Genomic DNA, 57,671 nt, shown 5'->3' with positions numbered 1-57,671 from the left:
GGTATCATCGCTATCCCATACTACTAGGTAATTTTGAGATGTAATGTTATAAGCTAGGTCTGGAAAGTCAACTTCTGTAGCCGTACTGCCAAAACCGCCAGCATCACTGATTCTAAAATCATTAGGTCCATAGAATTGTGCACTAGAAAATTGTATGGTAATAAATAAAAGTAAATAGGTTGTAAAGTTCTTCATGAGAGGTCATTTTCCTCTTAATGCAAACACGTTTGTAAAGGTTAACATGTTTGTAGATATTTTTTATGTAGTTCACGCTTTCGCGAAAGCGAAACTTCTACAAATCTTCTAAACTTAATAAAAGCTCTCTAGCCTTAACGTAGTTGTAAGACTTAACTTTAGAAATTCCCTCTAGAACAGCAATACTTTCTTGTATTTGATCATTCTTCAAATATGCCAAAGCAAGATACCATCGGGATCGTGCATAAAAATCATCTTGTACATTCTGATGTTGTTTGTATAAAGAAATGGCTTTTTGCGTATTTCCCTTTCCTAATTGAGCATTTGCATGATAAAAGAGGTACATGCTTTGTTGATCGGTTTCATATAACTGTTCAAACAATATAGCTGCAGTGGTATAATCTTTTATTTCATAAGTATAAAATGCCTTACTTATTAAGTCTTCTTTGATTTCTTCACCGCGCTCTATACCACCCATTACATTCCTGTATGGTTCGTAATTAGATTCAAAAAGCTCTAATGTTGTAATACTATTACCGAATAGATTCAATGAAAAAATAATGATAGCAGCAGCGGCTACAGCTGGAATTAAAAATTTAAAAACACTAATCTTTTTAGTTATTGTAGAACCTTCAGACGCTGCTTGATTTACTTTTCTTTCTTGTTCTTGTAATAGGTTTTTGAGTTTTGATTTTTTCTGTTCCAATGCAATTGCCCTTATATCTAGCGACTCTTCATAAAGCGCTTTAAATGCAGGGTCTTTTTCCAGACGATTTTGAAATTCTATAAACTCAGCTTGAGAAGCTCGATTATGAATCACGTTTTGTATAAGGGTAAGGGAATTCATATTAGTTTTTTGTGAGTTCTTTAAGTTGCTTCATGCAGCGGCTTTTTTGGGCTTTTACTGTATTTTCACTAGTATAATTTTCTACGGTCATTATTTCTTTTATAGTCAGACCGTCTAAGTAAAATAGTGAAATGATATTTTTACAACGTTCTCCTAGTTGATCAAATGCCACACGTAGGACTCGTTGATTTGAAGTTAAGACTTGCTCTTCCAGATCTAAATGTGTTATTTCTTCTTTTATGTAGGATAGATCATCAAGGTTAACAGTGTTTTGATCTTTTCTTAGAACCTCGTAGATTTTATTATTTGCAATGCCAAAAATGTAGGTCTTTAAACTGCTGGTTAGTGATTGTAATTTTCCAGAGGCTGCATTCTCAAATAAAATTACAAAGGAGTCTTGATAGATATCTACAGCAGCTTCTGGATCGACTCCTTTTTTCAAGGCATATCCTATAAACTCTTCTCGATACAGACTGTATTGTTCCTTAAAAAAAGCAGCCTCTCCAGATTTTAGTAATTCAATAATAGGTTGGTTTTTCATAGAAAAGTCACGTCTAGAGCTTCAGTAAAATTACAAATATCTATGCAACTGTGTTAACCTTTAAAGATACAACTCATTAAAAGGCAACAAACTATTACGATCGAATTATGAAAAAATCAATACAATGGATGTGCATTATCGCTTTATCCTTCTCCACAGTTGCAAACGCGCAGTTTTTTAAAAAACTTAAAAAAAAGGTGGACAAAAAACTTAAACAAACCGAACAAAAAATAGAACAGAAAGTTGATAAAAGTGTAGATGATTTATTATTCTCAAGCGACTCAACTACCACTGATTCCACGAGAATCATGAATGACGAATATCCTACTATGGAAGATGCTCCTATGGGAATGGATCAAGACCAATCTATAAATCAAATGGATGTTTTTTCTCAACAAGAAAATCTTTTTGAATCGTATACTAAATATGATTTTATACCTGGAGCTGATCTTAAAGTCATGGAGGATTTTACAAGCACTTTTATAGGGGATTTTCCTTCTACATGGAATACTGATAGTAGTGCTGAGGTAGTAGAAATGAATGCGCAACCTGGTAAATGGCTCCAAATAGGTAATGGGTCAAAAACGCTGGTTATGAATGACATCATAGATAACTGGGAAGAAGATTTTACTCTTGAATTTGATATCGCTCATGATTTCCCTCAAGAGTCTGCATTTAAAAGGCATTTTGATATCATTCTATCAGACCTTAAAGATGCAAACTCTTATCTGTCAGACGCCTATGAAGGTAAAGCCTATACTTACCTAAGAATAGGTGCTGGCGGTGGCAGTGGCTACGGAATCCTAATTAATAAAAAAGCTAAAACACCTGGTCTTAACGCTACTTCAAAAACTAGTTATGATGCTTTCTATAATCAGTCCATAATAGATAAAGTGCATCACGTCGCTATTGTTAAAAAAGGACTGCGCATCAAAATGTATGTTAATGAGGAAAAGGTGATTGATATGATGAGAGCCTTAGATCCAGCAGCAGTTTATTCCACGCTCAGATTTGGAACTAATATATCTCCTGATGATCAACATTTTTACATTAGTAATATCAAGTATGCTGGTGATGTCGAAATCCCACAAAGTTTATTTGAAAATGGTTCTTATCAGGCACACGGAATCACTTTTGATACCGGCACTACGATTATAAAACCTGAGTCTGCTGGAGTATTGAAAAGACTTTCGCAAGAAATGGCAAAATCATCAAATACTTATGAAATTATAGGTCACACAGATACTGATGGAGATGAATTAATGAATCAGCAACTCTCAGAAAATCGAGCAAATGCTGTAAAATATGTTTTGATCAATCAATACGGCGTCGACGCCAGCCGATTGACAACCTCAGGAAAGGGAGAAAATGCACCAATTTTTTATGGAGAAGACTCTGTTTCTAAAGCTCAAAATCGCAGAGTAGAAATTAAGCAATTATAAATCATGAAAATATTCTTCACCACTTTACTGACCGTATTGCTATACAACACGGTTCTTGCAAACGATAAATTAAAGGATGGCGTTTTTACTTCTCCACATGGAGAGGTGCATATTCTAAATTCAAAATCTGGTAATAAAGCTGTTGGACTATATAATAAATATGGGCATATTTTATTATCGCCGTTTACCATAACTGGCAGAGGAACCGTTTATACAGGCGCCTTCTCAAATAATTGCAAGAATGGACTGGTGTCATTTTCACCCAATTCGACAAATGGATGGAATGGCAACTATAAATGGAAAACTACCACAGGATTTAATAAGTGGGATGGCGGCTGGAATGGAACGTTACAATCAACCAATTTCCCTAATAATGAATTGACTGAAACCTTTCAAACTAAACTAGGAACAATGCAACTGATTCAAAACTCTAATGGTCGAGTTGCTGGGTTTTTATATACTAACAACAAAGAGTTTTATGTTTATGGAGATTATAAAAATAAACAGTTTAAAGGTTACATCACATCAGATGAGAATACCATAAAATGTAATACTGGATTTACATTATCATTTGATTGGAATCATGGGATTTATGGTACCGTTACTGTTCCAGGTTTTTCTAAACAAAATTTCAGAGGTTCTGAATCTAGAAATCTATTAGAATTAAAATTTCAAACCATTAAAAACTATGCCAATAAAGGCAGACCTAGAGATAAAGAATGGGGAAAAATTAACATCACAATGATTTTATATGATGATATAGGAACTCTTTTTACAAGAGATTTGTACACAGATCAAACCAATAAAAGATATCAAGAAAATCAATCTTATGATGTAAATAGAACCGTCTCGGGAGATATTTTTTACAGTCTAGTAGGTCCAGCAGGATACTATAGTAATCCTCGTTTAGGATTTTCTTTTACACATAGAAGAACTAGAGCAAGTAATGCAGAAGACCGTCTTAGATTATCTACTATATCACTTAAATCTATTCTAGAATACCTCAATTTTCAGCGAGATGCTTCCAGTTTTGTCAACGGTCCTGATGGTCGTAAAATCATTCCTGATTCAGATCATACTTTCTGGCTTACGGAGGCAAATGGTAAGCGTACGGTTCGTGGTTATGCCTTCATAAAATATGGAAACGACGATAAATGGGGCTATTTCTATACTCTAAAACTTAAATAATTAAAATTATACAACATGAAGAATTTAAAATATATAATAATGTTAATAGCGTTGACGATGGTCAATTGCGCTTTCGCGAAAGCGGAAACAAAAAACTCATCCTGTATAGAAACACTTGTAACGGACTGGACAGGAACCTGGGATACATCTTTTGGGCAAGTAATTTTAAACCAAAAAAATCAATATGTGGTTGGAACATACAGAGAATTAGGCGCCATTAGATCACTTACCACCATGGGAACAGCTTTTTATGGAGAATTCGACAACAATGGACGCGTGGGCTATTTCAAATGGATAAAATCTGGTAATTCTTTTACAGGAACATGGGGATGGACTGCAAGCCACGAACAAGGCGCCTGGAACGGAACAAAAACTACCGATGCTGCCCAAAACTACATCCAAGGAAAATGGACTACGAGATATGGTGAGCTAGATTTTATAAATAGCAAGACAGGTATTATGGTTGCTCATTATGGAAATAATGGTGGTATGGTATGGGGAAAAATGAATCATACTACAAGGATTTTTACCGGCAAGTACAGAAGAAAACTAGGTGCTGTTAATGAAACCTGTTCTTTCATTTTTAAGAATACCACGTTCCAAGGTAAATTCAATAATCGTGCTTACGGTAGCTGGGATGGACAGCGTAAAATAGTTAATATCTCTACAGCAGCTGCGGCTTCATCAACAGTTGGCAATTCAAGTAATATTATAAAATTTAAAATCACCTTGAACACTTTTAAATGCAATAAATCAGACAATTTGCGAAATAGAGAAATAGGCTCAATGAATATTTTTTTTAGTTTACAAAATAAAAATGGGAGCTATGCAACATCAGATGAAAGCTCATTATCAAACCCTTGTTATAATGGGTATTGTAAACTTTATAGAGATAACGATCCAAATAGATATGCCGTAGGTGCAAATACCGATGTGCAAAATTACTTAGTTTTTGAATATCAAGAAAGTGATTATAAGAAAAGCTATATTGATTTTCGATTCTCAGAGGAATACCCAGGAATACAGCATGTTAAAGAAGAAAACGAGATTTATCTACCTCCAATTTTAGATTTTCTGACAGGTAAAACAAACGCTACTGATTACCCAATAGTATCGGGACATAATGGTCGCCGAAGGATTCCAAACACGCACAATTCCTTTTGGTTAGAAACAGTAGGAAATAAAAGATATGCAAGAGGTTACTCAGACGTAAAAGAAGTTAATAAAAGGAAAATAGCATTCGGCTATCACTATACCATTGAACTAGTAGACTAATAAAAATAAAAAACAACAAATCATGAAAGCACTATTTATAACCATTACATTATTACTCACAACTCTCTGTTACTCACAAAGTGTAGATGGAAAACTACTCATAAACAATTCCTCAAAAATTGAAATCAAGCTCAAAGACGGCAACGCTGTGGAACTTTTCAAACAATTCAAAATAGGCACCTACCAAGTGAAATTCATTTTTGAAAGCAAAGGACTTCCTTTAGATGAACAAAACCGTCAAGTAGCATTAGTAGAATTTGAAACCACTCTTTTTAAAGACGGAAAACAAATTGGGACTGTAAAAAGAAAGCCTATGCCGTTTTTCCCTGGTGAAATGCTAGAGCCTGTAGAATCTTTTGACATCATTCATTTACTTTCTAAAACAGGAAGCAAATTATCCGCATCTGCCTATCCAGGTAAAGTACCACCAGGTAAGTATGAAGTACGAATCTCAGCAAACGTGATAGGTGGTAAAGGAACTATAGCGCCTATTTCAATAATCATTTTTATATAATTAACATGAAGAATCTATCATACCTAGGCATCATTCTATTAATATTAATAGGTTGTAAGCAAACTAACACATCAGATAATGTCTCTTTTGATTCAGGTAATGCTGTAACGAGTACAGATCGATATGATGGTCCATTATTAAAAGTCAGTGATATTCCATATGCCTGTGATCATCTCAACGCAGAAAATATTAAAAAATGGTACAATCTGGAAAAAGTAGTATGGCTGGCAAAACCGAGTAATCAAGGTCTTGAAAATTCATGTAGCGCAGCTTTTTATGCAGGTTCTACAAATACAAATGTGAGCATACAAGTTTATGACTATCGCTCCTTAGAAGATTTAAATACTGATATTCAAATACTGAATGAAATGAATTTTGAAAAACTTAGTATGTTTAATTATCCGGCATACTGGTCTGGTGGTGAGGTATATCAAAAAGCACTAACCGTCTTTTATAAAGGATTGAAAATTGTGGTCACACAACCTGCTAGAGATTTTTTTGATGAAGCTACCCATAGAAAAAGATCTATCATAATAGCAAAAGAATATCTAGAGACATTTCAAAACTAGAATTAGAAATTCAATATGTATAAAGTACGCCTATAGTTTTTTGGTGATGAAATTGTATTTTAAATACGCTTTCGCGAAAGCGAGATTAACACAATTCTCTTTTAATCAAAACCGTTAATTCTTTAAGATTTCTTATCTCAAAAACACAAAATACTCTTAAATAGGCTATTTATTTTATCATAATAAATCCAATTTATTGATTTGCTCGTATCACCAACAATGAGTCAAAAAATCAAATAAATCAAAAATGTATATTATGAGAAAATCAAATTTATTCATAGCGGTAACAGCCGCTGCAGTACTAGCAAGTTGTGTATCCAAAAAGAAATATGTCGAGCTAGAAACCAACTACAACGACACTAGATCTGAACTTCAAAAAACTAGAGTTGAAAAGGAAGATCTTGAAAATAAAATGGAGCAAATAGAGATGCGAGTGGAACGATACAACTCTAAAATCGCTTCATTAAAATCAGATCAAGATGGCATGATGGTATCTACTGACGGAGGATCACTAGTACTATCGGAAAATAACAAAAAGGCAATGCGTAAAACATTGCAAGATGTACCTGCCGCAAAACTTGCTGGAGCAACTACGTTAAAAGATTCACTTAATATAGCCATAGCTCATAATATTGCAAAAAAAATGGGCTCAACTGCTAGTGACAAAGATCTTAACGTGTCTATTGAAGAAACTGTAGTAATGATCAATATAGATGATGATTTATTATTTAAAGACAGTAGCTATAAAGTAAGTAATGATGCTGATGAAATTCTAGCTAAAATAGCTGAAGTTGTAGCCTCAGAACCATCATTAGAAATTCTAGTTGAAGGACATACAGATAGCCGTACGGTTAAACAAGGTAGTTATATAAAAGACAACTGGGATTTAAGTACAGAACGTAGTGCTGCTATCGTAAGAAGATTGGAAGAAAAGTTTGGTGTAGCACCAGAACAATTAATTGTTGCCGGTAGAGCTAGTTATGACCCTATTGCTGCAAATGACAGTAAAGATAATATGGCTAGAAACCGTAGAACACAAATCGTTATCATGCCTAACTTAGATAAGTTTTTTGCAATGTTAAATAGTGACGAGCAACTATTAAGTGAGAATGATAAATAACAATTCGATCAAAATATTTAAAAAGGCTCTCTATTTCTAGAGAGCCTTTTTTTATAAATTATATTATCACAACTTACTTTTTAAGTTCATTAGTTTCTGGATTAAGTAAAATCGGCGCTCCATAGCCTAAGTCTTTCATGCGATTCATTTGACTTGCTGCATCACCTACTATAAGATAAATCATTTGATCTGGATTTAGGTATTCACTACTGAGTCTTTTCACATCTTCAATAGTCATATTTTCTACTTCTTGCTCACGCTTCTTGAGATAATCTTTATCAAATCCATAAGTACTCATATTATCTAACATACCCAATTTTGCAGATGCAGTCTCTAATCTGCGAGCGTTACTCTTAATCATGTAGCTTTTAGTCACCTCTAAATCTTCTGCAGTAAAGCCTGTACCATATTGCTCTATAATTTCTTTTACTAAGGCCGCAGACTCATAAGTAACATTAGTGCGCACACTACTAGAAACACTAAAAGAACCTGCAAGATCAGTTCCTCCAAATCTAGAACCTATCCCATAAGTATATCCTTTACCTTCTCGTAATTGTTGTGTTAATTGAGAAGCAAAACTACCACCACCTAAACGATAATTCATTACCTGCGCAGCATAGAAATCTTTATCTGTAGCTTTTAAAGCTGGATATCCAAAGTTAATGACCGACTGTTTTGCACCTTGTACATCATAAAAATAAACGGCTGCTTTCTCAGGTCTGTTTACTTCGGGTAATTCTGGGAAGACTACATCTTTAGTAGTCCAAGATTCATTTAAAGATTTTAAGCTTGACGCCGCTTTAGATTCATCAATAGCACCCACAAATTTAAAAGTGGCCAAATTTGAACCTATATAATTATTATAATAATCTTTTAAATCTTGAATAGTAATCGATTGTACACTTTGTTCTGTACCAGCACCATTTCTAGATAAAATATTATTCTCGCCATACAGTAATTTAGAAAATTCGTTTGACGCGATAGCATTAGGGTTTGCTTTACGTTGCTCAATCTGACTTAAAACATCTTGTTTTAATAATTCAAATTCAGTCTCGTCAAATCGTGGTTCTAAAATCATTTCTTGAACTAGCGCCATTGTTTTATCATAGTTGCGTGCGAGCGTTGTACCTGCAACAGTGATAGACTGGTCACCAGCATAGAAATATATACTAGCACCTAATGATTCAATAGCATTTTCTAATTCTTCTGGTGTTTTAGTAGCTGTACCACGCATCATTAAATCTGCTAGTAAATTTGAAACACCAACTTTATCAATATCCTCTAATAGCATTCCTCCTTTAATATCCATACTAAATTCGACCAAAGGAACCTCATTACTAGTTATTCCATAGTATTTCATACCAGATGACAATTCATCTTGCCATACATCAGGAGTTTTTAAACTAGGAGCTTCTCCATAAGATGGTTCTACAGATCTATCAAAAGTTGATGGCGTTTTCTCATATGTGGCTTTAATACTTGCGTCAAAACTTTCTTCAGCGCCAGGAATAATCTGCTCTTCAACGACCTCAGCAAGTGTAGAACCAGTAAGGATTAAGTCTTTTTGATCACGAGGCACAAAGCTAGTAGCGATATAAGGTTTTCCCTTTATATATTTCTCATAAACACGCATAACATCCTCACGTGTCACATTCAAAATATTTTTCACATCTTGCGACACAAAACCAGCATCACCAGCAAACATTTCATATTGAGCTAACTGGAAACCTTTTCCTAACGCACTGCTTAAACCTCTATAAAATCTAGTTTCTTGACCTGCTTTAATACGATCTAAATCAGCTTGTGAGATTCCATCTTTTTCAAAAAGAGCAAGACCTTTGTCTAATGCTGCAGCGACACTATCTAACGCTGTCCCATTAAATGCATTTATGGAAATTGTTGTCTCACCAGCTAGTTCAGACCCATAATTATACATGGTTACATTACTAGTTAATTGTTCTTGATCCACCAGCACTTTATTGAGTGGCGCTTTTTTACCAGATGATAAATACTGAGTTAGTATATCTAAAGCATAAGCATCCTCATCATACTCTGCAACTGTAGGCCAAGTGTACGTTAATTGAGGAACGCGAGCAAAGTTGTCTTCATAATACAACTTTTTTGTAGCGTCAATAGTTACTGGTCGTTTTGCTAATGGAGACACTTCTTTTCCTGCAGGGATTTCATCAAAATATTTATGTACCCATGCTTTAGTTTGTTCCATATTAAAATCACCTGCAATCGTTAATACGGTATTGTTAGGCGTGTACCAGCGACGGTAAAATTCTTTGACATCATCTAATGTTGCATTTTGTAAATCTTCTAGCGAGCCTATAACCTGCCAGTTATATGGATGATCTTTAGGATACAAATTCTTACCAACTACATAGCGCACATGACCATACGGTCTATTGTCTACGCTTTGTCTTTTTTCATTTTTAACGACTTGCTTTTCCTTAGCAAGAACTGGATCAGTAACTGTGTTAACAAACCATCCTAGTTTATCAGCCTCTGCCCATATCATTTTTTCAAGGGCGTCTTTAGGCACAGTTTGGTAATAATTAGTACGATCGCGACTCGTAGATCCATTTGCTCCAGAGCCACCTATACGGGCACTCATAGCATCTAGTCCACCTTTACCTAGGTTTTCAGATTCTAAGAATAATAAATGTTCAAAAAGGTGTGCAAATCCTGTACGACCTTCTTTTTCTCTTGCGCTACCTACGTGAACAGTAAGAGCAACCGCTGCAACAGGATCTGAGTGATCTTGATGTAGAATAACGGTAAGGCCGTTATCAAGCGTCATCTTTTCAAACGCAACATCTAGTGTTACCTCATCATTATCTTGGGTAACTACCTTGTCATTCTTACAAGATAATAAAAAAGCGACCATACATAAAGCCGCAAAAAATCTGATATTCATGGTTCTTGATTTAAGGCCATGAAGTTAATCAAATCTCTTATTATCTATAGTTAAGATATTATAATATGGTCATCTTTATAATTACGCTTTCGCGAAAGCGAAATATAAAAACGATAGCTATTTATGAATTATCAGAGGCAGAAACCTCTTCTTTTTTAAAAAATAAATAATAGGCATTAATAGCAATGATGGCAAGGTTAGTAATTAACACCGGTATACTGTCTAGCATGAAACCATAGATCACAAAAAGTAAGCAGCCTAAAGAGTTGAACCAGCGTAGTTTCTTCAAATCCTTACGAGTAAAAGAAAATAACAAAACGGCGCTAGCGGCATAGCCTATAAATTCTGTAAGAGTAATGTCCATGGAAATAATTTTAAAGCTGTAAAGGTAGTTTGAAAGAAACAAAAAAGCCGATTCAAATGAATCGGCTTTTGCTTAGTAGCGGGAACTGGACTCGAACCAGTGACCTTCGGGTTATGAGCCCGACGAGCTACCTACTGCTCTATCCCGCGATATAACGTTTCGTTGTTCTTGGCTCTCAACCTTCGAGTAATAAGCTCGACAAACTATCCGTTTTTATGGATGGCAAATATACATCTAATTTAGAGTTCTCACAAGTAGAAACCTTAAGATATTTATAAATCATGTTAAGCTCTTCTCAATTGAGGTGATATTAAGAACTTAAGCAGCTCTTATATAGTATCTTAAATAAAAAAATCAATATGAAAACTACAGTCCAAACAGAGAAATATTTAAACGATTTACTTGAAAAAACCTATGATGCCCAACGCGGATACGCAAATGCAGCGGAAATTACGGAGCATGTACAGCTTAAAAGATGGTTTGCAGAGCAAGGAGCAAGAAGAACACATTATGCTGCGTCTTTAACTAAAGAGTTAAAAGCGATGAACCAAGATCCCGAACTCGATGGAAGTTTTAAAGGTGATATGCATCGTGGATGGATGAATCTAAAAGCTGCACTAAGTTTAAATAAGGACGAATCAATTTTAGAAGAATGTATCACTGGTGAAAAAAAAGCGATAGAAGAATATACGACGGTATTAGAACATAAATCTGAGTTACCACCTACCGTAGTATCTATACTAGAGGCACAGAAAGATGAGATACAATCTACTGTAAACACAATTAAACGATTAGAAGATATTGCAGATGATCACAATCTGTAATCAAAAAGAATAGGTCAATAAAAAAAAGCGGTGTAAAACCGCTTTTTTTTATTGACCTATTTCTCTAGCTTCAAAAGAAGTTAATTCTCCTTCATCAAATCCTACCTGTAACTCAATAGGATTACAACACACTTCACAGTCCTCTACATATGTTTGAGAGTATGCAGAATCTAAAAGCATAGATATTTCTTGCCAGCAATGTGGACACATGAAAAAATGTTCTATCATAAAGGCATATTCAAAATTTGCCCTACTAGTTGTAATAATTGATACTCTGCGAGCTTTGCATCATACTTTGCTAGGTTCTTAATTGTTACCGCGTTCAATAGGTTAAGTTGCGCTTGTCTAAATTCTACACTACTGACTTGACCTATTTTGAATTGTTCTTGACTGCGGTTAAAATTATCTTCATTAGTAAGTACATTTTGCTCTTGCATTTGATATATGGCAAGCGCATTCTCATAATTCCCTTTTGCATTTGCAATATCACGCGCTACTTCTTGTTCTAATTGACTTTTAAATAAAGCCTCATTCTTATAAGCAATCTTTGCATTACGCAAATTATTTAAAGAGGAACCACCGTCAAAAATATCCCAAGTCAAATTTGCTCCTACAGCTATACTCGCACTAGTTCTGGTAGTAGAAGGAAAAAATGCTGTCGGTGGGTTTTCTGATTGATTCCACCCATAAGAACCCGTCAGGCCTATACGTGGCAGCAAAAGCGCCTTAGTTGTTTTAATATCATAATCACTTATCTGTAATGTACTTTCTGCCTGTAGCAGACTGACATTATTCTCTTGAACTTTTTCTAAAAAGCTATCCATCATTAAGACATTTTGAAAAGTTACCGTCGTATCGACCACATATTGACTATCCAGATCGCGGTTTAATAATAGGTTTAAATCACGTTTAGTATTGCGTAATTGTTGTCTAGAATTTAAAAGGTTGATACTATCTGCGTTAATGTCTACTCGTGCGTTAAGAACCTCTAATTTACTAACCTGACCATAATCAAATTGATATTGTGCACGTTTTTCACGCTGTTTTGAGATTTTCAGATTCTCTTGAAAAATCTTTTCATTCTCGGTTAACCTTGCAATCTCTAAATAAACACTCATCAATTGAACAGTAGTAGTCTCTATAGTAGACCTAGCTTGTAATTGGCTTAATTGATATTGCTCTTTAAGCCGTTTATAATTATACAACCTACCCAATCCATCAAATAAGGTATAATTCAAAGATAATCCTGCATTATACTGTGTAGTTTGCGCATTATTGATTTCTATATCATCTCGTGGTAAGCCGTTAGCATCTAGCGCGCCATTAAAGTCTGTTTTAGAATCATTCTCATCAATAGAGGCGCCTGCGGTTCCTTGAAGACTAGGCAAATAACCTGAGTTCAAGATGCTGGTATTATTTTCGGCTATGATTTCTGAATTTCTTGCTATCTGGATTCCGTAATTATTTTCTAACATGAGCTCAACAGCTTGCTCTCGTGTTAATAATGATGCATCGGGCTGTTGTGCATACGCTTTCGCGAAAGCGAGATACATCAAAGCAATAAGACCATATAATATTTTATGCTTCATCATAATGCTTTTGTTCTTCTTGTTCTTTTGCAACACTTGTTAAATCTCTTTTTACAGCTTTTTTACCAGTACGCAACCAATAAATTGCGGCTTTTCCATTATTTCCAAAACTGAGGAATAATGGTAGCATAAGTAAAGTTAGTACAGTAGCCATACCGATTCCATAAGAGATGGATATCGCCATAGGTTTTAAAAACTGTGCTTGCCTACTTTTTTCTAATAGTAAAGGTGCTAAACCTGCAATTGTAGTAATAGAAGTTAAAAATATAGCTCTGAAACGGCTTTTACCTGCTTCAAAAAGAGCTTCATCAAAGCCTAATCCGTCAGCAAGGAGAGAATTAAACTTACCTATAAGTACGAGACCATCATTAACCATAATACCTATTAAAGCGATAATACCTAGAAGAGACAAGATATTTACTGGAAAACCATGTATCCAGTGTCCCCAACCTACTGCCACAAAGCTAAATGGAATTAATAATATAAGCATCACTGGCTGTATCCAACTGCGGAATGTAAAGGCGATAACAAAATAAATAAGTAATAAAATTATCGGACCTGCAACGGCAGCACTTTGCGAGAATTTATCTGCCTCGCGCGCCTGTCCACTTAAATAATTAGGTGAAATGGTAGGATACTTTTTTTGTAATTCTGGAATAATCTCAGACCTAATATTAGCTAGTATATCTGTCGCACTACCAGATGGATCTTTAAGATCTGCACTGATAAGCACTTCTCTTCTACCTTCTAGGTGATTAATGACCACATCACCTCTCTCGATGGTATAACTAGCGATATCTCTAAGCGGCACTCTTTCACCAGATGGCGTTAAAACTCTAAATTCATCAAGGTCTTTAATACTATTACGATTATCACGATCATAACGCACCCAAACTCTAATCTCATCCTGACCACGTTGAAAACGCTGTGCCTCTGTACCAAAAAACGCAGACCTAACCTGCGCCATTACCGTTCTAGTTGTAAGGCCTAGTGAATAAGCAGTTTCTTTAAGTTCTAAATTTATTTCTTTGATTCCCGCTGGATCATTATCCTCGATATCCTTAAGTAACGGATTATTACTTAAAATCTGCTTGAACTCTGCAGTAGCTGCTTTAAGTTCTTTAATGTCATTACTGAGTAAAGAAACAGCAACTGGACTACCACCAAAGTTACCACCGGACCCAAAAGTTAAAGTTTCTGCTCCTGGAATCTCACCAACTAATTCCCTTAAACGATTTGCGACAATTTCAGAATTCACTTCTTCTGGTCTACTTTCACCTGGTAATAAGTTAATAGAAAGACTAGCGGCAGATGAGGACGTTTGTGACTTTATAATGTTTTCAAATAACATGATAGAATCGCCGTACTCTTCACCTTTTAAGTATTCTTCTGTCAATTGTTCATTTACTATTAATGCCTTTTTTTCAATAGAATTGATAATAGAATCTGTTATAAACTCTGAAGTTCCATTAGGCATGGATAGATTGATACTTACTTGATCACTAGAAATTCTAGGGAAAAATGCTGTTTTAATAATACCACCACTCATAGACCCAAAAGTCAATATTAGCGCTGCGATGAACAGTGCAAAAGTGAAAAATTTATTTGCGAGTGAAAAGCGTAGCACTGGAGCATACAATTTATCACGCATCCAGTTCATAGCTTTATCACCATAATCATTAACAATACGCATTTTTTGAAACACTCTAGCAATACCTTTTTTAGGTTGATTGTTCTTAGGCTGTAAGGCTTTAGAATGTGCTAAATGGGCTGGTAAAATAATAAGCGCTTCTACTAGTGATACTAACAATGTCAATATTACGATTACTGAAACCTCACCAAATATGTCTCCTATCCTACCTTCTAGAAACAGGAATGTAGAGAACGCGAGTAATGTCGTTATAATAGCACTTAAAATAGGCGGAATTACTTCCATCGTACCGTCAATAGCCGCTTGCACCGGTGACTTACCGTCTTCATAGTGTTGATAAATATTTTCTGCTATTACGATACCATCATCAACCAGTATCCCGATAACGATGATCATCCCAAATAGAGATAATACATTAATAGTAACGTCAAATTGACCAGCAAAAATGAACATTCCTAAAAAAGCTATTGGCAACCCAAAAGCTACCCAAAATGCTAATCGAGTATTAAGAAAAATAGAAAGAAAGATTAATACTAGAAGCATTCCCACTACAGCATTCTCTGTTAATAAAGCTGTACGTTGATTTAAAGTAACCGATAAATCCCTAACGACATCTAATTGAACGTTTGTAAATCGCTGATTGTAATCTTCAATATATGCCTTAACCTTATCTGCAGCGTCAATTAAATCTTCAGAATTTGTACTAGTCACGGTAATATTTACAGCTAGTTTATTATCATAATAGGTAGCATTAGGTGTTTCAGAAAAACGATCTCTAATTATTGCGACATCTTTTAAAAGCACGCTTGTTCCATCTGCCAGCGTTTTAACTGGAATGTAACTTAACTCATTACCATAATATGATCTACTATTTGCTCTTATCAAATATTCTTCTCGGTCCGTTTTTATATTTCCACCAGTCGTAAGAATGTTTGAACTAGCCACAGCATTTGATATTTCTTCAAAACTGATATCATAACCTAACAAGGTATTTTCATTAACGGCAATTTCTATCTCTTCATTAGGATAACCTGATATCGCAATTTGTGATATACCATCAATACCTCTAAGATCATTTTCAATATCTCTAGCGAGTTGCTTTAACGTGTAAAGAGGCACATTTTCACCACTCAACGCAAATGAAATAGTAGGCCTGGATTGCTCTTGCTTAGACACGACTAATGGCTCCATTCCTACTGGGAAAGAAGACACACGATCTACCGCGTTCTTAACCTCAAGAAGCATAAAATCGATATTATATCCTTTAAGAATCTCAACAGTTATAGAACCAGAATTTTCTCTAGACGCAGATGTCACACGATCAATACCTTCGATTCCTTTTAGGTTATCTTCTATTTTTAGAACAACACCTTCTTCAATCTCTTGTGGCGATGCACCTGGATAGGTCGCATTAATATTAATAATTTTTGAATCAGTAAGTGGAAAGAAAGATGATTTAAGAGACAGCATCCCAAAAATTCCGAAAATCACAAACCCAACAACAATCACATTTACCGCGACACTATGCTTTATAAAGTAAGCTATAACTTTTCTCATGTGTCTTATTTAATGGCTGATTGATCTGTTTCAGTCTGATTTGCTTTTTCTTGAGCAGCTTGCTCTTCTGTCTTCACAATCATCCCTTCATAAGCACCAGGAACAGATTGGGTAATAATTACAGTTCCATTTTCTAGGCCTTTAACGACTACTTTTTTGTCAGAAAAGTGCACCGGCTGAATCGTTTTCAAAACTAATTTCCCATCTTCTACTGCAAACAATTGATTTTCATTTTGCAATAAACTTCTATTAATCTCAATCGCATTTTCGATTTTCTGAGCATCTAGGTTAGCCGTTAAATACATACCTTCTTTAAGATTATCATCTTTAACCTCAATAACAGTAGTAATGGTTTGAGAAGCCTGATCTACCTTACCATTAATACGAGAGACTTTACCTGTGTAGACTTTAGCATCAGAGATATTCTTAAGCTCTACAGACTCACCTACTTTTAAGAAACCTGCAAACTCAGAACTGATAGCTACTTGAAGTTCGTAAGTACCTGTTTGAATGAACTCACCTAATTGCTGACCACTTCTTATTAAAGTACCTTCAGTAACCATTGCTTCTGTGAGAACACCGTTAAAAGGAGCCCTAATTCTATACTTTCCTAATCTGCTTTCAAGATTCTTGATATTGTAATAAGTAGTATAAATATTGCGGCCAGTAATGAAGTATTTTTCTTTATCATCAATAGGCTGCGGTAACGCTGGTGTAGTTGCATTCATATCCCATGAATCGAGATAAGACTGCCATTGCGCATATGATGATGGATAATCTAACCTTAAGTCAGGCATTATAGCCGTAATCTGATTATTGAGATTACTACGTGAACTTTGTACCTGTGCATAGAATTCTGAATTTTCTATAATGATCATATTTTGACCAGCACGATACTCTTGACCTGTTTTAAACAAAATACCAGTAGGCTTAAAAACACCTGTAACCTCTGCAAACAGTTCAACGCGACGTTTTGCCTGTAAATTTCCATTTGCTGGTATTACTATGGATACGGTAGAATTTGTAATGGTATCGGTGGTAATAATTTTAACCTCTTTTTTCACTCGAGGCTTAGGTGCTGTTTTACTATCAACAATGACTTTTGATACATAAATTGCTCCGCCAATGATCAGCAATGCAAGTATACCTAATATAATTTTGCGCATAGAATAGTTTTAGTTGGTACTTAGACTTGTAAAACTACTCAAGGTCTATTCTTAAGAGGTTAAAATTTACTTAAAGGTATTTAGAATTTATCGAGCTGTTCAGAGATGTCTTCCCATTTTGTCATCCATTCGTCTAATGCTTTCTTTTTTGCTTGGTAAGCATCAAAAAAACCTGGCTTTGCAGCCAGTTCATCATAGTTTGCTGCTAGCTCATAATCTAATTTCTTAATCTCTCGTTCTAGATTATTGATTTCTGACTCTGCTTTTGACAGGCGATTATTTAAAGACTTTTGTTTTTTCTGATCTTCGTATGAAAGCTGTTTCTTTTCTGTTTCTTGCTTTCGAGAAAGCGGATCAACCTTAACCTCAGTAACTTTTTCAATCTCACGCATGTCTTGAGCCTTGCGCTGCTGAAGATAATAGTCTATATCACCTAAATGCAGGTTTAATTTATGATCACGGAATTCATAAACAACGTCAGTAAGACCTTGTAAAAACTCTCTATCGTGCGACACGACGATAAGTGTCCCGTCAAATTTAACCAAAGCTGCCTTCAAAACATTCTTAGACTGAATATCTAGATGGTTAGTAGGCTCATCCATAATAAGAACATTAAATGGCTGCAATAGCAGTTTACAAAGCGCTAATCGATTGCGTTCACCACCACTTAATACTTTCACCTTTTTTTCTGCCTCATCACCGCGGAACAGAAATGAACCTAGCATATCTCTCACCTTCACACGATTTCCATCATCTGCAGCATCTATCATAATGTCTAGGACTGTCTTTTCTCCATCTAGATATTCAGCTTGATTCTGGGCAAAGTACCCTAACTGCACATTGTGTCCAAGATTGACTTCACCTCTAGCATCTTTTATCTCGCCTACTATGATTTTTGCTAGGGTAGATTTCCCCATTCCGTTCTGACCTACAAAAGCAACACGAGCACCTCTTTCTATCATTAAATCTACATCGCTCAGTACCTTTTTTTCACCATAAGACTTACTAACTTTATCAATCTCTAAAACCACTTTACCGGGCTGTATAGACTTAGCAAAGTTGATGTTCATCGCTGCATTATCAGTTTGTTCAATTTCCACCACATCCATGCGATTCAACTTTTTAACTAGTGATTGAGCCATGGTAGCCTTACTTGCTTTAGCTTTAAATTTTTGAATCAGCTTCTCAGTACGTTCAATCTCTTTTTGCTGATTCTTAAATGTAGCTTCTTGTTGCTCGCGCATTTCAGCACGTAGTGCAAGGAATTTTGTATATGGTTTTGGATAATCATATATACGTCCCAAACTAATTTCAATAGTACGGTTAGTCACATTATCAAGAAACATTTTATCGTGACTTACAATTACCACTGCACCAGGATATGTCTGTAAGAATTGCTCTAACCATAAAATAGAATCGATATCCAGGTGATTTGTAGGCTCATCAAGTAATAAAATATCGTGATTTTCTAGTAAGAGTTTTGCAAGCTCTATGCGCATGCGCCATCCACCAGAAAGCTCATCTGTAAGCATTCCAAATTGCTCTGGTTTAAAAGCAAGTCCCTTTAGTATCTTTTCTGTTTCACCTTTGTATTGATATCCACCTATAATTTCATATTCATGAGTTAAAGTACTCATGTCCTCAATAAGCTTTGAGTAAGAATCAGATTCATAATCAGTTCTTTCTGCTAATTGGACGTTTATTTGATCCAGTTCTGCTTCTATTTCTCTCGCTTTCGCGAAAGCGGTATATGCTTCCTCTAGTACAGTACGGCCTTTTTCAAAATCAATATCCTGACGCAAGAAACCAATGCTCGTACCTTTTTCCATGGCAAGTTGACCTTGATCGTATTCTAGATCTCCAGCAATTACTTTTAATAAGGTAGATTTACCTGCTCCATTTTTACCAATAAGCCCTACACGATTTCCTCCATTGAGTCTAAAGGTTATCTCTTCAAATAATGGCTCGCCGCCAAAACTAACATGTAAATCGTGAATATTGAGCATAGTGGTTTTTGTATCTTTGCAAAGATGCGTAACTGCGCATAAACACTAAAGCTTTCTGATGCTAAAAGGAACAAAATTATACAGTATTTTCACAGGAACCTGTCCAGTATGTCAAAATGAATCGATGTACACGAGTTCAAATTTGTATAATCCAAGTAAAACGCAAGAGATGCACGAGAGATGCTCTCATTGCGATACAAAATATAAGATAGAACCTAGCTTTTTTTATGGTTCTATGTATGTGAGTTATGGTGTAGGTATTGCGATAGCCATGGCTGCATTTGTTATATGTTACTTCTTACTGAACTTATCGAGGTGGAACATATTTCTAGTAATCACGTTCATCTCAATTGTTAGTCTACCTATTGTAATCCGAATTTCAAGAAATATATGGATTAATATTTTTATGGACTATGATAAAGAAAAAGCTAAAAAGAATTTGTAAAACATTACAAATTGACTTTCTCAAATCTTTTAATGTCTATCTCTTTGTGTAATGACTGATTGTTAAACATGCGACCGATCAATTGTAACGATGCCCACGGCGCTATAAGAACCGCTCTACTACCCATACCATTAAACACCCATACATTCTCATCAATCGAGTGATGACCTACAAAAGGACGCCTATCAATGGTTGTAGGTCTAATGCCGTGTTTATGTTCTACAATCTCGTAAGGTAATTTCATAAAACGCTCTAAACGCGTAGTTAAAAATTCTTTTCCTGCCAAGGTAGCTACGTCAACCAGATCATCGCGATCATAGGTAGCACCTACCCAAAACAAATCATCTTTATAAGGCATTAAGAAAACTGAAGATTTGAGAATATAGTCTAATTCTAAGCCCGGGATTTTTATCAAAAGTACTTCTCCTTTATTACCTTGAATAGGCAATTGATTAAAATAGGGATTATCGAGTATGCGATAACCATCTGCAAAAATAATATGAGCAGCACTCAAAGACTTATAACTTACAGAGTCATGGGCCGTCTCTAAACAACTATAATCAAAGGTTTCAAGACTAACAGAGTCTAAGGATTCAAAAAAAGATAACGTGAGCGACATGAACTTAATAGTATCCACCCAACCCGTTCCATTCACTAAACCATATCCGGAAGAAGCTTCTATTCCATTGATATCAATCTTTTGAACTGTTGAGTTCATAAACATCTTTAAGTCTTCTCTAACTGACTTCTTAATCCATGTTAAAGATTCTTTTTCATCATGAAACCTACGAGCGACAGTAATCGGTGTACGAACATCTACATCTGTATTCTCTAACACATAATCGAACATGTTGTTCAAAACTTCAAGTTGAACACCAGCGTTCCAAACAGCCGTAAATCGTTTTAATACCATTGGGTTATACACACCAGCTGCAACAGAACTACTTCCCTTTTTACGGTCCGAAATTAACGTTAAGCTTTTACCTTGTTGATGCAATTGCCATGCAAGAGAACAAGCTGCAATTCCACTTCCTACTATTATCACATCTTTCATAAATCAAAGGTACTACCTAAATAAATCTATTAAACAAAAAAACGCCTTGCTAAGCAAGGCGTTTATATTTTTCAATTACATATAGAACTTAATAGTTCCACATATCGATTTCCTTATTTCTAACGATATCTTTAAGTCTTTCAGATTCTAATAATTGCATCATAGAATTATCGGCTATATAGGCTTCAATTTTACGATCACCGTGTACGTTATCCATTTTATAGATAACACCGCTGAATCTTCTCGAGTTTAAAATATGATCGAAAGATATAGGCTTAGCAGAATTTAGTGTATTAAAAGCTTTTGCATTATGCAATAACTCTCGTACATCTGGATAGTAAATCCAAAACAACTCAATTCCTTTAGGATCATCCATAAAATTAACATCTGGAGTCACTGGCGCTATTCCTAATATACGATATCTCATCTCACCTTGACGTGTATCTAAATACCAAAGACCTCTAACATTGTATGCAGATACATTATCTGCACCTATAGAAGTTTTAGTGATATACTCAGCATCTACACGACCTTCAGCATTGAATTGTTCAATACCATAGTCTGAAGTATCTACTCTTGAAAGTGAAGTTTCAATATCTGCGAATTCTCTTTTTTCATTAAAATAAGAGTCTGAATAAAGATCTATTTCCCCATTTCTTGCAGCTGCAGCAATCACGTGAAATAATGCACGACGCTCTTTACCTACATAATTAGTATCAATAGGATAATACAATGGAAAGTTCACTCTTTCATCAAGATCTATCTTTTCCCAAGTAGTTCTAGACCAAAGTACGTCACGATCACCAATGAAACCATAAGGTAAAGGTGTATCATTATCGTTTTCCGTTTGAGAGGCAGTTTTCTTACCTATCTCATTAGGATCCTTTGCATTAAGTATATTGTTTTGAGCAAAAGCTGACGAGGTCAACATTAATCCCAATACAAAAACAAATAACTTATTCATATCTCTTTTTTTCAATAATTAATCTAATAACTCTACCGCTACTGGAGTAACTGTTTTAAGCTTTACTCCTGGAACAGTTGCCTTAATACCAGCAAACTGTACGATATCTCCTTTACGTGCTTTTCTCAAGTTACCTTGGGCAGCACTATTTAATTTAGTACCAGAAACCTTTACAGAAGGCGCTCCAGGAACTTTAAATAAAAACTCTGTTACACGTGGTGTTAATTCAAAGTCAAAATCATCACCAAAAGTTGCTCCAACAGTAGAAACTGCAAGGTTAGATCTGTTCTTCTTAACATCAATGTATTCTCTACTAATGGTACCGATAGGTCTTGGAAGATCCTTGATACGGAAAGTCCCAGAATCTGACACTCTTTCTCCACTAGGTAATTCACCAGTAACAGTAATCTTAACCTCTTTACCAGATGTAGGCTTCATGATATAACCATTTCCACTTCTAGTTAAACCAGGTGCAGATGCATTAACTTTATTACTAGGTACACCAGCAAAAGTAACTGTCATTGGGTTATCAACACCACGATAAACAACGTTCATCTTATCTGCAGAAATAGTTGCAGAATTAGGCTTAGGGATCACAGCATACTCTGATTCAATATCAATCTTAATAATTGAATCATTTTCAACAAATTCCATATAACCAGTGATTTTCTTTTCACCTACACTACCAGAACCTAATTTTAATGGAATTTGACCATTAACGATATCTGCTTGAGGTATTTCCTGACCATTGATTACAACTTTATTAGGAACAGTTGTATCATCATAACGACCTAAAACTACTGTACCTGTAACTGTTTCACCATTAAAGAAAGCAGTTTTATCAAGATTAACTATTGACTTATAGTTATTCATAGAAGCAATCTTAATAAGCTCACCTTGAACTAACTGCCCCATTACATCAGACTCAATATTACGAATCTCATTTTGTAACAACGTTAATTTAGTTTTAGAAGCGATTAAAGGGTAACCTTTATAGTTGTACTCCATATATTCACGATCGATATTCTCACGATCCTTAACATCACCAGTACTGAACTTCTTATTTAATTCAGCCTTAACATCATCATAACCTTCACCTAAGGCAGCAACCATATCAGCTTTGTAGCTAGCCATCTTAGTTTTGAATTCTTCACCTGCTGGACTTAACTTATCACCTTGAAAGAAAGCATTATCAAGAATATCTGTCTTATCCTGAACTTGGTAATCCTTCTCAGATCCAGGCTCTATAGTTGATGTAAGCATCTCTTTAATACCTTCTAAATAGGTATTATAGTCATTACTTAATTTAGAAACCTGTTGAGCTCGGTCAGCAGCAGCTTGATACTGTGCCGGCTTTTCTTTTGCCTTTTGATTCAAATCAATTAATGAATTTGAATTTACTGCAGCTAGTGCAGTATTACTTGAACTTAAATTTTCCTCTATCAGACCAAAAGCTTGAAGAACCTCTTTACTCATATTTAATGCAAGCATCGCAATAAATACAAGATACATCAGGTTAATCATCTTCTGCCTTGGGGACTGTTTTCCTCCTGCCATAATATTCTAATTAGCTGTTATTAATAGTTTTAATTTATAATTATTGCTAATTATCCTTTCATTGCACCTAACATGTTTCCATAAACGCCGTTTAGGGAAGACAAGTTATTAGTAAGTCCAGCCATTTGCTCTTGAAGTTTTGTTGCATTTTCAGCAATTGCTTCGTTAGCTTGAGCCTGACGAGTAGAACTTTCTACTTGTACTTTATAAAGACTATTTAATGATTCCATTTGCGCTGCAGCAAGAGCCATTTCTTCAGAATATTTTTTAGTTGAAGACATTGCTTCAGCTGTTGGAGCGATACCTTTTGCAGCTCCTTCAAAAGAACGGATGCTGTTTCCTAAACTAGACATTAATTCACCATCAAGTTTAGCTTCTTTAAGCATTTCATCTAATTTCTTAGAAAGTAATCCTTGAGCATCTTGAGGCTCTTCTTTCTTTCCTTTTTTAGCGATAGTTTGACCACCAGATAATTCTGGATAAACAAGTGACCAATCCAAATCATCTTCAACTGGCTCAAATGCCGAGATAAAGAAAATCAATGCTTCTGTAATCAAACCAATAGCAAGTAACGTTCCACCAGTAAGTTTAGTAAATCCTAAATCAAGTTCCCAGTGAAGAATTTTAAATAATGCTCCAATGATTACTACTGAGGCTCCGATACCGTAAGCCATGTTAAATAATTTCTTTGTTGTTTTAGACTGTGCCATTTTAATAAGGGTTTAGTTAAGTTAGTAGTTAAATTTTATTTTAGTTGGTAGCTGCGTTAAGAGTAACGTCAGTTCCCATATAAGATTGTACAGTACGGAAACCAATATAGCTCCTTGCAGAATCTGCATATTCATAATCACGAGTTCCTACTTGTAAGAAATAAGAAATATCTTTCCAAGATCCACCGCGCACACCTTTACGCATGTTGTTCTCATCATTCACAACGGGACTCATAGAAGACATAAACTCATAAGAACCTGCGTCGTAAGATGAATTCACCCATTCTGCAACATTACCTGACATATTGAATAAGTTATATTCATTAGGCTCATAAGAACGAGCTTCAACAGTATATAATGCTTGATCTGCTGCATAGTCACCACGTAACGGTTTGAAATTAGCTAAGAAACAACCTCTATCGTTTTTAGCATAAGGTCCACCCCATGGATAAGTAGCTCCTTCTAGACCACCACGAGCGGCATATTCCCATTCTGCCTCAGTAGGTAGGCGGTATGCATTTACATTATGACGACCACGCTCTTTTCTGAAAGCATTATGATATAAAGTTCTCCATTGACAGAATGCTTTAGCCTGCTTCCAGTTTACACCTACAACAGGATAATCGCTGTAAGCTTCGTGCCAGAAGTAATCATTATGCATAGGCTCATTATAAGAATAATTAAAATCACGAATCCAAACGGTAGTATCTGGATAGATCTCTACTGGAGTTTGAGTGATATACTTACTTCTTTTATCTCTAGGATTACGAGCAGCTTTTTGAATATCCATTTCTGAATAAGTAAAAACTAATTTCTTCACATCAAGTGTACGTTGCCCGTTGTACATTTCCTCAAAAGGAATGTACATTGAATCATAAACCTCTGCATAGAATTCATCTGGAATATCTTCTGTATCCCAAATCAAATCAACATCGTGATTTAATTTACGACCTTCATATCCAGTCTCTCCCATACCAGCATAATTATCTTGATAATACTGTTCCCATGGAGTCAAATCTGTACTCTCGTCTGCATCTAAGAATGCAAACTCACCGATACCATCATCACCAGGAGTAGAACCATTATCATCTGCCATAATCGCTAGACGAGTTCTAAATATAGAATCTCTTACCCAGTAAACGAACTGGCGATACTCTGCATTTGTAATTTCAGTTTCATCCATGTAAAATGAAGGAACTGTCACTGTTTTGGTAGGCGCATTGTTAGTAGCGGCAAAATCATCATCACTCTTACCCATGATGAATGCTCCACCAGGTACTAACGTCATACCGTAGGGCTTCTCAGGATGCCATGCTTTTCCTTTGGCTCCAACCACCATTCCGCGGTCTCCTCGACCACAACTTGCTAGAAAAGCAACCACTGCTGCTAGGACAAATAACTTTTTCATAAGGGTATTTTATGTTTTCTTTATGAATTAAGGTCGTAAACCTATCTAAAATATATATATCTGGCAACTTTTTTTTACCAAATAAATTTAGTTTGACAAATTACGCATTAATACGCTATACTTCATTCTTTCTTCTCGCTTTTAACCATCTCTCTGGCAAATTTTGATCACAAGCCAGTTCGTAATCCTTGCGAGTACATGGTAATAACGTTTGTTGTTTTAGTTTATTATTAACATTTGAAAGAAAAGGCAACTCTATCCACCATCGTCCAGTTTTATTAGACTTATAGAATGTTAGAACCTCATCTTCAATGGGCACACGATACTTTAAATAACCATTTTCTACATTAACAGGATGCTCTCCTGCTCTATAATTATAACCTTCTATAAAGTACCAAATCATTTCTGCAATAAGTTGCGAACCTGTTAAACTGGCATCAATTGGAATTTCAAATATCCCAAACACTTGTGTTCTATCGCTTATACCTGCATATCTCGATAAACTACAAATTTGCTTACCGTTAAGCCCGTTTGGATTCGCTTTCGCAAAAGCAGTATCACCAGCCTTAACCACAGCCATATCTATACCAACCACGTCTGCATCGCGCATTACTGGCTCAGCCAATTTTATATCTTCATCAAGAACACCTAATCGAGTAGCATCAAAATACATGCGCTCTAAAAGCTCTATTTCATCTTGACTGTTAAAATATGTCTGAAAGCCCAAATTGCTATAATTAAATAAATTATACGGTTGGTCTGCTACCATCTTCCCAACATAACTTCTAGAACTTATAGGTAATTCAATATCACCAATATCAAATCTACAATCAACGTTAACCACATTAATCATGTATTTAATATCATCAAAGGCTCTATATATAGGATACATTAAATCCTGGCTACCACCTAAATAAATTGGAATTATTTTCTTTGATAATAACTCTGCTGTTAATTGCTGTAAGACATAATAGGTATCCTCTACTCTATCACCTGGGTGAACATCACCCATATCCACAATATTTAATAGCCAGTTACCTGGAAATAGCTCATAGAATTGTTTTCTAGCCTGATCAACATTTTTAATCTGCAATAAGGCATTTTCATCACGACGATTCTCTAAAACACCTACTAGCACCATCTGAACACCTTTTAATTGTGGCAGCCCAGTATGCGCGGTATGTATTTTAATGACGTTACCTATTGCATGCTGTGGTTGCAACATTGCATGAGCTTGCACTTCATCACTAACTGGTTTTAGAAACTCAAATGCCATTGAAAATTACTTCTTTGTCGTTTTTTTCTTTGCTGCTGGCTTCTTTTTTGCTGCTGGCTTTTTCTTTGCGGCCGCTTTTTTCTTAGGAGCTTTCTTTGCCACTAATTCTATTGCCTTCTCTAAAGTAATAGAGAGCGGATCAATAGTTTTGGCTAACTCAACTTTAATTTTACCTTTAATAACGTTGTGTCTTCCCCATCTAGCCTTTTCAATTCTTATACCTTCATCTTCCCAATTAACGATAAGTTTATCCTTTTCTTTCTGAATTTTATCTTTGATCAATTGCTCAATATCATCATTTGAAAGGTTATCAAAATCGTACTTCTTATTTACTGATATAAACATTCCAGCCCATTTAATGAATGGTCCAAAACGACCAACACCTTTTGTCACTGGTTGTTCTTCAAACATATAAATAGGCGCATCAGCTTTTTCCTTTTGTTGTATTAACTCTGCAGCTCTTTCAAAAGTAAGTGTCATAGGATCATCTCCTTCTTCAAGAGAGACAAACGTTTTCTCATTGAATTTTACATAAGGACCAAAACGTCCTTGATTCACCTCAACTGGAAAACCATTATATTCTCCAACTGTCCTGGGCAGTTTAAATAAATCCAACACCTCTTCTAACGTAATGGTATTTAAAGATTGTGACGGTAACAAACTTGCAAATTGCGGCTTCTCTTCATCTTCTACCGTTCCTATTTGAGCCATAGCACCAAAACGTCCTAAACGCACACTAATCGGCTTTCCTGTTTTAGCATCTGTACCCAAAACTCGCTCTCCAACTTCGCGCTCAGCATTTTCCGCAACATCCTTTACCGTAGGATGAAAACCTTTATAGAAGTGATTCATCATATCTGTCCACTCCTCTTTACCTTCTGCTATGTTATCAAAAGACTCTTCTACTTTTGCTGTGAAATTATAGTCTAATACATTACTAAAATGCTCAACAAGAAAATCATTCACAACTCGACCAACGTCTGTAGGTATTAATTTCCCTTTATCAGATCCTGTTTTCTCTGTAAGTTCTTTTTCCTTAATATCATCTTTAGATAGGGTTAATTGAACATAAGATCGCTCTTCACCTAAAGACACTCCTTTCTCGATATACTTTCTATTTTGAATAGTGGTGATAGTAGGAGCATAAGTAGAAGGTCTACCTATACCTAACTCTTCTAACTGCTTTACTAAAGAAGCCTCTGTAAATCGATATGGTGGTCTAGAGAAGCGCTCTGTAGCAGTGATTTTTTTATTTAATAAATCTTGCCCTATCGATAGTGCAGGCAATAACCCTTGTTGTTCTAAGTCTTCATCATCTGTGCTCTCTAAATACACTTTCAAGAAACCTTCAAACTTTACAATCTCACCACTAGCAGTAAAATTCTTATCATGAGTGTTTGCACTTATAGATACGTTAGTACGTTCAAGCTTTGCATCGCTCATCTGGCTCGCTATAGCACGCTTCCATATTAACTCATAAAGTCGCGTCTGATCTTTATCTAATCCCGCACTATGAACTGCAAAATCTGTAGGTCTAATAGCTTCGTGAGCCTCTTGAGCACCTTTAGACTTTCCTTTATAGTTGCGCTCTTTATGAAACTTTGTACCATAAGCACTTTCAATTTCTGCCTGAGCACCTTTTTTTGCCTCATTACTTAAATTCACAGAATCTGTTCTCATGTAAGTAATTAAACCAGCCTCATACAATCGTTGCGCAAGTTGCATTGTACGACTTACGTTAAAAAACAACTTACGAGAAGCCTCTTGCTGCAAGGTGGATGTTGTAAATGGCGGTGCCGGACTTTTAGTAGCAGGTTTTTTAATTAAATCTGCAACCTCAAATTGCGCTCCTTTATTTAATTCAAGAAAGCTTTGAGCTTCTTTAAGAGAATTTAAATTCCCTGGTAATTTTGCTTTTAAAAGACTTCCGTCCTTAGTATTGAAATCGGCATCGATTCTAAAAAAATTATCACTTTTAAAATTGATTATTTCGTTTTCGCGCTCTACGATTAGACGCACCGCAACAGACTGTACACGACCAGCACTAGCTCCACCTTTTACTTTCCTCCATAAAATCGGAGATATTTCATAACCTACAATACGGTCTAAAATCCTACGTGCTTGTTGGGCATTCACTAAATCATAATCGATTTGACGAGGATTTTCAATAGCTTTTTGAATCGCACTTTTTGTGATAGCGTTAAAAACGATACGCTTAGTCTTATCTTTTTTAAGATCTAATTGCTCTGCAAGGTGCCATGCAATGGCCTCTCCTTCTCGATCCTCATCACTCGCTAGCCATACCATTTCTGATTCGGCAGCCATTTTCTTAAGTTTCTTGACCAGATCTTTCTTATCTGAACTAACTATATATTTAGGAGTAAAATCATCATCTACATCAACACCTAATTCTTTTGCAGGAAGATCAGCTATGTGACCAAAACTGGATGCTACTTTATAGTCTTTACCTAAGAACTTTTCTATGGTCTTTGCCTTTGCCGGCGACTCTACAATTACAAGATTCTTTGCCATTCAGATTTGAATTTTTGGAATGCAAAGGTATGTGTATTTTTTTTTAGTTCTGCAAAAGTCTAATTCCCAATCATTTAAAACACATCGCAAACACTCAATGTGTTCACTATCGGTAGGTTATATAATAAGGACGATAATACACTATACATTTTAATAACCTAACACAGATTATGAATAGCGTGATTAACTAAGTGGTTCACGCTTTCGCGAAAGCAAAATTTAAAAAGCAATTATATGACAATATGTCACAAAACAAGTAAAATTAGTATCTTTGCACGCTTATTAATGAGGTAACGTAGATGGAAAAGATTATAGAAGAAGAAAAACAAGGAACGACGATACAATTGGAAAACAATGGTAAGAATAGTCGTAAACTATATATAGAAAGCTATGGCTGTCAAATGAATTTTTCAGATTCTGAGATTGTAGCTTCTATTCTTGCAAAAGAAGGTTTTAACACCACTAATGTACTGGAAGAAGCTGACCTAGTTCTAGTAAACACATGTTCTATTAGAGATAAGGCAGAGCAAACAGTGCGTAAACGCTTAGAAAAATACAATCGAGTAAAAGAAAGACAAAACCCTAATATGAAAGTAGGTGTTCTAGGCTGTATGGCAGAACGTCTAAAGTCAAAATTCTTAGAGGAAGAAAAGATTGTAGATATGGTTGTAGGACCTGATGCATATAAAGATTTACCTAATCTAGTCGCTGAAATTGACGAAGGACGAGATGCCGTAAATGTAATTCTATCTAAGGAAGAGACTTATGGTGACATTGCACCAGTTAGACTTAACAGCAATGGTGTGACTGCATTTGTGTCTATAACACGTGGTTGTGATAATATGTGTACTTTTTGTGTCGTCCCGTTTACTCGTGGTCGAGAACGCAGTCGTGATCCACAAAGTATTCTAGAAGAAATTAACGATTTAATCAAAAATGGTTTCAAAGAAGTTACCTTATTAGGACAAAATGTAGATTCTTACCTATGGTATGGAGGCGGATTAAAAAAAGATTTTTCAAAAGCAACACCTATGGCTCAAGCTACAGCTGTTGATTTTGCTCAATTATTAAATCAAGTAGCGACCGCATATCCTAATTTAAGAGTTCGTTTTGCAACAAGCAATCCACAAGATATCAGTGACGATGTTTTACATGCTATATCAAAACACAGGAACATTTGCAACTATATTCATTTACCCGTTCAATCTGGAAGTGATCGTATTTTAAAAGAGATGAATCGTCTACATACTCGTGAAGAATATATGAGACTTATAGATAGAGTACATGCTATTATACCTGAATGCGCTGTATCACAAGACATGATCACTGGTTTCCCTACAGAAACAGAAAAAGATCATCAAGACACATTGAGCTTAATGGAATATGTAAAGTATGATTACGGATTCATGTTTGCATATTCAGAACGACCAGGAACCATGGCTGCTCGTAAAATGGAAGATGATGTTCCTGAAGAGGTAAAAAGCAGACGCCTAAATGAAATTATCGCAGTACAAAGAAGGACTGGATTAGAAAGAGCTCAATACTTTATAGGTAAAACAGTAGAATGTCTTATTGAAAAGGAGTCTAAAAAATCCGACACACAATGGGCAGGTCGTAATTCTCAAAATTATGTTGCCGTATTCCCTAAGGAAAACTACAAAGTAGGTGATTTTGTCAACGTTAAAATTACAGATTGTACAAGCGCAACATTAATAGGTGAAGCTGTAGGCTACTCAGATATGAAAGGCCCATTAACTATTGATACTGAGTAATTATGGAAAGTGTACAATCAATTAAACAGCGTTTTGAACTTATAGGAAACGATCCAGGATTTAATCGTGCGATTGAAAAAGCGATTCAAGTAGCTCCTACAGACATATCTGTACTAGTTACTGGAGAAAGTGGTGTAGGTAAAGAAAGTATACCTAAAATTATACACGCTCAATCTCATCGTAAACACGGCAAATATATTGCTGTTAACTGTGGTGCTATCCCAGAAGGAACGATTGATTCAGAACTTTTTGGTCATGAAAAAGGTGCGTTCACAGGAGCAACATCTACTAGATCTGGATATTTTGAAGTTGCAGATGGAGGAACTATCTTTTTAGACGAGGTAGGTGAACTACCACTTCCTACGCAGGTACGTTTACTGCGTGTTCTTGAGAATGGTGAGTTTTTAAAGGTTGGGTCATCAGCGACTCAAAAAACAGATGTTCGTATAGTAGCAGCAACTAATGTGCGCATGACTGATGCTATCGAGAAAGGAAAATTTAGAGAGGACCTTTTTTATAGATTAAGTACAGTGGATATTAACCTGCCACCATTAAGAGAAAGAAAAGGAGACATACACTTACTCTTCCGCAAGTTTGCATCAGACTTTGCAATGAAATATAAAATGCCTACACTTAGATTAGACGAAGGCGCAATTTCACTATTAGAAAGTTATCGATGGAGCGGTAATATTAGACAATTACGCAACATAGCAGAACAAATTAGCGTTCTAGAAAAAGAACGCAATATTAACGCAGCTGTTTTACGTAATTATCTACCAGACGCTGGGAAAAACTTACCTGCAGTAATAGGTTCTGATAAGAAAAGTGACAGCGACTTTGCTAATGAGCGCGAGATTCTTTACAAGGTTCTTTTTGACATGAAAAATGATTTAAATGACCTAAAAAAATTAACTAATGAATTAATGGTTAAAGGTGACATTAATGATGTCCAAGAAGAAAACAAAAGCCTGATAAAGCGCATTTACGGTGAGGATACAAAAGGAGACGACTATGAAGATGTTATTGATCAAGCATATGAAGTCACGCAAGTAGACACACCATCGTTTGACGCACAACCACAGTCTAACTTTGTAGAGCCGGTAGCACAAAATGACCGTTATGACTTTGCACAAGAAGTACAAGAAGAAGAATCTCTATCTTTAATGGATAAAGAAATAGAATTAATAAAAAAATCGCTGGAACGTCATAAAGGTAAACGTAAAGCTGCTGCAGATGACTTAGGTATTTCTGAACGCACACTTTATCGTAAAATCAAGCAATATGATTTATAAAATCCTAAGAGCACTATTGGGCTTGACACTATTGTTAAGTATTACTTCATGTGGTTTTGGCTACAGTTTATCAGGCGTATCAATACCTGATAATATCAAAACATATCAAGTTGATTTTTTTCAAAATCAAGCAGCATATGTAGAACCTGGTATTGAGAGAACATTTACACTAGAACTACAGGATCTTATATTAAACCAGAGTAGTCTAGATCTAGTTAATAAAAATGGAGATTATGTTTATCAAGGAGAAATCACTCGATTCTACATCGCTCCTATGACAGCAACCGCCAGCAATACAGCATCTCAAAACCGTGTTACCATTGAAGTAAATTTAAGATTTACAAACACTAAAGATGACGAAGCTAGCTTTGAAAAAAAATACAGCTTTTTCTATGATTATGCAGCGACAACACAACTTCAAGGAGCTGCTTTAGATACCGCATTAGAAATTATCTTTGACCAAATAACGCAAGATATTTTTGCAGACACACTTGCGCAATGGTAGATAAATATTCTCGCATTAATGAATTGCTCAACAAACCTCATGAAATGATGGTAGATGACCTTTCTATACTTGAAAACACAATTAAAAAATTTCCATGGTTTCAAGCGGCGCGCAGTGTACATCTTAAAGGTTTACATAACGAGAGTAGTCCATTATATAATAAGGAATTACAAATCACAGCTACACACACCGTAGATAGAGGTGTGCTATTTGATTTTATAACGTCTCCTATTTTTGTTCAAAATAGAATTAGTCAACAAATTAAGAATCAACAAGATTACTTAAAAGAAATACCTGTAGATATAGAGTCGATTCATATTAAGGAAGAAGATTTTAATAGTAGTGTAGATTTCAAAAACACGCTTGATAAAGATTTATTTGAAAGACCTACAAATACTACGAGCATCGTCGATGAGCCACTTAAATTTAATCAAAGTGAATCATACAGTTTTGCAGAATGGTTAAAATTGACTTCTTTAAAACCAATTAACAGAAAAATAGAGGTTACTAATAAAAGCCCAAATGATGATACTGAGACTGCACCAGTAGTGGATACCGAAAAAGCGAAAAAAATGGCTATCATTGATCAATTCCTAGCAGAGAAACCTAAAATAAAACCTAGAAAGGATAAAGTTTCTAGCACAAATATTGCAGATTTACAAACACCATCAGACCAGTTGATGACTGAAACTCTAGCACAAGTTTATCTTGCGCAAAACAACTATCCTAAAGCTATTCAAGCTTATCAGGTTTTAGTTTTGCAGCATCCAGAAAAAAGTGGTTTCTTTGCAGACCGAATTCGTGAAATTAAGAATTTACAAAGCAATATATAAATGAGCACATTATTTTATCTTTTCTTAGGATTAATCGTTGTTGTAGCCTTTTTACTCATAGTAGTAGTAATGGTTCAAAATCCTAAAGGTGGCGGACTTTCATCAAGTTTTGGTGGTGGTGGCACTCAACAATTAGGTGGTGTAAAAAAAACAGGAGACTTTTTAGATAAAAGTACTTGGGTTCTTTCTACGTTACTATTAGTATTAATCCTAGCTGCAAGTTCTGTATTAATTACAGAAAAAACATCTGCAAATAGAGATATTATAGACACTAATAATGTTGAAACACCTGCTGCAAATCCAGTTCCGACAACGACAGATGACACAGCAACTCCGTTAGATGGAGAATAGTCATTACGACATTTCAATACTGACAAAATATCCAACCATACCGGTTGGATATTTTTTTTATGATGTTTTGTCATGCTATTTTAAATGGCATACTTATGGAACGTTGCAGTTCAAATTAAATCAATTAAAATTCTAATATAATGGCATTAAAAATTCAACCTTTATCAGACAGAGTGCTCATCGAGCCTATGGCAGCTGAACAAAAAACAGCATCTGGCCTTTACATTCCTGACACTGCAAAAGAAAAACCTCAACAAGGAAAAGTTGTAGCAGTAGGAAAAGGAAAGAAGGATTATGACATGACCGTTAAAGTAGGTGATACTGTACTTTACGGAAAGTACAGCGGTACAGAGCTTAAACTAGATGGCGCTGAGTATTTGATGATGCGAGAAGACGATATTTTAGCGATTGTTTAATCTATCGAATACGCTTTCGCGAAAGCGAAACACACAACTCATTACATTTTTCAAATTAGAATACTAATTAAAAAATTAGAGTGCTGTATGAGCACTCCACAAAACAACACAAAATGGCAAAAGAAATAAAATTTGATTTAGAAGCGAGAGACGGCATTAAAAGAGGTGTTGATGCTCTAGCAAATGCAGTTAAAGTAACATTAGGACCTAAAGGTCGTAACGTGATTATAGGGAAATCTTTTGGAGCACCAGTAGTAACTAAAGATGGTGTATCCGTAGCAAAAGAAATTGAGCTTGTAGATGAATTAGAGAACATGGGTGCTCAAATGGTAAAAGAAGTAGCATCTAGAACAAATGACCTAGCTGGTGATGGTACTACTACCGCTACTGTGCTAGCTCAAGCAATTGTAAAAGAAGGTTTAAAAAACGTTGCTGCCGGTGCTAATCCTATGGATTTGAAACGCGGAATCGACAAAGCTGTTGAAGCTATTACTACTGATCTAGATAAACAATCTAAAAAAGTAGGTGATTCTAGCGAGATGATTAAACAAGTTGCATCGATATCTGCAAATAACGATGATGTCGTTGGTAATTTAATTGCAAAAGCCTTCGGTAAAGTAGGTAAAGAAGGTGTTATCACTGTTGAGGAAGCTAAAGGAACTGAAACGTATGTAGATGTTGTAGAAGGTATGCAGTTCGATCGTGGTTATCTTTCACCGTACTTTGTTACCAACTCAGAAAAAATGACTACTGAGTTAGACAACCCTTATATTTTATTGTTTGATAAGAAAATTTCAACGATGAAAGAATTAATGCCTGTTCTAGAGCCTGTAGCTCAAACCGGAAAACCACTTCTTATCATTGCAGAAGATGTAGACGGAGAAGCTCTAGCAACATTAGTTGTAAATAAATTGAGAGGTTCACTTAAAATTGCAGCTGTAAAAGCACCAGGTTTTGGAGACCGTAGAAAAGCGATGTTAGAGGATATTGCTATTTTAACTGGCGGTACTGTAATCTCTGAAGAAAGAGGATTCACTTTAGAAAACACAACTCTTGAAATGCTAGGTACTGCTGAAAAGGTGGATATCAATAAGGACAATACCACAGTTGTAAATGGTAGTGGAAAAGCTGCTGATATTAAATCTCGTGTAGGACAAATTAAGTCTCAAATAGAGAATACAACATCTGATTATGACAAAGAAAAACTTCAGGAACGTCTAGCAAAACTAGCTGGTGGAGTTGCTGTTCTATACGTAGGTGCAGCAAGTGAAGTTGAAATGAAAGAAAAGAAAGATCGCGTAGATGATGCTCTACATGCTACACGTGCAGCTGTAGAAGAAGGTATTGTTGCTGGTGGTGGTGTTGCTTTAGTACGTGCTAAAGCTGTACTGACTAAAATAAAGGCAAACAATTCTGATGAGGAAACAGGTATTTCTATTGTTGCTAGAGCTATTGAAGCTCCACTAAGAACAATCGTAGAAAATGCTGGTGGTGAAGGAAGCGTTGTGATATCTAAGATCCTAGAATCAAAAGGAAGCCAAGGTTATGATGCAAAAAACGACACCTATGTTGATATGTTAAAAGCAGGAATCATTGACCCTAAAAAAGTAACACGTGTTGCTCTAGAAAACGCAGCTTCTGTGTCTGGAATGATTCTTACTACTGAGTGCGCTCTAGTAGAAATTAAAGAAGAAAATGCTGGAGGAGGAATGCCAGCTGGTATGCCAGGCGGCATGGGTGGAATGATGTAAAATCATTTCATAGATATTTAAAAAGCCATCTCTATTGAGATGGCTTTTTTTTATTTTCTATTTTAAATAGTTGTTAACGCTACATTAAGATTTTATTATACCGATAGACAATATCTTGTAGCCACCAAAAATCTATAATGATGCGTATAATAAAACTATTGACGTTACTCGTTTTTGCTGCTACTATAACAACCAGTTGTGGTTCACAAAAATCAAGTAAGAAATCAGCAACTGCAGGAGCTGAGAAGAAAAAACCTAAGAAAGGTGGTATCCAACCTTACACCAAGGTAATTACTAAGGATGCTAAAAGTGATGAAGGACTATTCACAGTTCACCAAGTAGAAGATAAGTACTTCTATGAAATACCTGACAGTCTTTTTAATAGAGAAATGCTTATGGTAACTCGTATTGCAAAAACAGCATCTGGACTTGGCTTCGGTGGTGGAAAGCAAAATACAGAAACACTAAGATGGCAACGTAAAAATGACAACGTCCTTTTAAGAGTAGTATCTCATCAAGTAGTAGCTGCAGACTCTTTACCTGTAAGTATGGCTGTAGAAAATTCAAATTTTGAACCTATCCTCTACTCTTTTCCTATACAGGCTATTAAAAAAGATAGCATTAATAACAATGTTGTGATTGATGTAACGGACTTCTTCAGTAAAGATGTACCGTCTATAGGATTCCCTAAAAGATCACGTACTAGATATAAAGCCACACGTCTAGACGAGAAACGTTCATATATTGATACCTTAAGATCATACCCTCTAAATATAGAATCTAGACATGTAAAAACGTATCTAGCTAGCTCTCCACCGTCTAACAGCAGTACTGGATCAATCTCTTTAGAAATGAGTAATTCGATGATATTACTTCCTAAAGAACCTATGAAACGACGTTACTTTGACCAGCGTGTAGGATGGTTTGCTAGAGGGCAACAAGACTATGGGCTAGATGCTCAAGAAACTAAAACAGTACGCTATTTAGACCGATGGAGACTAGAAGTTAAAGACGAGGACATCGCAAAATTTAAAGCGGGCGAACTTGTGGAACCTAAAAAACAAATTGTTTATTATATCGACCCTGCAACGCCACAACAATGGAGAAAATATATCAAACAAGGTATTGAAGATTGGCAAGTCGCATTTGAAGCTGCTGGCTTTAAAAATGCAATCATCGCTGCAGACGCTCCTACTAAAGAGGAAGATCCAGATTGGAGTCCAGAAGATGTACGTTATTCTGTGGTAAGATACCTAGCCTCTCCAATTCCTAACGCAAATGGTCCACACGTATCAGATCCACGTAGTGGTGAAATCCTTGAGTCAGATATTAATTGGTATCACAACGTTATGACTTTACTTAGAAACTGGTTCTTTGTACAAACAGCAGCTATCAACCCAGATGCTCAATCTACAGAATTTGATGAAGCTGTTATGGGACGTCTCATTAGATTTGTGAGCTCTCACGAGGTAGGACACACACTAGGATTACCTCACAATATGGGTAGCTCAATTGCCTATAACGTAGAAGACTTAAGAGACCCAGAATTCACCAAAAAGTTCGGTACAGCTCCTTCTATTATGGATTATGCACGTTTTAATTACATCGCTCAACCTGGCGATGGTGACGTTGCCCTGATGCCTAATATAGGACCTTATGATAAATACTCTATTGCATGGGGTTATAAACCTATATTGGATAAAACAGCTCTTGAAGAGAAAACTATCCTAGATCAATGGATTCTAGAAAAAGCAGGTGATCCAGTATATCGTTTTGGACGTCAACAATTTGGTGTTGTTGACCACACTAGCCAGACTGAAGACTTAGGTGATGACTCAATGAGAGCAAGCACTTATGGAATTAAAAACCTTCAAAGAATAATTCCTAATTTAGGGAAATGGACAGGTAAAGAAGGTGAGAATTTTGATAACCTAGAGACTATGTATGGTCAGGTATTAGGACAGTACAATAGATATATGGGACATGTAACAGGTAATATTGGTGGAGTAAAAGAAACCTATAAAGCATATGGTCAGGAAGGTGCCGTTTACGAGCATGCCTCTAGAGATAAGCAAACAAGAGCTATGCAGTTCTTACAGAAGGAATTGTTCAGCACTCCTGAATGGTTAATAGATCAAGACATCTTTAATAAATTTGAGTCTGATGGTGCTATTGAACGTATACGTAGCACACAAGTTCGTACTTTAAACAACTTACTAGACTTTGGACGCATGGCGCGTCTAATGGAAAATGAAGAAGTTAATGGAACCAGTGCTTATGGGCTTTTGGAAATGATGCAAGATTTAAGAAAAGGAATTTTTAGCGAGCTTTCTAAAGGTCAGACAATTGATAGGTACCGTCGTAACTTACAACGTGCTTATGTGGAGCGTCTAGAATTTATTATGAATAATGAACAGCCTAGAAGTCGTTTTGGTGGTAGTTCTATAGATGTTGAACAAAGTGATATACGTCCAATTGTACGTGCAGAATTAAAGCAGTTAAGATCAGATGCAAAAAGAAGCATAGGCCGCACAAGAGACCAACTTTCTAAAATACATTTAGAAGATTTAGTGGAACGTATTGATTTAATTTTAGACCCTAAGTAAAAGTTTTATTTACGCTTTCGCGAAAGCGTGTAAAACTATATTCATTTATAAAGAACTGCCTTCTCAATTGAAGGCAGTTTTTTTTATTGATGATTTATAAAAGTTTATATTGCACATATGAATACTCTACTCTACATCGATGCAGGTTTGGGAATGATGATTGCTCAAGCAGCAATAGCTGCATTTGCAGGATTTGTTCTTTTTTATAAAACTTTAATTATAAAGATTAAGGGCTGGCTGGGAATCACTAGTAAAACGGATGAGTCAAGTTTTGACGATATGTATGATGAAAAAGATTTAAAAGATTAATAATGCTCAGGCATCCGGCTTCATATCGTGATCCTTCTGGTTATATTTTTAAGCAAGAAGGTGAATATTTAAGACATATCAATCAACCATATTTTATTGAGTATAATACTATCAAAAACAATGGTATATACGAACAATTATGGAATAAAAACTGGTTAATCAAGCATGAGGAGATAAGTGTTTCTGAAGATAAAATAATTCTAAGACCGGATCAATTAGATTTCATCACCTATCCTTATGAGTGGTCATTTACTGCATATAAGCATGCTGCACAACTTACCTTGCGTATTCAACTATTCTTACTTGAAAATGGTTTTTCACTTAAGGACGCTAGTGCTTTCAACATCACATTTCATAAAGGAAAAGCTATATTCATAGACACTTTAAGTATTGAAAGATACCGCGATAACGAGCCATGGAAGGGTTTAAAACAATTTAACGAGCACTTTTTTGCTCCATTGTTACTCGCTCAAAGACATGGCAGTTATTACCTTAAGTCTTTACAGCATCGTATCAATGGCTTCCCGTTAGATGAGGCCTCTAAACTATTATCATGGAAATCTAAATTGAGTCCGACGATTTATTCTCATATTCATTTTTTAGGTAAACAGAAAAATGAAACTATAGGTCAAGCGTCTAATGACTCAAAAAGTAAAGGGCTAGACAAAGTTTCACAAATTAAAATGCTAAAGACTCTAGAGATGCATATCTCTAAGATGAGCCTACAAGAAAACACAGAATGGAGTACCTATTATGACCAAACTAATTATGATGAGCAGGCCTTTAATCTCAAAAAGGAATTTATACAAAAATGGACTGCTGATATAAACGCAAAAAAAGTTGTGGATCTAGGTGGAAATGACGGTACATTTAGTAAGGTGGCGTTGACTAATGCAAATCAGGTAATTGTTTGCGATATCGATCAGAGTGCCATTAATGACTGTTACACAAATAGCATTAAACATAAAGAGTTTAATATCATCCCTATAGTATCCGATTTAATGCAGCCTGCAGCAAGTATAGGATTCCATAATCAGGAACGAGATTCGTTTATTACTCGTATACAAGATTACGGTTCAGATTTAAGTATGGCGTTAGCTCTAATACATCACATGACTCTATCTGGCAATGTACCATTCGAAATGAGTGCTTTATTTTTCAAATCCTTGAGTCCTTATTTAATTATTGAGTTTCCTGATAGAGAAGATAGTTGGGTGCAGTTTATTTTAAATAGCAAAAGAGATGCTAAAGACTTGTTTGACTATTACAATTTGGTAAATTTTGAAGAAGCTTATAATAAACACTTTTCTATAATTAAAAAAGAAGCTATTAAAGGGACACATCGAACACTCTTTTTATTGAAAAGAAATGAAAGATAAGATCATTTCCTATCTTAACAATAATAAGCACTACTGGTGGACCGTAGGTTTATTGCCTGGCATGTATGCTATCACCTATTTATACACTAACAATTATACATTAGTCAATTCTTGGATTCAATTATTGTACCTAGTTTTAAGTATGATCATTGCACCTAGCGCACTGATGATACTTATGAGTTTTGTATTAAAGAATAAAAGCGATAGAATTAAGAATGTCTTTTATTCAAGTAGTCTAATTATCTTAACAGCTATCTCCTTATCTCTGGTAATTTATTTAGGATGGAGATGGAAAGCGCTAATTCTAGTAGCTATAATTGCTATTATAGTGAGTTGGTTTTTAGGTAAACATTATAAAAAAGGAGTATTAATTTTATTCTTGATGTGTTTACTAGGGATTTTACAACTCTCATTTTATCTTTTCACATCTATCTACACTTACGAGAATTGGATTAAAGAAAGTCCTTTCGTGAATATTGAGTTTCAGATAAAACCTAACATCTACTATATTCAACCTGACGGATACGCTAATAAGCCTTCCTTAACTAATGATAATTACCACTTTGATAATAGTCGCTTTTATAGTGACATGATCTCAAAAGGATTTAATTTTAATCATCAATACCGCAGTAATTATCCATCAACACTTACTTCAAACGCAACTCTATTTACAGGGCAACATCATTTTTACGACAGTGAAAATTTCAATAATGAGCTTTTTAATGCGAGACAAATTATAATGGGTAAAAACCCTGTTTTAGAAACTTTTAAAGAGAATGGCTATAGAACAACAGCAATTTTACAACACAGATATTTATTACTTAACCATCCAGACATTTATTATGATGGTATAAATATCAACGAAAATGAATTGTCAATTTTACCTGATTACCAACTAGACAAAGATTACTTTAATGATTTAAAACTTGCTATTAGTACCGCAGATAACAAACCTCAGTTTTATTTTATTGAAATTCTAGAACCAGGACATATCACTGGACTTAAAGCTAAGAACACCTCTGCGATAAAAGAACGTAATCAATATATAGATAATTTAAAAAGCATTAATACTACTCTTCAAGACATTGTAGACTATATAACCTCTCAAGATCCAGAAGGCATCATCATAATGGCTGCAGACCACGGTGGCTTTGTAGGATATAATTACACAGGTGAAAGCTATTCATATTTAACAGATGACATAGCGTTACATCAAGCAATATTCGGCGCTTTACTGACCATAAAAGCTCCTGCTGAATTTCAATCACATCAAAAAAAAATTAAAAGTAGTATCAGTCTATTCCCTAATCTGTTCAACTACCTTTCTCAGGATTCAATATCAAAAAACAAATTAGACAATAGTAGTTATCAATTAATTAAAAGTGGCACACAAAGTGGTATTTATAGATATTATGATGAAAATGGAATCCCTGTCACAGAAAAACTACAGTAAAACGCTTATCGTTTTACTATTAATATTAACCGGCTTATTATCCCAAGCACAGTCTTGTGTTTGCTATCAAAATCATTTTTTGAATGATTATAAAGAAGCTGATTTTATAGCACAAGTCACAGTGACTAACGTGGAATCTGACTTTAGACTAGAGAACGAAGATTTGATTGAATTTGACACATCGATAATATTTAAGGGTTCAGAATCAAAATCATTATTTATACAACAAGAAGTGGGGAATAGCAGTGATAATTCTAAATGCAGACTGTTCTTAAAACCAGGTGATGAACTTATCGTTTTTGCTCAATTAGTTAATGGAGCAATAATCACTACACCATGTCATAGAAATAATTTTATTTATAAAGATGATCCTAAATTCTTGCTAGAAAACAAGAATCTAATAGGCACACTTAATACGCTTTCTTTATTCAATGAACAAATTGAAGCATCTTCTATTAATTGTTCCTCACTTGAAAATGATACAGATGTAATTAATAAAGTTGGCAAACTAAATCTAGCAGAGTCGGATGCCTATTTTGGACTTTATAACATAAAATTCACTGAAGACAATTCCATCAGTTATGTAGGTGTAATATCACCCTTTAATAAAGAAATTGATAAAAAAATAAGAATAATGCTTATTAAAAAGGAATGGGAAGAATGTGCTCTTAATGAGAATAGAGAATTACTCGTTGCATATTTTTATCATCCTGCCTCAACATATAGAAAAGAATATTTAAGCACATACTAGACAAGTTTGTTCCCTTTAGTTTTTAAGAAGTAAAAACCTGCCACCAATATGAATAATAAAATGGGCTGTATTAAAAAACGACGGATATAAAATAATGCCATTTTCATAAAACTAGAATCTGCATCTATAAGTAAAGTAAAAGCAATTATTAATATAATGTAAGCAAACAAATACACCCATAACGCTGCATGGATATAACTTTCTCTTTTATACAAAAACCATATGATCCATAGAGAAAGCACCATATTCAGTAGATATCTTAAGCTAGTACCAGCAATTAATTTCCACACGTTTAATTTGGGAAGGTCGAATAATTGAAAATCTGAATGAAAATAATCATATAAAGGATCGTTAAATAAAGGCACCTCATACAACCGTATGAGTAATAAGGAGGTAATCAAAACCATTATCACAATTGATGAAAAAAACCTTGAGATAATCATATATGTTTTGGTTTTTTAACCCAAATCAACCAAAGTAAAATCACAGAACCGTAGATCACCGCTGGAAACAATATATCATGTGAAATATGATCATACTGTGGATACTTATTTTTAATAATAGCTAGGGCTACTAATCTGAATAGATTAACTATATAGATGAACGTAATACCGAACAGTATGAAGAAAGCTGTTTTTTTCCACGCTTTCGCGAAAGCAAGAACAAAAGCAACAAATAGTATCATTACACTTATTGCATTACAACCTTCTATCACTCGATAGACCACGGTTTTATTTAAATACATATAAACCGATGGATGATGCGGCACATTAGATATCTGGGCATCATAACCTATAGCGTTTAACAGCTGCTGGGTTTGATACGACACTTGAGAAGTCACAGGATCTGGATAGTTTGATGAATTATAATCCTGTTGTAAATACAGATAGTAAATTAAAGATAGAACGATATAAATAACGCCAAAAGTAGCCACAAACTTAAAAACCGGCACATAGGTACGTAGAGCGCTCATCATTAATTATTTTATGACAAAGTTAAATATTTAATCAAAGGCATGACTTAATTTTACCTTTTTAAAATACATCATGACACTAGACACATTAAAACCAAAAGTTACCGAAATCGTAAATCATCCAGACTTAACAGCCCAGCTTAAAATGCAAGGTGTATGTGAATTACTGCAGTCTAATATAGATTATTATGATTGGGTAGGTTTTTATATGGCTCATGATACTGAGCCTACATTACACCTATGGTCTCAGGCGGGAGAACCTACAGACCATACAGTTATTCCTTTTGGGAAAGGAATATGTGGCCAAGTCGCTGTTTCGAACAAAAACTTTGTTGTAGATGATGTGAATGCACAGGATAACTATATAGCCTGTAGCATCCATGTAAAAAGTGAAGTTGTCATCCCATTATTTAAAGATGGGAAAAATATAGGTCAGATAGATATCGATAGTAACACGGTAAATGCTTTCTCTAATAAAGATGAACTATTTCTTGAATGGATCAACGAGCAAATAGCTAGTATTCTTTAATCTCCATTACAGTTTGCTGCCATTTCCAGGCACTAGCAAGAGCTTCTTGTAAGGTAAATTGTGATTTCCAACCTAGCACATTATTTGCCCTAGTAGTATCTGCATAAGCAGCAGTTACATCGCCATCTCTGCGATTTACAATTTTATAATTAAGGGATTGTCCAGTAACATTCTCAAATGCCTTAACCACTTCTAACACAGAAGATCCTGTTCCCGTTCCTATATTAAATGTTTCAAAGTTAGTAAGGACTTCTTTATTGATTAACCTTTCTAAGGCAACAACATGCGCAATAGCTAGGTCCATAACGTGAATATAATCACGAACAGCTGTTCCATCAATTGTAGGATAGTCATTCCCAAAGATTGAGAGCTGTTCTCTTTGACCAATAGCTGTTTGAGTGATGTAAGGAACTAGGTTTTGAGGCGTTCCCAACGGCAATTCACCGATTAATCCAGAATGATGCGCCCCAATAGGATTAAAGTAACGCAAAGCAATCGCGCTTAATGAAGAATCGATTTTACAAACATCGGCAATAATCTCTTCCCCTACTTGCTTTGTATTGCCATATGGAGATTCAGCAGGTTTTACTGGAGCAGACTCTGTAATTGGTAACACATCTGCCTGTCCATAAACAGTACATGAAGAACTAAATATAATATTGGGTTTAGATAATTTTTGAAGCTCTTGCAATAGATATACTAACGTATTCATATTGTTTTCATAATACAATAACGGATTCTGAACACTTTCACCAACAGCTTTAGAAGCGGCAAAATGTATCACTCCACTTATATCTTGATGATTTAGAAAAAAATCGCTTAACGCTTGTTTATTTCTTAAGTCCAGTTTTTCAAATTTAGGCTTCTTACTACAAATTGCATGAATCCTTTCTAATACACTGATCGATGAATTAGAAAGGTTATCAACTATAACGACCTCATAATCTCTATTAAGCAACTCTACAACGACGTGTGAGCCTATAAAACCTAATCCACCAGTAACTAATATCTTCATGAATAAAAAATCTTCAGTAAATATACATCTTTAGCTTTTTAAAAACGCCTAAAGTAGAAACCCTTTAAATTAAAAAAAGGCATAAAAAAAGGTCTTCATTTCTGAAGACCTTTTGTGGGCGCTAAGGGATTTGAACCCCTGACCCCTTGGGTGTAAACCAAGTGCTCTGAACCAACTGAGCTAAGCGCCCTAAAAGCGGATGCAAATATAAAACCTTTCCTGAAACTTACAAGCGTTTTTGAAATAAATTTTAAATTATTTCTGCTACTACAAAAACACTACCAGTCACTACTATCAAATCATCACTGTGTGCCAGACTCTTAGCTTTATCTAGAGCGTCAGAAACAGAATTAAATTTTTTGAAATTAAATTGATGCTTTTTGAAAAAACTAGATAAAACAACTATTTCCATTCCTCGTATCACATTTGGCTTTGCGATGTAATAAAAAGCATTCTTAGGCATTAATGATAAAACTTGGTCCACATCTTTATCAGACACCATTCCCAAAACTATATGAAGCTTATTAAACTTCTCTAGTTTCAATTGCTTCACTAATGTTTTTATTCCTGCTTTATTATGTGCTGTATCTGCAATAACCCTAGGTTGAACTTGCAATAATTCGTACCTACCTCTCAATCCTGTATTTGCAGCAACTTTCAACAGCCCGGCTTCTAATTGGGCAAGGGAAATTTTAAAGTTGCTAGACTGCGTTAAAACGTTTAACGCAGTTTGTGCAACTCTACTATTATACTTTTGATATTCACCTTTTAAATCTGTAGCGAGTGGCTTTAAGCGATAGTTTACTTGATGATAAATAGAATGCTTTTTTATTGCGCTTTCGCGAAAGCAATTCCTCAAAGAATCACGTCGCTCTCCTACAACTACAGGTACATTATTTTTTATAATACCTGCTTTTTCTCCAGCTATTTTAATAAGAGTATTACCTAACATCGCTACATGATCTTTATCTATGTTTGTTATCACTGAAACTAAAGGCTTTATTATGTTAGTGGAATCTAATCTACCTCCAAGACCTGTTTCTATAATAGCGATATCTACTTCTTGCTCTTTAAAGTATTGAAAAGCCATACCTACAGTCATCTCAAAAAACGACAGTTGATTACTTTCAAAAAACAATTTGTTTCTATTTACAAAAGCAACCACATAATCTTCTGAAACCATCACACCATTAATCTTGATGCGTTCCCTAAAGTCTTTGAGATGCGGTGATGTATATAACCCTACATTATAACCAGCCTCTTGCAGTACACTTGCTATCATATGACAAGTGCTTCCCTTACCATTTGTACCAGCTACATGAATGGTTGAAAAGGATAGGTGGGGATTTCCTAAATGATTATCTAATAATATAGTGTTATCGAGATTTGCCTTGTAAGCCGCTTTTCCCACACGTTGATACATCGGGAGTTGATTGAAAAGCCAATTTAGAGTCTGTGAATAGCCCAAAACTATTCTCCAACTTTAAAAATAACCTCGACAAAACCTATTTGGATATCTTTAGCATTAGAAGCTGCACTGAATGTATAGGTCTCAGCACTTTTTTTTGCGGCAACTAATAAGCAATTCGCTCTATTAGTTGTTCCTTTTTTTCCTGGTATGGCTTGCACGACCTTACCAGTTCTATCCACATGAATTTCAACAATAACAGTTCCCGTTTCAAAACAGTCAGGCTCAGCTCCTTTTCCGGATAATGCTTTTCTTCCACCTAGTCCAGCTCCGCGACCACTTTTCCCAGATCCTGGTGCACCATAATAGGTATTTGCATAAGGGTCACCATCAATATCACCTTTGTTCCCTGGACCATCTCCAGGACCTTCTCCGCTATTATCTGCACCATCCGTTGGAGTTGTGCCCGTAACATTATTAAGCATATCAGTTACCGATTGATCTGGCTTTGGTTCAGGTTTAGGTTCAGGTTTTTTAACAGGTTCTGCCACTGGTTTTGTAACAGGCTTAGTTGTATTAGGATCTGAATTGATAACTGGAGCATCTGTGTTGTCTTGGGTGGCGACATTATCAACTTGAGGAGTTGTCTGATCTACAGGTGATGGATTAGACTCTGGAGTGACCTTAGTTGCCTCTGCAGGTTCAACAGGTCCAGAACCTACTGCAGTATTACCGAAATTGATTGCTATTCCACTATCTTCCTCTTCTGGTATTTCATCTAGCACTGAAACAAAAACAAATAACAATAGAAAAACACTCATCAAAATACTTGTAATGATGAATGATTTCTTTTTCTCTTTAGTGTCTAGAAAACTCATTTTATTCTGGTTTTACAGCAAGGATGATATTGATTTTATTACGGTTTGCTATGTCCATAACTTTAACAGCTTTATTGAGGGCGATATCGCCGTCTGCTCTTAATATAATGGTAGGCTTTTCTTGACCTTCCATTGTTTTAATAATCATCGATTCTAATAACTCTTCTTCTACCTCTACCGCATCGACAAAAAACGCACCATCTTTAGTAATACTTACGGAAGCTTGCTGCTTATTTTCACTACGACCACTTGCACTAGGCAATATTAAATCTAAAGCTTGTGGAGTAATACTAGGTGAGGTTAGTAAGAAAAATACAAGCAACAGAAACACGATATCTGTCATGGATGACATCGAGAAATCAGGGCTTACTTTATTTCTGCTTCTTAAGTTCATATTATGCTGGTTCGTTTAAAAGATCTAAGAAATCAACAGCGTTAGACTCCATTTGATGCACTACTTTGTCAGTTTTAACTACTAAATGGTTATATCCTATATAAGCTATAATACCTACTATAAGTCCTGCAACAGTGGTTGTCATTGCGGTATAAATACCTTCTGCTAGAGTCCCCATTTCTGGAGCACCTTCACTTTCTGCTAGGGTTCTAAAAGCAATTACCATTCCTATAACTGTCCCTAAAAATCCAATCATAGGTGCAGCTCCTGCAATAGTTGCTAGAATGCTAACATTTTTTTCTAATTTATATACCTCTAATTTACCTGCATTCTCGATGGCTCCATTAATATCCTCAAGAGGTGAACCTATCCTACTAATACCTTTCTCTGTTAAACGTGCAACAGGAGAATTTTCTTGAGCACATAAGATCTTGGCTGCATCAATACGACCGTTACTAACATGATCTTTTATTTGTAACATGAATTTGTCATCAATTTTTGAACTGCCTTTTATCTTAAATAATCTTTCAAAATAGATGTATAAAGCAACAAATAATAATAGAATTAAGATACATATAATCACTGTTCCAGATGGATCACCTGATAATATGATGTCAAAAACTGTTTGAGTTTCTTCTTCTACTAGTGGCATAGTAGACTCAACAACTTCGCCTGTTTCTTGAATAATTAGATTCATTAAATTTTTCTTAGTTAGGTTAGTAACGCATTTTATATGTTAAAGATTGTATACAGTCTAAAGGCTTATTGTAATTATGCTTTCGCGAAAGCGTGATTACAATAAGCTATACAATATTACTGATTTATTATAAGAACATAATCACACATGCAAGTCCTACTAATGTAAGAACTACAGTATATGGAAATGCCATTTTAACCATCTTACCGTAAGAAAGATTGATTACTGGTGCAAGAGCAGACGTTAATAGAAATAAGAATGCCGCCTGACCATTAGGTGTCGCAACACTAGGAATGTTAGTTCCCGTGTTAATTGCAACTGCTAAATGTTCATATTGCTCTAAAGATATTTTTCCTGCGTCATATGCATTACCCACTTCATTTATGTAGACTGTTGCCACAAACACATTGTCAGAAATCATACTAAGAACACCATTTGCAAGATAGAATATTGCCGGTTGACTACTAGGGTCCTGGCTTAATGCCCATTCAATAATAGGTGCAAATAAATGCTGGTCATGAATCATCGCAACGATCACAAAAAACACAACTAATAGTCCTGTAAATGGAAGTGCTTCTTCAAAGGCTTTTCCAAGACTATGTTCGTCTGTTATCCCCATAAACGCAGTTTGAATCACTATTAAAGCAAGACCTATAAATCCAACTGGTGCAATATGCAATGCTAGACCAATGATTAATAGAATAGCTGAAACTCCTTGAACTAAAAGACCATATTTCTCCTTACTAGTACGTTCTTGATCACGTTTTTCCATCCATCCTTCAATAATCTGTCTTACTACAGGTGGCATTTTCTGACCAAAACCAAATGTTTTAGTAACTTCTAACAATACGGTTGTAATTAGACCAGCTATTAAAACTGGGATCGTAATAGGTGCCATGTGAAGGAAAAATTCTATGAATCCATATTCATAAGGTAATGCTGTATTAAGCTTTGTACCGATAAGTAAATTCTGAGGTTCACCTACAATTGTGCAAACACCACCTAACGCTGTTCCTACCACACCATGCATTACTAAACTACGTAAGAATGAACGGAAATCTTCTAATGTTTCACCACTTAACTGCTTTCTATCCAATGTATTATCATGATCTAAATCTAGATCACTAGAATGTATTTTATGATAAACATTATAAAAACCTAGACCGACACTAATTAGAACTGCTGTAACTGTAAGAGCATCTAAAAAGGCAGATAACACAGCACTGATTAGTACAAAAAATAGAGAAAGAGCTATTTTAGATTTTACCTTTGTAAACAGTTTTACAAAAATATACATGAGTAGAGGTTTCATAAAATAAATTCCCGCTACCATAAACACTAACAGCAAAATCACCTCTAGGTTTTGTGCTACTTCTGCATAAACACCACCTAATACTTTATTACCTAAATCATCTAATACGACCTTATGTGTTTCATGATCTACTTTATACATAGGATGTGTTAATCCTAATGCAATAACTTGAATAGCTAGTAAACCACCGGACTGTAAAGGATAACATTTTAAAGCCATCGCAAGACAGAATATAAACTCTGCTATAAAAATCCAACCCATTACCGTTCCATCAAGAACAAAATATGCAGCAGTATTAAAAACTAAAAATGCTAATATGGTTGACTTAAACCATGTAGGGCTATTACCTAAAAAAGACTTGAACATTAAACCAATTGTTTTAAAGCGATTTCAAAAGCAGTAGAACTGATTTGAGTACGCGAACTATTATTATTATAAGTATTTTGAATTGCGTTTCTAATTGTCATGCTGGTATCGTTAAAGATAGCTTCATCCGTCATTTGAACGCGACGTTCCATAAAGTATGCAAAAACTCTTGCCATTCCACAATTTGAAATAAAATCCGGAATAAGGCTTACTTTTTCATCCGTATGCTCCATAATAGAGCCAAAGAAAATTTCTTTATCTGCAAATGGCACATTAGCGCCACAAGAAATAACCTCTAATCCAGAGGCAATCATTTGATCTATTTGATCCTGACTCACTAATCTAGAGGCAGCACAAGGCGCAAAAATCTCAGTCTTGAGCGACCATATTTTTTCATTTACTTTTTCAAATGGAATTAAGTTTGAAGATCTTAAAGCATTACCATCTTTATTTAAGAACATTTCTTTAATTTCTTCAAAAGAAAAACCGTCTTCATTAATTAATCCACCAGCTCTATCGATGATTCCTACAACTTTCGCACCCATTTGTGAAAGATAATAAGCAGCGGCACTTCCTACATTACCGAAACCTTGAACAACGGCACGTTTACCTTTAACATCACCGCCATAAATATCATAAAAATGTTTTACAGCTTCTGCAACGCCATAACCAGTAATCATATCTGCTACCGTATATTTTCTAGAAACATCTGGCGAATAAATAGGATTTTCAATAACTTTTATCACACCTTGACGTAATTGTCCAATGCGGTTAATTTTATCAGCTTCAGTAGGGGAAAAATGACCTGCAAAGACACCTTCTTGAGGATGCCAAACCCCACAATCTTCAGTGATAGGGATTACTTCATGTATTTCATCTACGTTAAGATCACCACCGGTGCCATAATAGCTTTTAAGTAAAGGAGAAACCGCTTTATACCATCTCTCTAGCACACCTTTTTTACGAGGATCTCTAGGGTCAAAGTTAATTCCACTTTTAGCGCCACCTATTGCAGGACCCGATACCGTGAATTTAATCTCCATAGTTTTTGCTAGTGAGAGAACTTCATTTTTATCAAGTCCAACTCTCATACGTGTTCCACCACCTGCGGCGCCACCTCTCAAACTATTAATTACGGTCCAACCTTGGGCATCTGTTTCTGGATCATTCCAATGGAATACGATTTCGGGTTCAGCGTTCTCATAACGCTTTAAAAGTTCCTTCATGTTTTATTTTCAGGTTAGTGCAGACAAATATAAAAAACACCTGACCACTTCAACTCTTTTTTACAATTTCTTAAGGCAGATAAATCTTACCACTTGAATGATCCATAGAGGCTCCTGTTACCGAAGCAAGGCAATTATTCTCATTGCGTAATTTAAGTACTCCTAGAAAAGCAAAAATGAGTGCTTCTTTATATTCAATAAGCTCCTTATTCGGTATAATTATTTCGGCCTTAGAATAAGAAGATATACGATGTATTAAAAATGAATTATAAGCACCACCACCTGTAACTAATACAGTAGATTCAGGTAACAGTACGCTTGAGATTTGCATTGCCACATGTTCAGTATAAGTAGCTAAAGCATCTAAAGGGTTATCGATTGATTTGATAATATCCCACACATGATTGTCAATCCATTCAACTCCTAAAGATTTAGGACCATCAACCTTATAATACGGTAGTGAATTTAGTTGAGCTAAAACCTCAGAATTAATTTTTCCTGCTTTCGCGAAAGCACCACTATCATCATAATCTGACCCTAGGCGATTTGCAAAATAATTCAGCACTACGTTAACCGGGACAATATCAAAAGCTTTGCGTATATCATTAAGACTATAAGAGATGTTTGCAAATCCTCCTAGGTTGAGGCAATAATCATACTTATTAAAAAGAAAATGATCTCCAATAGGTACTAAAGGAGCACCTTGACCACCCATATCTACATCCTGAGACCTAAAATCACAAACAACCCGTTGACTCAATAAGTCAGCTAATATAGGGAGGTTACCTATTTGGAAAGTATACCCATCCCCAGGCTGATGATGTATAGTATGTCCATGACTACATATCGCTAAAAGTTCGGTGATTTGATTTTCATATATAAAATCATTGATACATTGACTTAAATATAAAGTATATTCATTATTTAAATCCTTCAAATGAATATTTGGCAACGATATAGCACTAGCCAATTTAGTTTGCCAAACATGATTATACTCTATCGATTTTACTTTCAATACATGAAAGTTCCATGAATCATTACGTACTAACTTTACATAAACCAAATCGATAGCATCTAAAGAAGTTCCAGACATTACACCTATAACGTTATAGCACTGATGGTTCATAGAAAAATAGTGTTGAATAAACTCTTAAATAAGCTTAGATTTGCAAAGATAAATGAAGTATTAATCATATTACAAATACATGGATTTTAGTTTAACAGAGGAGCATTTAATGATACGTGATGCAGCAAGAGATTTTGCTCGCACCGAGTTACTTCCAGGAGTAATTGAAAGAGATAAGGATCAACATTTCCCTAAAGAATTGATTACTAAAATGGGTGACCTGGGCTTCCTAGGCATGATGGTGGACCCAAAGTATGGTGGTGGTGGAATGGATACTACTAGTTATGTTTTAGTTATGGAAGAGCTTTCCAAAATTGATGCTAGCGCTAGTGTAATTGTATCCGTAAATAATTCTTTGGTATGTTATGGTTTAGAAGCATACGCTAGTGAAGAACAAAAAGAAAAGTATTTAACCAAATTAGCAACTGGAGAATCGATTGGAGCGTTTTGTTTAAGTGAACCGGAAGCTGGTAGTGATGCCACATCACAACGAACAACAGCAATTGATATGGGTGACCATTATCTTTTAAACGGTACCAAAAACTGGATTACTAACGGTAATAGTGCCGATTACTATATTGTCATTGCACAGACTGATAAAGACAAGGCCCACAAAGGTATCAATGCATTTATAGTTGAAAAAACTTGGGAAGGCTTTGAAGTAGGACCAAAAGAAGATAAATTAGGTATTAGAGGTAGCGACACCCATTCTTTAATATTTAATGACGTTAAGATACCTAAAGAAAATAGGATTGGCGAAGACGGATTTGGATTCAAATTTGCAATGAAAACATTAGCTGGAGGTCGCATAGGAATAGCGGCACAAGCATTAGGTATTGCAGCTGGTGCTTATGAATTAGCTAGAGATTATAGTAAACAACGTAAGGCTTTCGGAACTGAGATATGTAATCATCAGGCTATAGCATTTAAATTAGCTGATATGAAAGTTAATATTGATGCATCTCGTCATTTAATTATGCACGCTGCATGGATGAAAGATGAAGGAATGGATTACAACGTAGCTGGCTGTACTGCTAAACTTTTCGCATCTCAAACCGCTATGGATACTACGGTTGAAGCAGTTCAAGTTCATGGTGGTAATGGATATGTTAAAGAATATCATGTAGAACGACTGATGAGAGATGCTAAAATCACTCAGATATATGAAGGGACTTCGGAAATTCAAAAAATAGTTATCTCTAGAGATCTTCTTAAAAACTAACCTCTCAATTAATTTCAGATTTCCCGTTATACAAGGTTTAATCAGGTTTGATATCTGAACGACAAAATGTCTAGCAGTTCTTAAGAGCTACTAGACATTTTTTTGTGTGGTCACCAACCTCAATAACCTTACCTTAGTTAAATCATTTTCGTAATGACTTGTTTGTTTGTGTTTTACGAATTATTTTAATTTAATTTGGCAAAAAGTTTGGTTGGTAGAGAAAAACGTGAGTATATTTGCACCCGCTTTGCAGCAGACGTGATGTCTAAAGTAGAGCGTTAGTTCTTCAAAGAAGGTTAGAATACTAGTTCAAGAATCGGGAGAGGATTGTCAAAGTTTTAATTTTATGATTTGAAGTAGTTCATTGAGATTTTGATTGACAGCACAAAAATAATAAGGAGATATTTTAGAATATTTTCTGGTAAGATTTAATGTAAATAAACACAATTACGCTAATTAAGTAGTATTGATTATATAGGTCATAAAACGATCTTTAAAAAGATTCTACGATGAAGAGTTTGATCCTGGCTCAGGATGAACGCTAGCGGCAGGCCTAACACATGCAAGTCGAGGGGTAACAGGGAGAGCTTGCTTTCTGCTGACGACCGGCGCACGGGTGCGTAACGCGTATACAATCTGCCTATCACTGAGGGATAGCCCGAAGAAATTTGGATTAACACCTCATAGTATTATAGAATCGCATGGTTTTATAATTAAAGGTTACGGTGATAGATGAGTATGCGTCCTATTAGCTAGATGGAGAGGTAAAGGCTCCCCATGGCTACGATAGGTAGGGGTCCTGAGAGGGAGATCCCCCACACTGGTACTGAGACACGGACCAGACTCCTACGGGAGGCAGCAGTGAGGAATATTGGACAATGGGCGCAAGCCTGATCCAGCCATGCCGCGTGTAGGAAGACGGCCCTATGGGTTGTAAACTACTTTTATACGGGAAGAAACCTATCCTCGTGAGGATAGCTGACGGTACCGTAAGAATAAGCACCGGCTAACTCCGTGCCAGCAGCCGCGGTAATACGGAGGGTGCAAGCGTTATCCGGAATCATTGGGTTTAAAGGGTCCGTAGGCGGGCTAATAAGTCAGTGGTGAAATGCAGGGGCTCAACTCCGGCACTGCCATTGATACTGTTAGTCTTGAATTATTGTGAAGTGGTTAGAATATGTAGTGTAGCGGTGAAATGCTTAGATATTACATAGAATACCGATTGCGAAGGCAGATCACTAACAATATATTGACGCTGATGGACGAAAGCGTGGGTAGCGAACAGGATTAGATACCCTGGTAGTCCACGCCGTAAACGATGGTTACTAGCTGTTTGGACGAATTGACGTCTGAGTGGCCAAGCGAAAGTGATAAGTAACCCACCTGGGGAGTACGTTCGCAAGAATGAAACTCAAAGGAATTGACGGGGGCCCGCACAAGCGGTGGAGCATGTGGTTTAATTCGATGATACGCGAGGAACCTTACCAGGGCTTAAATGTAGTATGACAGATTTGGAAACAGATTTTTCTTCGGACATATTACAAGGTGCTGCATGGTTGTCGTCAGCTCGTGCCGTGAGGTGTCAGGTTAAGTCCTATAACGAGCGCAACCCCTATTGCTAGTTGCCAGCGAGTCATGTCGGGGACTCTAGCGAGACTGCCGGTGCAAACCGTGAGGAAGGTGGGGATGACGTCAAATCATCACGGCCCTTACGTCCTGGGCCACACACGTGCTACAATGGTAGGGACAGAGAGCAGCCACCACGCGAGTGGGAGCGAATCTATAAACCCTATCACAGTTCGGATCGTAGTCTGCAACTCGACTACGTGAAGCTGGAATCGCTAGTAATCGCATATCAGCCATGATGCGGTGAATACGTTCCCGGGCCTTGTACACACCGCCCGTCAAGCCATGGAAGCTGGGGGTACCTGAAGTCGGTGACCGCAAGGAGCTGCCTAGGGTAAAACCGGTAACTGGGGCTAAGTCGTAACAAGGTAGCCGTACCGGAAGGTGCGGCTGGAACACCTCCTTTCTGGAGTTCCTGAAATAATGGAACAACAATAGATTTGTATGGTTAAGCTATTTGATTAGCGTGTTTATTTATATTTTAAAGTTGTCAATCTTGATATATTAAGTCGAAAAGACTTTTAATTAGATAGTTATGTCTGTTTAGTTATACAGTCTCATAGCTCAGCTGGTTAGAGCGCTACACTGATAATGTAGAGGTCGGCAGTTCGAGTCTGCCTGAGACTACAATGTATGGTTCGCTATACAATAGTTCATTAAAATACTTAAAGGAAATTCTAGAGGTTGGTTGTTCAACATTGCTAATTCTGAATACAACATTCTGAATTTTATAATGGGGGATTAGCTCAGCTGGCTAGAGCGCCTGCCTTGCACGCAGGAGGTCATCGGTTCGACTCCGATATTCTCCACTTTATTAAATCGTAAGATTTATAACGTTCATTGACATATTGAAAAGATTAAACGAGAAACGAATAGGTACATTAGTTTGTATTTATTATAGTAAATATTGAATATTAAAAGCAAGGCATTTATTTTGTATCGTTGCAAAATAAATAAGAATACCATAAGCAAATTAAGGGCGTATGGGGAATGCCTAGGCTCTCAGAGGCGATGAAGGACGTGATAAGCTGCGATAAGCTGTGGGGATTGGCACATACAATTTGATCCGCAGATTTCCGAATGGGGCAACCCGGCATATTGAAGATATGTCATCTGTAAAGAAGCAAACCCGGTGAACTGAAACATCTAAGTAGCCGGAGGAAGAGAAAACAAAAGTGATTCCGCTAGTAGTGGCGAGCGAACGCGGAATAGCCCAAACCAATTAGGTTACGGCCTAATTGGGGTTGTAGGACCACGACATTTAATGCATAATGAATTAGAATCCTTTGGAAAAAGGAGCCATAGAAGGTGATAGCCCTGTATAGGTAAAGAATGTTATTGATAGTGGTATCCTGAGTAGTGCGGGGCACGTGAAACCCTGTATGAATCAAGCGGGACCATCCGCTAAGGCTAAATACTCCTGAGAGACCGATAGTGAACCAGTACCGTGAGGGAAAGGTGAAAAGAACCCTGAATAAGGGAGTGAAATAGATCCTGAAACCATACGCTTACAAGCGGTCGGAGCCCTTTGGGGTGACGGCGTGCCTTTTGCATAATGAGCCTACGAGTTACCGTTGTTAGCAAGGTTAAGTACTTCAGGTACGTAGCCGTAGCGAAAGCGAGTCTGAATAGGGCGTATAGTTAGCAGTGGTAGACGCGAAACCGTGTGATCTACCCATGGGCAGGGTGAAGCTGTGGTAACACACAGTGGAGGCCCGAACCGGTTGACGTTGAAAAGTCTTCGGATGACCTGTGGGTAGGGGT

49 protein-coding genes, 4 tRNA genes and 2 rRNA genes (2 of these 55 running past the window's edge) are annotated in these 57,671 nt (G+C 35.9%); 26 read left to right on the top strand and 29 right to left on the bottom strand.

Annotated elements, in window-relative coordinates:
* The 3 genes from ACJJVI_RS00360 to ACJJVI_RS00350 all read right to left on the bottom strand — a co-directional run.
* On the bottom strand, window positions 1-195 hold the 5' portion of the coding sequence (locus ACJJVI_RS00360; RefSeq protein WP_405349660.1) for a T9SS type A sorting domain-containing protein. It extends 1,410 nt beyond the left edge of the window; the window shows 195 of its 1,605 coding nt (coding positions 1-195); the start codon lies at window positions 193-195; its stop codon lies beyond the left edge, outside the window.
* Window positions 196-292: 97 nt separating this feature from the next.
* The gene (locus ACJJVI_RS00355; RefSeq protein WP_405349657.1) at window positions 293-1,042 is read right to left on the bottom strand and encodes a hypothetical protein; all 750 of its coding nucleotides are present in this window, start codon (window positions 1,040-1,042) and stop codon (window positions 293-295) included.
* Window position 1,043: 1 nt separating this feature from the next.
* A complete protein-coding gene (locus ACJJVI_RS00350; RefSeq protein WP_036579975.1) occupies window positions 1,044-1,583 on the bottom strand; it encodes an RNA polymerase sigma factor in 540 nt (179 codons plus the stop codon).
* A gap of 107 nt (window positions 1,584-1,690) precedes the next feature.
* On the opposite strand from ACJJVI_RS00350, the gene ACJJVI_RS00345 reads away from it, so the two are divergent.
* The 6 genes from ACJJVI_RS00345 to ACJJVI_RS00320 all read left to right on the top strand — a co-directional run bounded on the left by ACJJVI_RS00345 (window position 1,691) and on the right by ACJJVI_RS00320 (window position 7,691).
* A complete protein-coding gene (locus ACJJVI_RS00345) occupies window positions 1,691-3,025 on the top strand; it encodes an OmpA family protein (RefSeq protein WP_405349654.1) in 1,335 nt (444 codons plus the stop codon).
* A gap of 3 nt (window positions 3,026-3,028) precedes the next feature.
* Window positions 3,029-4,213: a hypothetical protein gene (locus tag ACJJVI_RS00340; RefSeq protein ID WP_405349653.1), complete on the top strand. Its 1,185-nt coding sequence runs from the start codon at window positions 3,029-3,031 to the stop codon at window positions 4,211-4,213.
* Window positions 4,214-4,228: 15 nt separating this feature from the next.
* Window positions 4,229-5,488, top strand: a complete 1,260-nt coding sequence (locus ACJJVI_RS00335; RefSeq protein ID WP_405349650.1) for a hypothetical protein — start codon at window positions 4,229-4,231, stop codon at window positions 5,486-5,488.
* 22 nt (window positions 5,489-5,510) lie between these two features.
* A complete protein-coding gene (locus ACJJVI_RS00330; RefSeq protein WP_042270649.1) occupies window positions 5,511-6,002 on the top strand; it encodes a hypothetical protein in 492 nt (163 codons plus the stop codon).
* A gap of 5 nt (window positions 6,003-6,007) precedes the next feature.
* A complete protein-coding gene (locus ACJJVI_RS00325; RefSeq protein WP_042248448.1) occupies window positions 6,008-6,571 on the top strand; it encodes a hypothetical protein in 564 nt (187 codons plus the stop codon).
* A 256-nt stretch (window positions 6,572-6,827) separates the two neighbouring features.
* A complete protein-coding gene (locus ACJJVI_RS00320; protein WP_036579963.1) occupies window positions 6,828-7,691 on the top strand; it encodes an OmpA family protein in 864 nt (287 codons plus the stop codon).
* A gap of 73 nt (window positions 7,692-7,764) precedes the next feature.
* Here the strand turns inward: ACJJVI_RS00320 and ACJJVI_RS00315 are convergent, their stop codons facing one another.
* From ACJJVI_RS00315 to ACJJVI_RS00305, 3 genes are all read right to left on the bottom strand, one after another.
* Entirely contained in the window at window positions 7,765-10,614 is a 2,850-nt protein-coding gene (locus ACJJVI_RS00315) for a M16 family metallopeptidase (protein WP_405349648.1), read from the bottom strand.
* Window positions 10,615-10,735: 121 nt separating this feature from the next.
* A complete protein-coding gene (locus ACJJVI_RS00310) occupies window positions 10,736-10,978 on the bottom strand; it encodes a YgjV family protein (protein WP_042295649.1) in 243 nt (80 codons plus the stop codon).
* Window positions 10,979-11,054: 76 nt separating this feature from the next.
* Window positions 11,055-11,127: transfer RNA gene (locus tag ACJJVI_RS00305), tRNA-Met, on the bottom strand.
* A 210-nt stretch (window positions 11,128-11,337) separates the two neighbouring features.
* Between ACJJVI_RS00305 and ACJJVI_RS00300 the strand changes: the two genes are divergently transcribed.
* Complete coding sequence (locus tag ACJJVI_RS00300) at window positions 11,338-11,802, top strand: PA2169 family four-helix-bundle protein (protein ID WP_042248442.1); 465 nt, start codon at window positions 11,338-11,340, stop codon at window positions 11,800-11,802.
* A gap of 48 nt (window positions 11,803-11,850) precedes the next feature.
* Here ACJJVI_RS00300 and ACJJVI_RS00295 read toward each other — a convergent pair whose 3' ends face one another.
* From ACJJVI_RS00295 to ACJJVI_RS00275, 5 genes are all read right to left on the bottom strand, one after another.
* Window positions 11,851-12,030 (bottom strand): CPXCG motif-containing cysteine-rich protein, encoded by a 180-nt coding sequence (locus ACJJVI_RS00295; protein ID WP_405349647.1) that lies wholly within the window; start codon window positions 12,028-12,030, stop codon window positions 11,851-11,853.
* Window positions 12,027-13,391, bottom strand: coding sequence for a TolC family protein (locus ACJJVI_RS00290; protein ID WP_405349645.1), 1,365 nt, complete (start codon window positions 13,389-13,391; stop codon window positions 12,027-12,029). Before ACJJVI_RS00290 ends, ACJJVI_RS00295 begins: the two co-directional genes overlap by 4 nt.
* Window positions 13,381-16,599 (bottom strand): efflux RND transporter permease subunit, encoded by a 3,219-nt coding sequence (locus tag ACJJVI_RS00285; RefSeq protein ID WP_405349643.1) that lies wholly within the window; start codon window positions 16,597-16,599, stop codon window positions 13,381-13,383. The genes ACJJVI_RS00290 and ACJJVI_RS00285 overlap by 11 nt, the downstream gene beginning before the upstream one ends.
* Before the next feature lie 5 nt (window positions 16,600-16,604).
* Complete coding sequence (locus tag ACJJVI_RS00280) at window positions 16,605-17,765, bottom strand: efflux RND transporter periplasmic adaptor subunit (RefSeq protein ID WP_405349640.1); 1,161 nt, start codon at window positions 17,763-17,765, stop codon at window positions 16,605-16,607.
* 80 nt (window positions 17,766-17,845) lie between these two features.
* A complete protein-coding gene (locus ACJJVI_RS00275) occupies window positions 17,846-19,771 on the bottom strand; it encodes an ABC-F family ATP-binding cassette domain-containing protein (RefSeq protein ID WP_405349638.1) in 1,926 nt (641 codons plus the stop codon).
* Between the two features lie 58 nt (window positions 19,772-19,829).
* Here ACJJVI_RS00275 and ACJJVI_RS00270 point away from each other — a divergent pair, with 58 nt between their 5' ends.
* Entirely contained in the window at window positions 19,830-20,216 is a 387-nt protein-coding gene (locus ACJJVI_RS00270; RefSeq protein ID WP_036579942.1) for a DUF983 domain-containing protein, read from the top strand.
* Between the two features lie 4 nt (window positions 20,217-20,220).
* Here the strand turns inward: ACJJVI_RS00270 and ACJJVI_RS00265 are convergent, their stop codons facing one another.
* The 7 genes from ACJJVI_RS00265 to topA form a co-directional block, all read right to left on the bottom strand.
* Entirely contained in the window at window positions 20,221-21,270 is a 1,050-nt protein-coding gene (locus ACJJVI_RS00265) for an NAD(P)/FAD-dependent oxidoreductase (protein WP_405349634.1), read from the bottom strand.
* Between the two features lie 88 nt (window positions 21,271-21,358).
* Window positions 21,359-22,234 carry a gliding motility protein GldN gene (gene gldN, locus ACJJVI_RS00260; RefSeq protein ID WP_006795966.1) on the bottom strand — a complete coding sequence of 292 codons (876 nt, stop codon included), beginning with the start codon at window positions 22,232-22,234 and terminating at the stop codon, window positions 21,359-21,361.
* Between the two features lie 18 nt (window positions 22,235-22,252).
* Entirely contained in the window at window positions 22,253-23,791 is a 1,539-nt protein-coding gene (gene gldM, locus ACJJVI_RS00255) for a gliding motility protein GldM (RefSeq protein WP_036579936.1), read from the bottom strand.
* Window positions 23,792-23,841: 50 nt separating this feature from the next.
* Window positions 23,842-24,501, bottom strand: a complete 660-nt coding sequence (gene gldL, locus ACJJVI_RS00250) for a gliding motility protein GldL (protein ID WP_036579933.1) — start codon at window positions 24,499-24,501, stop codon at window positions 23,842-23,844.
* A gap of 40 nt (window positions 24,502-24,541) precedes the next feature.
* The gene (gene gldK / locus ACJJVI_RS00245; protein WP_036579931.1) at window positions 24,542-25,909 is read right to left on the bottom strand and encodes a gliding motility lipoprotein GldK; all 1,368 of its coding nucleotides are present in this window, start codon (window positions 25,907-25,909) and stop codon (window positions 24,542-24,544) included.
* 115 nt (window positions 25,910-26,024) lie between these two features.
* A complete protein-coding gene (locus ACJJVI_RS00240; RefSeq protein WP_036579928.1) occupies window positions 26,025-27,185 on the bottom strand; it encodes a formimidoylglutamase in 1,161 nt (386 codons plus the stop codon).
* 6 nt (window positions 27,186-27,191) lie between these two features.
* Complete coding sequence (gene topA, locus ACJJVI_RS00235; protein ID WP_405349631.1) at window positions 27,192-29,717, bottom strand: type I DNA topoisomerase; 2,526 nt, start codon at window positions 29,715-29,717, stop codon at window positions 27,192-27,194.
* 299 nt (window positions 29,718-30,016) lie between these two features.
* Between topA and miaB the strand changes: the two genes are divergently transcribed.
* The 12 genes from miaB to ACJJVI_RS00175 all read left to right on the top strand — a co-directional run bounded on the left by miaB (window position 30,017) and on the right by ACJJVI_RS00175 (window position 43,135).
* Window positions 30,017-31,489 (top strand): tRNA (N6-isopentenyl adenosine(37)-C2)-methylthiotransferase MiaB, encoded by a 1,473-nt coding sequence (gene miaB, locus ACJJVI_RS00230; protein ID WP_317290147.1) that lies wholly within the window; start codon window positions 30,017-30,019, stop codon window positions 31,487-31,489.
* 2 nt (window positions 31,490-31,491) lie between these two features.
* On the top strand, window positions 31,492-32,781 hold the full coding sequence (locus tag ACJJVI_RS00225; protein ID WP_036579919.1) for a sigma-54 dependent transcriptional regulator: 1,290 nt from the start codon (window positions 31,492-31,494) through the stop codon (window positions 32,779-32,781).
* Window positions 32,771-33,286 (top strand): LPS assembly lipoprotein LptE, encoded by a 516-nt coding sequence (gene lptE, locus ACJJVI_RS00220; RefSeq protein ID WP_042270638.1) that lies wholly within the window; start codon window positions 32,771-32,773, stop codon window positions 33,284-33,286. The genes ACJJVI_RS00225 and lptE overlap by 11 nt, the downstream gene beginning before the upstream one ends.
* Window positions 33,280-34,119, top strand: coding sequence for a tetratricopeptide repeat protein (locus ACJJVI_RS00215; RefSeq protein ID WP_405349626.1), 840 nt, complete (start codon window positions 33,280-33,282; stop codon window positions 34,117-34,119). The genes lptE and ACJJVI_RS00215 overlap by 7 nt, the downstream gene beginning before the upstream one ends.
* Complete coding sequence (secG, locus tag ACJJVI_RS00210) at window positions 34,120-34,470, top strand: preprotein translocase subunit SecG (protein WP_036579911.1); 351 nt, start codon at window positions 34,120-34,122, stop codon at window positions 34,468-34,470.
* A gap of 140 nt (window positions 34,471-34,610) precedes the next feature.
* Window positions 34,611-34,886, top strand: a complete 276-nt coding sequence (gene groES / locus ACJJVI_RS00205) for a co-chaperone GroES (RefSeq protein WP_036579909.1) — start codon at window positions 34,611-34,613, stop codon at window positions 34,884-34,886.
* A 113-nt stretch (window positions 34,887-34,999) separates the two neighbouring features.
* Window positions 35,000-36,637, top strand: a complete 1,638-nt coding sequence (gene groL, locus ACJJVI_RS00200; RefSeq protein ID WP_405349623.1) for a chaperonin GroEL — start codon at window positions 35,000-35,002, stop codon at window positions 36,635-36,637.
* Between the two features lie 137 nt (window positions 36,638-36,774).
* Window positions 36,775-39,243: a zinc-dependent metalloprotease gene (locus tag ACJJVI_RS00195; protein WP_397301393.1), complete on the top strand. Its 2,469-nt coding sequence runs from the start codon at window positions 36,775-36,777 to the stop codon at window positions 39,241-39,243.
* A 117-nt stretch (window positions 39,244-39,360) separates the two neighbouring features.
* The gene (locus ACJJVI_RS00190; protein WP_036579901.1) at window positions 39,361-39,552 is read left to right on the top strand and encodes a hypothetical protein; all 192 of its coding nucleotides are present in this window, start codon (window positions 39,361-39,363) and stop codon (window positions 39,550-39,552) included.
* A gap of 2 nt (window positions 39,553-39,554) precedes the next feature.
* Window positions 39,555-40,931: a class I SAM-dependent methyltransferase gene (locus tag ACJJVI_RS00185; protein WP_405349620.1), complete on the top strand. Its 1,377-nt coding sequence runs from the start codon at window positions 39,555-39,557 to the stop codon at window positions 40,929-40,931.
* Window positions 40,921-42,384 carry a hypothetical protein gene (locus ACJJVI_RS00180; protein ID WP_042270634.1) on the top strand — a complete coding sequence of 488 codons (1,464 nt, stop codon included), beginning with the start codon at window positions 40,921-40,923 and terminating at the stop codon, window positions 42,382-42,384. The genes ACJJVI_RS00185 and ACJJVI_RS00180 overlap by 11 nt, the downstream gene beginning before the upstream one ends.
* Window positions 42,353-43,135 carry a hypothetical protein gene (locus tag ACJJVI_RS00175; protein WP_405349617.1) on the top strand — a complete coding sequence of 261 codons (783 nt, stop codon included), beginning with the start codon at window positions 42,353-42,355 and terminating at the stop codon, window positions 43,133-43,135. The genes ACJJVI_RS00180 and ACJJVI_RS00175 overlap by 32 nt, the downstream gene beginning before the upstream one ends.
* On the opposite strand, the gene ACJJVI_RS00170 is transcribed toward ACJJVI_RS00175, so the two are convergent.
* Window positions 43,132-43,578, bottom strand: coding sequence for an exosortase F system-associated membrane protein (locus tag ACJJVI_RS00170; RefSeq protein WP_405349614.1), 447 nt, complete (start codon window positions 43,576-43,578; stop codon window positions 43,132-43,134). The two genes, ACJJVI_RS00175 and ACJJVI_RS00170, sit on opposite strands and share 4 nt — an antisense overlap.
* Window positions 43,575-44,108 (bottom strand): exosortase family protein XrtF, encoded by a 534-nt coding sequence (gene xrtF, locus ACJJVI_RS00165; RefSeq protein WP_348021366.1) that lies wholly within the window; start codon window positions 44,106-44,108, stop codon window positions 43,575-43,577. Before xrtF ends, ACJJVI_RS00170 begins: the two co-directional genes overlap by 4 nt.
* A 73-nt stretch (window positions 44,109-44,181) precedes the next feature.
* Between xrtF and ACJJVI_RS00160 the strand changes: the two genes are divergently transcribed.
* The gene (locus tag ACJJVI_RS00160) at window positions 44,182-44,637 is read left to right on the top strand and encodes a GAF domain-containing protein (protein WP_042295667.1); all 456 of its coding nucleotides are present in this window, start codon (window positions 44,182-44,184) and stop codon (window positions 44,635-44,637) included.
* Here ACJJVI_RS00160 and galE read toward each other — a convergent pair.
* The 9 genes from galE to ACJJVI_RS00115 form a co-directional block, all read right to left on the bottom strand.
* Window positions 44,624-45,652: a UDP-glucose 4-epimerase GalE gene (galE, locus tag ACJJVI_RS00155; protein WP_348021365.1), complete on the bottom strand. Its 1,029-nt coding sequence runs from the start codon at window positions 45,650-45,652 to the stop codon at window positions 44,624-44,626. The two genes, ACJJVI_RS00160 and galE, sit on opposite strands and share 14 nt — an antisense overlap.
* A gap of 115 nt (window positions 45,653-45,767) precedes the next feature.
* A tRNA-Val gene (locus tag ACJJVI_RS00150) sits at window positions 45,768-45,842 on the bottom strand.
* 60 nt (window positions 45,843-45,902) lie between these two features.
* Window positions 45,903-47,120, bottom strand: a complete 1,218-nt coding sequence (locus ACJJVI_RS00145; RefSeq protein WP_405349609.1) for a bifunctional folylpolyglutamate synthase/dihydrofolate synthase — start codon at window positions 47,118-47,120, stop codon at window positions 45,903-45,905.
* 2 nt (window positions 47,121-47,122) lie between these two features.
* A complete protein-coding gene (locus tag ACJJVI_RS00140; RefSeq protein WP_405349606.1) occupies window positions 47,123-47,938 on the bottom strand; it encodes a hypothetical protein in 816 nt (271 codons plus the stop codon).
* A gap of 1 nt (window position 47,939) precedes the next feature.
* The gene (locus ACJJVI_RS00135) at window positions 47,940-48,332 is read right to left on the bottom strand and encodes a biopolymer transporter ExbD (protein ID WP_006795988.1); all 393 of its coding nucleotides are present in this window, start codon (window positions 48,330-48,332) and stop codon (window positions 47,940-47,942) included.
* Window position 48,333: 1 nt separating this feature from the next.
* Window positions 48,334-49,029, bottom strand: a complete 696-nt coding sequence (locus ACJJVI_RS00130) for a MotA/TolQ/ExbB proton channel family protein (RefSeq protein ID WP_036579855.1) — start codon at window positions 49,027-49,029, stop codon at window positions 48,334-48,336.
* 127 nt (window positions 49,030-49,156) lie between these two features.
* Window positions 49,157-50,707 (bottom strand): Na(+)/H(+) antiporter NhaB, encoded by a 1,551-nt coding sequence (locus tag ACJJVI_RS00125; protein WP_042248417.1) that lies wholly within the window; start codon window positions 50,705-50,707, stop codon window positions 49,157-49,159.
* Window positions 50,707-51,933, bottom strand: coding sequence for a Glu/Leu/Phe/Val dehydrogenase dimerization domain-containing protein (locus ACJJVI_RS00120; protein ID WP_348021361.1), 1,227 nt, complete (start codon window positions 51,931-51,933; stop codon window positions 50,707-50,709). The genes ACJJVI_RS00125 and ACJJVI_RS00120 overlap by 1 nt, the downstream gene beginning before the upstream one ends.
* 70 nt (window positions 51,934-52,003) lie before the next feature.
* Window positions 52,004-53,059, bottom strand: coding sequence for an anhydro-N-acetylmuramic acid kinase (locus tag ACJJVI_RS00115; protein ID WP_036579849.1), 1,056 nt, complete (start codon window positions 53,057-53,059; stop codon window positions 52,004-52,006).
* Window positions 53,060-53,138: 79 nt separating this feature from the next.
* Here ACJJVI_RS00115 and ACJJVI_RS00110 point away from each other — a divergent pair, with 79 nt between their 5' ends.
* The 5 genes from ACJJVI_RS00110 to ACJJVI_RS00090 all read left to right on the top strand — a co-directional run.
* Complete coding sequence (locus ACJJVI_RS00110; protein ID WP_036579846.1) at window positions 53,139-54,281, top strand: acyl-CoA dehydrogenase family protein; 1,143 nt, start codon at window positions 53,139-53,141, stop codon at window positions 54,279-54,281.
* Window positions 54,282-54,787: 506 nt separating this feature from the next.
* Window positions 54,788-56,313 (top strand): 16S ribosomal RNA (locus ACJJVI_RS00105).
* Window positions 56,314-56,460: 147 nt separating this feature from the next.
* Window positions 56,461-56,534: transfer RNA gene (locus tag ACJJVI_RS00100), tRNA-Ile, on the top strand.
* Between the two features lie 108 nt (window positions 56,535-56,642).
* Window positions 56,643-56,716: transfer RNA gene (locus tag ACJJVI_RS00095), tRNA-Ala, on the top strand.
* Window positions 56,717-56,869: 153 nt separating this feature from the next.
* Window positions 56,870-57,671: ribosomal RNA gene (locus ACJJVI_RS00090) — 23S ribosomal RNA — on the top strand; it runs 2,014 nt beyond the window's last position.
* Together the 16S and 23S rRNA genes with 2 tRNA genes alongside form the textbook arrangement of a ribosomal RNA operon.

Source organism: Nonlabens sp. Asnod3-H03, assembly GCF_045063665.1.
Classification (GTDB): Bacteria; Bacteroidota; Bacteroidia; order Flavobacteriales; family Flavobacteriaceae; genus Nonlabens; species Nonlabens ulvanivorans.
The sequence above is the reverse complement of the archived record's forward strand: the minus strand, read 5'-3'. Positions and strand labels throughout refer to the sequence as shown.

What these genes read in the sequence shown, in the direction of transcription:
- ACJJVI_RS00355 (WP_405349657.1), bottom strand. Translation starts at nt 1,042, where the DNA reads ATGAATTCCCTTACCCTTATACAAAACGTGATTCATAATCGAGCTTCT.
- ACJJVI_RS00350 (WP_036579975.1), bottom strand. Translation starts at nt 1,583, where the DNA reads ATGAAAAACCAACCTATTATTGAATTACTAAAATCTGGAGAGGCTGCT.
- ACJJVI_RS00345 (WP_405349654.1), top strand. Translation starts at nt 1,691, where the DNA reads ATGAAAAAATCAATACAATGGATGTGCATTATCGCTTTATCCTTCTCC.
- ACJJVI_RS00340 (WP_405349653.1), top strand. Translation starts at nt 3,029, where the DNA reads ATGAAAATATTCTTCACCACTTTACTGACCGTATTGCTATACAACACG.
- ACJJVI_RS00335 (WP_405349650.1), top strand. Translation starts at nt 4,229, where the DNA reads ATGAAGAATTTAAAATATATAATAATGTTAATAGCGTTGACGATGGTC.
- ACJJVI_RS00330 (WP_042270649.1), top strand. Translation starts at nt 5,511, where the DNA reads ATGAAAGCACTATTTATAACCATTACATTATTACTCACAACTCTCTGT.
- ACJJVI_RS00325 (WP_042248448.1), top strand. Translation starts at nt 6,008, where the DNA reads ATGAAGAATCTATCATACCTAGGCATCATTCTATTAATATTAATAGGT.
- ACJJVI_RS00320 (WP_036579963.1), top strand. Translation starts at nt 6,828, where the DNA reads ATGAGAAAATCAAATTTATTCATAGCGGTAACAGCCGCTGCAGTACTA.
- ACJJVI_RS00315 (WP_405349648.1), bottom strand. Translation starts at nt 10,614, where the DNA reads ATGAATATCAGATTTTTTGCGGCTTTATGTATGGTCGCTTTTTTATTA.
- ACJJVI_RS00310 (WP_042295649.1), bottom strand. Translation starts at nt 10,978, where the DNA reads ATGGACATTACTCTTACAGAATTTATAGGCTATGCCGCTAGCGCCGTT.
- ACJJVI_RS00300 (WP_042248442.1), top strand. Translation starts at nt 11,338, where the DNA reads ATGAAAACTACAGTCCAAACAGAGAAATATTTAAACGATTTACTTGAA.
- ACJJVI_RS00295 (WP_405349647.1), bottom strand. Translation starts at nt 12,030, where the DNA reads ATGATAGAACATTTTTTCATGTGTCCACATTGCTGGCAAGAAATATCT.
- ACJJVI_RS00290 (WP_405349645.1), bottom strand. Translation starts at nt 13,391, where the DNA reads ATGAAGCATAAAATATTATATGGTCTTATTGCTTTGATGTATCTCGCT.
- ACJJVI_RS00285 (WP_405349643.1), bottom strand. Translation starts at nt 16,599, where the DNA reads ATGAGAAAAGTTATAGCTTACTTTATAAAGCATAGTGTCGCGGTAAAT.
- ACJJVI_RS00280 (WP_405349640.1), bottom strand. Translation starts at nt 17,765, where the DNA reads ATGCGCAAAATTATATTAGGTATACTTGCATTGCTGATCATTGGCGGA.
- ACJJVI_RS00275 (WP_405349638.1), bottom strand. Translation starts at nt 19,771, where the DNA reads ATGCTCAATATTCACGATTTACATGTTAGTTTTGGCGGCGAGCCATTA.
- ACJJVI_RS00270 (WP_036579942.1), top strand. Translation starts at nt 19,830, where the DNA reads ATGCTAAAAGGAACAAAATTATACAGTATTTTCACAGGAACCTGTCCA.
- ACJJVI_RS00265 (WP_405349634.1), bottom strand. Translation starts at nt 21,270, where the DNA reads ATGAAAGATGTGATAATAGTAGGAAGTGGAATTGCAGCTTGTTCTCTT.
- gldN (WP_006795966.1), bottom strand. Translation starts at nt 22,234, where the DNA reads ATGAATAAGTTATTTGTTTTTGTATTGGGATTAATGTTGACCTCGTCA.
- gldM (WP_036579936.1), bottom strand. Translation starts at nt 23,791, where the DNA reads ATGGCAGGAGGAAAACAGTCCCCAAGGCAGAAGATGATTAACCTGATG.
- gldL (WP_036579933.1), bottom strand. Translation starts at nt 24,501, where the DNA reads ATGGCACAGTCTAAAACAACAAAGAAATTATTTAACATGGCTTACGGT.
- gldK (WP_036579931.1), bottom strand. Translation starts at nt 25,909, where the DNA reads ATGAAAAAGTTATTTGTCCTAGCAGCAGTGGTTGCTTTTCTAGCAAGT.
- ACJJVI_RS00240 (WP_036579928.1), bottom strand. Translation starts at nt 27,185, where the DNA reads ATGGCATTTGAGTTTCTAAAACCAGTTAGTGATGAAGTGCAAGCTCAT.
- topA (WP_405349631.1), bottom strand. Translation starts at nt 29,717, where the DNA reads ATGGCAAAGAATCTTGTAATTGTAGAGTCGCCGGCAAAGGCAAAGACC.
- miaB (WP_317290147.1), top strand. Translation starts at nt 30,017, where the DNA reads ATGGAAAAGATTATAGAAGAAGAAAAACAAGGAACGACGATACAATTG.
- ACJJVI_RS00225 (WP_036579919.1), top strand. Translation starts at nt 31,492, where the DNA reads ATGGAAAGTGTACAATCAATTAAACAGCGTTTTGAACTTATAGGAAAC.
- lptE (WP_042270638.1), top strand. Translation starts at nt 32,771, where the DNA reads ATGATTTATAAAATCCTAAGAGCACTATTGGGCTTGACACTATTGTTA.
- ACJJVI_RS00215 (WP_405349626.1), top strand. Translation starts at nt 33,280, where the DNA reads ATGGTAGATAAATATTCTCGCATTAATGAATTGCTCAACAAACCTCAT.
- secG (WP_036579911.1), top strand. Translation starts at nt 34,120, where the DNA reads ATGAGCACATTATTTTATCTTTTCTTAGGATTAATCGTTGTTGTAGCC.
- groES (WP_036579909.1), top strand. Translation starts at nt 34,611, where the DNA reads ATGGCATTAAAAATTCAACCTTTATCAGACAGAGTGCTCATCGAGCCT.
- groL (WP_405349623.1), top strand. Translation starts at nt 35,000, where the DNA reads ATGGCAAAAGAAATAAAATTTGATTTAGAAGCGAGAGACGGCATTAAA.
- ACJJVI_RS00195 (WP_397301393.1), top strand. Translation starts at nt 36,775, where the DNA reads ATGATGCGTATAATAAAACTATTGACGTTACTCGTTTTTGCTGCTACT.
- ACJJVI_RS00190 (WP_036579901.1), top strand. Translation starts at nt 39,361, where the DNA reads ATGAATACTCTACTCTACATCGATGCAGGTTTGGGAATGATGATTGCT.
- ACJJVI_RS00185 (WP_405349620.1), top strand. Translation starts at nt 39,555, where the DNA reads ATGCTCAGGCATCCGGCTTCATATCGTGATCCTTCTGGTTATATTTTT.
- ACJJVI_RS00180 (WP_042270634.1), top strand. Translation starts at nt 40,921, where the DNA reads ATGAAAGATAAGATCATTTCCTATCTTAACAATAATAAGCACTACTGG.
- ACJJVI_RS00175 (WP_405349617.1), top strand. Translation starts at nt 42,353, where the DNA reads ATGGAATCCCTGTCACAGAAAAACTACAGTAAAACGCTTATCGTTTTA.
- ACJJVI_RS00170 (WP_405349614.1), bottom strand. Translation starts at nt 43,578, where the DNA reads ATGATTATCTCAAGGTTTTTTTCATCAATTGTGATAATGGTTTTGATT.
- xrtF (WP_348021366.1), bottom strand. Translation starts at nt 44,108, where the DNA reads ATGAGCGCTCTACGTACCTATGTGCCGGTTTTTAAGTTTGTGGCTACT.
- ACJJVI_RS00160 (WP_042295667.1), top strand. Translation starts at nt 44,182, where the DNA reads ATGACACTAGACACATTAAAACCAAAAGTTACCGAAATCGTAAATCAT.
- galE (WP_348021365.1), bottom strand. Translation starts at nt 45,652, where the DNA reads ATGAAGATATTAGTTACTGGTGGATTAGGTTTTATAGGCTCACACGTC.
- ACJJVI_RS00140 (WP_405349606.1), bottom strand. Translation starts at nt 47,938, where the DNA reads ATGAGTTTTCTAGACACTAAAGAGAAAAAGAAATCATTCATCATTACA.
- ACJJVI_RS00135 (WP_006795988.1), bottom strand. Translation starts at nt 48,332, where the DNA reads ATGAACTTAAGAAGCAGAAATAAAGTAAGCCCTGATTTCTCGATGTCA.
- ACJJVI_RS00130 (WP_036579855.1), bottom strand. Translation starts at nt 49,029, where the DNA reads ATGAATCTAATTATTCAAGAAACAGGCGAAGTTGTTGAGTCTACTATG.
- ACJJVI_RS00125 (WP_042248417.1), bottom strand. Translation starts at nt 50,707, where the DNA reads ATGTTCAAGTCTTTTTTAGGTAATAGCCCTACATGGTTTAAGTCAACC.
- ACJJVI_RS00120 (WP_348021361.1), bottom strand. Translation starts at nt 51,933, where the DNA reads ATGAAGGAACTTTTAAAGCGTTATGAGAACGCTGAACCCGAAATCGTA.
- ACJJVI_RS00115 (WP_036579849.1), bottom strand. Translation starts at nt 53,059, where the DNA reads ATGAACCATCAGTGCTATAACGTTATAGGTGTAATGTCTGGAACTTCT.
- ACJJVI_RS00110 (WP_036579846.1), top strand. Translation starts at nt 53,139, where the DNA reads ATGGATTTTAGTTTAACAGAGGAGCATTTAATGATACGTGATGCAGCA.